This is a genomic window from Pseudomonas morbosilactucae (genome assembly GCF_023241715.1).
GTDB lineage: Bacteria > Pseudomonadota > Gammaproteobacteria > Pseudomonadales > Pseudomonadaceae > Aquipseudomonas > Aquipseudomonas morbosilactucae.
In genome coordinates, this window is sequence record NZ_JALQCW010000007.1 from 1 (window position 1) to 56,120 (window position 56,120).

At 63.8% G+C, this 56,120-nt stretch carries 50 protein-coding genes, 1 tRNA gene and 2 pseudogenes; 29 read left to right on the top strand and 24 right to left on the bottom strand.

All coding sequences use genetic code 11. The annotated features are described in order from the left end of the window. Positions 1 to 264 precede the first annotated feature (264 nt). From M1B34_RS04010 to M1B34_RS04025, 4 genes are all read right to left on the bottom strand, one after another. Complete coding sequence (locus tag M1B34_RS04010) at positions 265 to 666, bottom strand: ExbD/TolR family protein (protein WP_123328978.1); 402 nt, start codon at positions 664 to 666, stop codon at positions 265 to 267. A 1-nt stretch (position 667) separates the two neighbouring features. Next, a complete protein-coding gene (locus M1B34_RS04015) occupies positions 668 to 1,393 on the bottom strand; it encodes a MotA/TolQ/ExbB proton channel family protein (RefSeq protein WP_268264488.1) in 726 nt (241 codons plus the stop codon). A gap of 80 nt (positions 1,394 to 1,473) precedes the next feature. Next, complete coding sequence (locus tag M1B34_RS04020) at positions 1,474 to 2,286, bottom strand: energy transducer TonB (RefSeq protein ID WP_123328974.1); 813 nt, start codon at positions 2,284 to 2,286, stop codon at positions 1,474 to 1,476. Between the two features lie 303 nt (positions 2,287 to 2,589). After that, positions 2,590 to 3,444, bottom strand: a complete 855-nt coding sequence (locus M1B34_RS04025; RefSeq protein ID WP_268264489.1) for a LysR family transcriptional regulator — start codon at positions 3,442 to 3,444, stop codon at positions 2,590 to 2,592. Positions 3,445 to 3,637: 193 nt separating this feature from the next. Between M1B34_RS04025 and M1B34_RS04030 the strand changes: the two genes are divergently transcribed. From M1B34_RS04030 to M1B34_RS04050, 5 genes are all read left to right on the top strand, one after another. After that, complete coding sequence (locus tag M1B34_RS04030; RefSeq protein ID WP_123329891.1) at positions 3,638 to 4,099, top strand: nucleoside deaminase; 462 nt, start codon at positions 3,638 to 3,640, stop codon at positions 4,097 to 4,099. After that, entirely contained in the window at positions 4,086 to 5,306 is a 1,221-nt protein-coding gene (locus M1B34_RS04035; protein ID WP_123328970.1) for a CynX/NimT family MFS transporter, read from the top strand. Before M1B34_RS04030 ends, M1B34_RS04035 begins: the two co-directional genes overlap by 14 nt. Positions 5,307 to 5,407: 101 nt before the next feature. Beyond that, positions 5,408 to 5,869 carry an SMI1/KNR4 family protein gene (locus M1B34_RS04040; protein ID WP_268264490.1) on the top strand — a complete coding sequence of 154 codons (462 nt, stop codon included), beginning with the start codon at positions 5,408 to 5,410 and terminating at the stop codon, positions 5,867 to 5,869. Further along, positions 5,866 to 6,216, top strand: coding sequence for a hypothetical protein (locus M1B34_RS04045; protein ID WP_123328968.1), 351 nt, complete (start codon positions 5,866 to 5,868; stop codon positions 6,214 to 6,216). The genes M1B34_RS04040 and M1B34_RS04045 overlap by 4 nt, the downstream gene beginning before the upstream one ends. A 54-nt stretch (positions 6,217 to 6,270) precedes the next feature. Further along, on the top strand, positions 6,271 to 6,597 hold the full coding sequence (locus M1B34_RS04050; protein WP_123328966.1) for a hypothetical protein: 327 nt from the start codon (positions 6,271 to 6,273) through the stop codon (positions 6,595 to 6,597). Between the two features lie 46 nt (positions 6,598 to 6,643). On the opposite strand, the gene M1B34_RS04055 is transcribed toward M1B34_RS04050, so the two are convergent. Beyond that, positions 6,644 to 7,987 (bottom strand): aryl-sulfate sulfotransferase, encoded by a 1,344-nt coding sequence (locus M1B34_RS04055; protein ID WP_123328964.1) that lies wholly within the window; start codon positions 7,985 to 7,987, stop codon positions 6,644 to 6,646. A gap of 63 nt (positions 7,988 to 8,050) precedes the next feature. Continuing rightward, positions 8,051 to 10,423, bottom strand: coding sequence for a TonB-dependent receptor (locus tag M1B34_RS04060; RefSeq protein ID WP_268264491.1), 2,373 nt, complete (start codon positions 10,421 to 10,423; stop codon positions 8,051 to 8,053). 155 nt (positions 10,424 to 10,578) lie between these two features. Between M1B34_RS04060 and M1B34_RS04065 the strand changes: the two genes are divergently transcribed. After that, the gene (locus M1B34_RS04065; protein ID WP_268264492.1) at positions 10,579 to 11,523 is read left to right on the top strand and encodes a LysR family transcriptional regulator; all 945 of its coding nucleotides are present in this window, start codon (positions 10,579 to 10,581) and stop codon (positions 11,521 to 11,523) included. A 340-nt stretch (positions 11,524 to 11,863) separates the two neighbouring features. Further along, positions 11,864 to 13,480: an alkaline phosphatase family protein gene (locus M1B34_RS04070; protein WP_268264493.1), complete on the top strand. Its 1,617-nt coding sequence runs from the start codon at positions 11,864 to 11,866 to the stop codon at positions 13,478 to 13,480. 127 nt (positions 13,481 to 13,607) lie between these two features. Here the strand turns inward: M1B34_RS04070 and M1B34_RS04075 are convergent, their stop codons facing one another. Further along, on the bottom strand, positions 13,608 to 14,513 hold the full coding sequence (locus M1B34_RS04075; protein WP_268264494.1) for a TauD/TfdA dioxygenase family protein: 906 nt from the start codon (positions 14,511 to 14,513) through the stop codon (positions 13,608 to 13,610). 183 nt (positions 14,514 to 14,696) lie between these two features. Here M1B34_RS04075 and M1B34_RS04080 point away from each other — a divergent pair, with 183 nt between their 5' ends. Further along, entirely contained in the window at positions 14,697 to 15,617 is a 921-nt protein-coding gene (locus M1B34_RS04080; RefSeq protein ID WP_123328954.1) for a LysR family transcriptional regulator, read from the top strand. Positions 15,618 to 15,692: 75 nt separating this feature from the next. Here M1B34_RS04080 and M1B34_RS04085 read toward each other — a convergent pair whose 3' ends face one another. Then, a complete protein-coding gene (locus tag M1B34_RS04085; protein ID WP_268264495.1) occupies positions 15,693 to 16,715 on the bottom strand; it encodes an ABC transporter substrate-binding protein in 1,023 nt (340 codons plus the stop codon). Between the two features lie 342 nt (positions 16,716 to 17,057). Here M1B34_RS04085 and M1B34_RS04090 point away from each other — a divergent pair, with 342 nt between their 5' ends. Genes M1B34_RS04090 through M1B34_RS04100 form a run of 3 tightly spaced genes read left to right on the top strand, consistent with a single transcriptional unit; the run spans position 17,058 to position 21,103 of the window. Next, positions 17,058 to 18,653 (top strand): ABC transporter permease, encoded by a 1,596-nt coding sequence (locus M1B34_RS04090; RefSeq protein WP_268263424.1) that lies wholly within the window; start codon positions 17,058 to 17,060, stop codon positions 18,651 to 18,653. Continuing rightward, positions 18,650 to 19,465 (top strand): ABC transporter ATP-binding protein, encoded by an 816-nt coding sequence (locus M1B34_RS04095; RefSeq protein ID WP_123328949.1) that lies wholly within the window; start codon positions 18,650 to 18,652, stop codon positions 19,463 to 19,465. Before M1B34_RS04090 ends, M1B34_RS04095 begins: the two co-directional genes overlap by 4 nt. 27 nt (positions 19,466 to 19,492) lie before the next feature. Further along, entirely contained in the window at positions 19,493 to 21,103 is a 1,611-nt protein-coding gene (locus M1B34_RS04100) for an arylsulfatase (protein WP_268264496.1), read from the top strand. A gap of 258 nt (positions 21,104 to 21,361) precedes the next feature. Here the strand turns inward: M1B34_RS04100 and M1B34_RS04105 are convergent, their stop codons facing one another. Next, positions 21,362 to 22,441 carry a fatty acid desaturase gene (locus tag M1B34_RS04105; protein ID WP_268264497.1) on the bottom strand — a complete coding sequence of 360 codons (1,080 nt, stop codon included), beginning with the start codon at positions 22,439 to 22,441 and terminating at the stop codon, positions 21,362 to 21,364. Between the two features lie 100 nt (positions 22,442 to 22,541). On the opposite strand from M1B34_RS04105, the gene M1B34_RS04110 reads away from it, so the two are divergent. After that, entirely contained in the window at positions 22,542 to 23,546 is a 1,005-nt protein-coding gene (locus tag M1B34_RS04110; protein ID WP_268264498.1) for an AraC family transcriptional regulator, read from the top strand. 28 nt (positions 23,547 to 23,574) lie between these two features. On the opposite strand, the gene M1B34_RS04115 is transcribed toward M1B34_RS04110, so the two are convergent. Both M1B34_RS04115 and M1B34_RS04120 read right to left on the bottom strand, forming a co-directional pair. After that, positions 23,575 to 24,960 (bottom strand): heavy metal sensor histidine kinase, encoded by a 1,386-nt coding sequence (locus tag M1B34_RS04115; protein WP_268264499.1) that lies wholly within the window; start codon positions 24,958 to 24,960, stop codon positions 23,575 to 23,577. Further along, positions 24,950 to 25,630, bottom strand: coding sequence for a heavy metal response regulator transcription factor (locus M1B34_RS04120; RefSeq protein WP_123328939.1), 681 nt, complete (start codon positions 25,628 to 25,630; stop codon positions 24,950 to 24,952). The genes M1B34_RS04115 and M1B34_RS04120 overlap by 11 nt, the downstream gene beginning before the upstream one ends. A 137-nt stretch (positions 25,631 to 25,767) precedes the next feature. Between M1B34_RS04120 and M1B34_RS04125 the strand changes: the two genes are divergently transcribed. Continuing rightward, positions 25,768 to 26,247, top strand: coding sequence for a GlcG/HbpS family heme-binding protein (locus M1B34_RS04125; protein ID WP_268264500.1), 480 nt, complete (start codon positions 25,768 to 25,770; stop codon positions 26,245 to 26,247). A 29-nt stretch (positions 26,248 to 26,276) separates the two neighbouring features. Further along, positions 26,277 to 26,687 (top strand): hydroxyisourate hydrolase, encoded by a 411-nt coding sequence (uraH, locus tag M1B34_RS04130; protein WP_123328935.1) that lies wholly within the window; start codon positions 26,277 to 26,279, stop codon positions 26,685 to 26,687. A 24-nt stretch (positions 26,688 to 26,711) separates the two neighbouring features. Here the strand turns inward: uraH and M1B34_RS04135 are convergent, their stop codons facing one another. Next, entirely contained in the window at positions 26,712 to 27,395 is a 684-nt protein-coding gene (locus M1B34_RS04135) for a Crp/Fnr family transcriptional regulator (RefSeq protein ID WP_268264501.1), read from the bottom strand. Positions 27,396 to 27,498: 103 nt separating this feature from the next. Between M1B34_RS04135 and M1B34_RS04140 the strand changes: the two genes are divergently transcribed. Continuing rightward, on the top strand, positions 27,499 to 28,023 hold the full coding sequence (locus M1B34_RS04140; RefSeq protein ID WP_268264502.1) for an Mpo1 family 2-hydroxy fatty acid dioxygenase: 525 nt from the start codon (positions 27,499 to 27,501) through the stop codon (positions 28,021 to 28,023). 266 nt (positions 28,024 to 28,289) lie between these two features. Here the strand turns inward: M1B34_RS04140 and M1B34_RS04145 are convergent, their stop codons facing one another. The 6 genes and pseudogenes from M1B34_RS04145 to dibA all read right to left on the bottom strand — a co-directional run bounded on the left by M1B34_RS04145 (position 28,290) and on the right by dibA (position 34,669). After that, positions 28,290 to 29,270: a sulfate/molybdate ABC transporter ATP-binding protein gene (locus M1B34_RS04145; protein ID WP_123328930.1), complete on the bottom strand. Its 981-nt coding sequence runs from the start codon at positions 29,268 to 29,270 to the stop codon at positions 28,290 to 28,292. 3 nt (positions 29,271 to 29,273) lie between these two features. Then, positions 29,274 to 30,146, bottom strand: coding sequence for a sulfate ABC transporter permease subunit CysW (gene cysW / locus M1B34_RS04150; RefSeq protein WP_123328928.1), 873 nt, complete (start codon positions 30,144 to 30,146; stop codon positions 29,274 to 29,276). A gap of 12 nt (positions 30,147 to 30,158) precedes the next feature. After that, a complete protein-coding gene (cysT, locus tag M1B34_RS04155) occupies positions 30,159 to 30,977 on the bottom strand; it encodes a sulfate ABC transporter permease subunit CysT (protein WP_268264503.1) in 819 nt (272 codons plus the stop codon). 149 nt (positions 30,978 to 31,126) lie between these two features. Continuing rightward, positions 31,127 to 32,137 (bottom strand): sulfate ABC transporter substrate-binding protein, encoded by a 1,011-nt coding sequence (locus tag M1B34_RS04160; protein ID WP_123328924.1) that lies wholly within the window; start codon positions 32,135 to 32,137, stop codon positions 31,127 to 31,129. A gap of 155 nt (positions 32,138 to 32,292) precedes the next feature. Beyond that, positions 32,293 to 32,475, bottom strand: coding sequence for a sulfur starvation response protein OscA (oscA, locus tag M1B34_RS04165; protein ID WP_007941032.1), 183 nt, complete (start codon positions 32,473 to 32,475; stop codon positions 32,293 to 32,295). Between the two features lie 275 nt (positions 32,476 to 32,750). Next, positions 32,751 to 34,669, bottom strand: a pseudogene (gene dibA / locus M1B34_RS04170) (phosphodiesterase DibA). Positions 34,670 to 34,813: 144 nt separating this feature from the next. Between dibA and desA the strand changes: the two are divergent. The 3 genes from desA (at position 34,814) to M1B34_RS04185 (ending at position 37,452) form a co-directional block, all read left to right on the top strand. Beyond that, positions 34,814 to 35,998 (top strand): delta-9 fatty acid desaturase DesA, encoded by a 1,185-nt coding sequence (gene desA / locus M1B34_RS04175; RefSeq protein ID WP_123328920.1) that lies wholly within the window; start codon positions 34,814 to 34,816, stop codon positions 35,996 to 35,998. 146 nt (positions 35,999 to 36,144) lie between these two features. Continuing rightward, positions 36,145 to 37,140, top strand: a complete 996-nt coding sequence (locus tag M1B34_RS04180) for a GGDEF domain-containing protein (RefSeq protein WP_123328918.1) — start codon at positions 36,145 to 36,147, stop codon at positions 37,138 to 37,140. A gap of 63 nt (positions 37,141 to 37,203) precedes the next feature. After that, positions 37,204 to 37,452: a hypothetical protein gene (locus M1B34_RS04185; RefSeq protein ID WP_148053460.1), complete on the top strand. Its 249-nt coding sequence runs from the start codon at positions 37,204 to 37,206 to the stop codon at positions 37,450 to 37,452. 137 nt (positions 37,453 to 37,589) lie between these two features. On the opposite strand, the gene M1B34_RS04190 is transcribed toward M1B34_RS04185, so the two are convergent. The 5 genes from M1B34_RS04190 to M1B34_RS04210 all read right to left on the bottom strand — a co-directional run bounded on the left by M1B34_RS04190 (position 37,590) and on the right by M1B34_RS04210 (position 43,100). Further along, positions 37,590 to 38,804: a response regulator gene (locus M1B34_RS04190; protein WP_268264504.1), complete on the bottom strand. Its 1,215-nt coding sequence runs from the start codon at positions 38,802 to 38,804 to the stop codon at positions 37,590 to 37,592. Positions 38,805 to 38,942: 138 nt separating this feature from the next. Continuing rightward, positions 38,943 to 40,220: a 4-aminobutyrate--2-oxoglutarate transaminase gene (gene gabT, locus M1B34_RS04195; protein ID WP_123328912.1), complete on the bottom strand. Its 1,278-nt coding sequence runs from the start codon at positions 40,218 to 40,220 to the stop codon at positions 38,943 to 38,945. A gap of 176 nt (positions 40,221 to 40,396) precedes the next feature. Next, entirely contained in the window at positions 40,397 to 41,839 is a 1,443-nt protein-coding gene (gene gabD / locus M1B34_RS04200) for an NADP-dependent succinate-semialdehyde dehydrogenase (protein ID WP_123328910.1), read from the bottom strand. A gap of 394 nt (positions 41,840 to 42,233) precedes the next feature. Next, positions 42,234 to 42,689, bottom strand: coding sequence for a hypothetical protein (locus tag M1B34_RS04205; RefSeq protein ID WP_123328908.1), 456 nt, complete (start codon positions 42,687 to 42,689; stop codon positions 42,234 to 42,236). Positions 42,690 to 42,770: 81 nt separating this feature from the next. Beyond that, a complete protein-coding gene (locus tag M1B34_RS04210; RefSeq protein WP_268264505.1) occupies positions 42,771 to 43,100 on the bottom strand; it encodes a hypothetical protein in 330 nt (109 codons plus the stop codon). A 285-nt stretch (positions 43,101 to 43,385) separates the two neighbouring features. Here M1B34_RS04210 and M1B34_RS04215 point away from each other — a divergent pair. The 4 genes from M1B34_RS04215 (at position 43,386) to M1B34_RS04230 (ending at position 47,834) form a co-directional block, all read left to right on the top strand. After that, positions 43,386 to 43,462 (top strand) — tRNA-Arg (locus M1B34_RS04215). Positions 43,463 to 43,824: 362 nt separating this feature from the next. Further along, the gene (locus tag M1B34_RS04220; protein WP_268264506.1) at positions 43,825 to 44,364 is read left to right on the top strand and encodes a sigma-70 family RNA polymerase sigma factor; all 540 of its coding nucleotides are present in this window, start codon (positions 43,825 to 43,827) and stop codon (positions 44,362 to 44,364) included. Further along, positions 44,357 to 45,325 carry a FecR domain-containing protein gene (locus M1B34_RS04225; protein WP_268264507.1) on the top strand — a complete coding sequence of 323 codons (969 nt, stop codon included), beginning with the start codon at positions 44,357 to 44,359 and terminating at the stop codon, positions 45,323 to 45,325. Before M1B34_RS04220 ends, M1B34_RS04225 begins: the two co-directional genes overlap by 8 nt. A 79-nt stretch (positions 45,326 to 45,404) precedes the next feature. Further along, on the top strand, positions 45,405 to 47,834 hold the full coding sequence (locus M1B34_RS04230) for a TonB-dependent siderophore receptor (RefSeq protein ID WP_268264508.1): 2,430 nt from the start codon (positions 45,405 to 45,407) through the stop codon (positions 47,832 to 47,834). A gap of 118 nt (positions 47,835 to 47,952) precedes the next feature. Here M1B34_RS04230 and M1B34_RS04235 read toward each other — a convergent pair whose 3' ends face one another. Beyond that, positions 47,953 to 48,891, bottom strand: a complete 939-nt coding sequence (locus M1B34_RS04235; protein ID WP_123328878.1) for a LysR family transcriptional regulator — start codon at positions 48,889 to 48,891, stop codon at positions 47,953 to 47,955. A 121-nt stretch (positions 48,892 to 49,012) separates the two neighbouring features. On the opposite strand from M1B34_RS04235, the gene M1B34_RS04240 reads away from it, so the two are divergent. The 7 genes and pseudogenes from M1B34_RS04240 (at position 49,013) to aldA (ending at position 56,011) form a co-directional block, all read left to right on the top strand. After that, positions 49,013 to 49,903: an amidohydrolase family protein gene (locus M1B34_RS04240; RefSeq protein ID WP_268264509.1), complete on the top strand. Its 891-nt coding sequence runs from the start codon at positions 49,013 to 49,015 to the stop codon at positions 49,901 to 49,903. 394 nt (positions 49,904 to 50,297) lie between these two features. Further along, positions 50,298 to 51,481 (top strand): annotated as a pseudogene (gene rhmD, locus M1B34_RS04245) (L-rhamnonate dehydratase). 15 nt (positions 51,482 to 51,496) lie between these two features. Then, positions 51,497 to 51,817, top strand: coding sequence for an L-rhamnose mutarotase (gene rhaM, locus M1B34_RS04250; RefSeq protein WP_185039119.1), 321 nt, complete (start codon positions 51,497 to 51,499; stop codon positions 51,815 to 51,817). 61 nt (positions 51,818 to 51,878) lie between these two features. Then, positions 51,879 to 52,937: an L-rhamnose/proton symporter RhaT gene (gene rhaT, locus M1B34_RS04255; protein WP_123328875.1), complete on the top strand. Its 1,059-nt coding sequence runs from the start codon at positions 51,879 to 51,881 to the stop codon at positions 52,935 to 52,937. A 24-nt stretch (positions 52,938 to 52,961) separates the two neighbouring features. Further along, complete coding sequence (gene lra1 / locus M1B34_RS04260) at positions 52,962 to 53,732, top strand: L-rhamnose 1-dehydrogenase Lra1 (RefSeq protein ID WP_123328874.1); 771 nt, start codon at positions 52,962 to 52,964, stop codon at positions 53,730 to 53,732. Between the two features lie 15 nt (positions 53,733 to 53,747). Beyond that, positions 53,748 to 54,554, top strand: a complete 807-nt coding sequence (locus M1B34_RS04265) for an HpcH/HpaI aldolase/citrate lyase family protein (RefSeq protein WP_268264510.1) — start codon at positions 53,748 to 53,750, stop codon at positions 54,552 to 54,554. A 20-nt stretch (positions 54,555 to 54,574) separates the two neighbouring features. Next, positions 54,575 to 56,011, top strand: a complete 1,437-nt coding sequence (gene aldA / locus M1B34_RS04270) for an aldehyde dehydrogenase (protein ID WP_268264511.1) — start codon at positions 54,575 to 54,577, stop codon at positions 56,009 to 56,011. Positions 56,012 to 56,120: the final 109 nt, after the last annotated feature.

Below are 56,120 nucleotides of genomic sequence, written 5' to 3' on the forward strand. Positions count from 1 at the left end.
CACGGGCCCGATGCCTTGGGCGACCCATCCTTGAGATCGCCATCGCTGGCAAGCCAGCATCCTCACAAAAAGCGAGGCGCACAGTCCTCGTAGGAGCCGGCTTGCCGGCGATCAGGTCACCCAGCCTTGCACCGCCCTGGAGGGCGCCATCGCTGGCAAGCCAGCGCCTACAGCGGGGGGTGGGCGTAGGTTTGGGGCGGGCATAAAAAAGGGCCGCACCCTGCCAAGGAGACGGCCCGAAAAGTCGTGGCATGTTGCTCGGTGTCAGCGCGCGGTAATCACCGACAGTTTGGTGATGCCCGCCCGCTCGATGGACGCCATGGCTCGCGCCACTTCGCCATAGTTCACCCCGTCGTCGGCCTGCAATTGCACGCGCACGTCCGGGTCTTTGGCCTTGGCCGCCTGGAGGTTGAACTCCAGCAGGTCGGCCTGGATTTCATCCTTGTTGATAAATACCTTGCCAGCGCCGTCGATGCTCACCACCAGCGGGTCTTTCTGCTCCACCGGGGCCACGGCCTCGGTCTTGGGCAGGTTAATGGGGATGGCGTTGGTCAACAGCGGCGCGGTGACGATAAACACCACCAGCAGCACCAGCATCACGTCCACCAGCGGCGTGACGTTGATCTCGCTCAGCACCTCATCGCTGTCTTGGGTGGAGAAGGCCATATCAGGACGCCTCCTTCACTTTCTGCGCGCTGCCCTGGGCGGCCGCCTTGTGCGCCGCCGGGTGGATCAGCACGCGGAACGAACTCTTCTGCGCCAGGCTGTAGAAGTCATGGGCAAAATCATCGAGGTCGGCGGCGGTCAGCTTCAAGCGGCGCAGGAAATAGTTGTAAACCAGCACCGCCGGCACTGCGACCGCGATCCCCACCCCGGTGGCAACCAAGGCTGCACCGATCGGCCCAGCCACGGTTTCCAGGCTCGCCGAGCCCGCCGCGCTGATGCCTTTCAGGGCTTCCATGATCCCCCACACGGTGCCGAACAGGCCGATAAAGGGCGAGGTGCTGCCGATACTGGCGACCACCGCGAGGCCGGTTTCCAGGGAACGTCGCTCACGCACAATCTGCTGGCGCAGGGCGCGCTCAAGGCGGTCCTGATGGTTAATGGCTTGGCTCAGGTCGGCGGCATGGGGCGCATCACCAACCTGGATCGCGGCGTAACCGGCCTGGGCCACACGGGCGGCAGCGCCGGGGTGGGTTTCGCTCAACTCGGCCGCCGAATCCAGGCTGGAGGCCGCCCAGAACTGTTTATGAAACTTGCGATCTTGAGCCTTGAGACGGGCGAACTGTACGCCCTTGAGCAAAGCCAGGCCCCAGGTGGCGACGGAAAAGACCACCAGCAGCCAGATCACCGCGCTTTCGATGGATTCCAGTGGAGATGCCAGTAACGTCATGATGTGTTCCCTCTGTGTAAGCGTTTAGCGCGAATTAGGAGCCGGTTGGCCGGCAATAGCGGTGTGCAGGGCACAGCGCATCAATGAATCTTGAAATCGATGGGTACGCTGACCCAGCCGTCCTGGGCCACATCGCCCTGTTTGGCCGGCACGAAGCTCCAACGCTTCACCGCCGCCAGCGCGGCATCGTCGAGCTGCTGGCGACCGCTGCTTTTCTGAACCTGGATCTCACCCGGCTTGCCGCTGGCCAGTACATGCACCCGCAACAGCACCGTGCCTTCCCAACCGCGACGCTGGGCCAGGGATGGGTACTCCGGCGCCGGGTTCTTCAGGTACGCGGCGTTGGCCGAAGCCGGGGTCACCGGGGCCGGAGCCGGCGGTGCGGGTGGCGCAGGAGCGGCTACCGGCGGCGCGGGCTGAGGCGGCGCGGCTTGCTGCACCGGCTTGGGCGCAGGTTTTGGCTCAGGCTTGGGCACGGGCTTGGGTTTTGGCTTGGGCACCGGTTTGGGCGGTGGCGGCTTGACCGCCAACTCGTCTTCCACGGGCGGCGGAGGCTCGACCACCGGCTGCACGGGTTGCGGTGGCGGCGGCTCCACCACCGGCGGTGCCGGCTGGGAAAATTCGATGGTCATCGGCGGAATTTCCGGCGGCACGATTGGCAACACCGGCGTCGGCTTCTGGCTGACCCAGAAAATCACCGCGCCGTGCAGCAACAGTGCAACCACGCCCAGCAAGATCGCCTCACGACGGCGCAACACCCCCTTGGGGGTTCTCTGCAGTCGCAACTGGCCCAGCGGCGAGCGGTGGGGCCGGCCGAGGTCGACCAACTCGCCGCTCGGTGCCTGGCGCCATAGCACCTCTTGGGCACTGGCGGCGGTCTGGACTTTGCCCATTGATTAACTCCCTACGGTCTTTTGCGAATAACCCGACAGCGGCGCCTGACACCCCCCGCGTAACGCTGTCGCGGAGTGAATGATCGACGCCACAGGCTTATCCCTTAAAGTAATCTTTAAGGCTGCATATAGATCGAAATGGAATATTTGAACTCAACGAATCGGGCAAAGCCCCGTGGATCAAGGGCTCCAGAGCAGGCACAAAAAACCGATGCTTTGCGCGCATTAAAAGTATTCCCGCAAGGCATCAGAAAACCGCCTGCGGGCGCCGGCCCAGAGCCCTGCCCCAGGCCGTTGCGCCTCTTACCTCGATGCGCCCGTGGCTCCCAGCACCCGCAACTGCTCTTGCAATGCCTTGCCGGCCTGGCTCAAGCCCGCGGCGGCATACAGCGCCAGGCGCACGCCCTGGATGTCCGGCAAGCCGCTGTCGGCGCCCAGTACCCGATGTTCCGCCGTGACCACCCGCACCGGCAGCAGGCTGATGCCCAGTCCCGCCGCTACCGCCGAGCAGACGCTGGCCAGGCTGGCGCTGGAATAGCCGATGCGCCAACGCCAGCCGCCGGCCTCCAGGTGCTGCAGCATCTCCTGGCGGTACAAGCCGCCGACGGGAAACGCCACCAAGGGCAAGGGGTCACGAGCAAACGCAGGATTGCCACGGCTGTCGACCCAGCACAACGGCTCGGGCCAGGACACCAGGCAGTCGTCGCTGTGGCCCATCTGCTTGACCAGCAACAGGTCGAAATCGCCTCGGCGATACCCGCGCAGCAACTCCGGGCCCAGGCCACTGGTGACCTCCAGGCGCACCCCGGGGTGGTCCTGGCCAAAGCGCGACAGCAGGGGCATCAGGCGCTCGGCGGCAAAATCCTCCGGCACCCCCAGGCGCAGCACGCCATCGCTTTGCTGGTTACTCAGCACATCACTGGCTTCGGCGTGCAGCGCCAGGATGCGTCGGGCATAAGCCAGCAGGCGCTCGCCTTCGGTCGTGGCCACCACCCGCCGCTGATCACGGTCCAGCAACGGGCAGCCCAGGTTCTGCTCCAGCCGGCGTACTTGCTGACTGACAGTGGACTGGGTGAGGTTCAGGCGCTCGGCGGCGCGGGTGAAGTTCTGGCAATCGGCGACCGCCACAAAGGTGCGTAACAACACGGGATCCAGCATGGGTTTCACCATTACAGATGCCACTGCTTGGCATGCTTATATTTAATTTTAGAATACTTTAGCGCTTCACCATACTCGGCCCCTATTCCCAGGCACAGCCTGCCGGCGGCCGGGCTGCCAGGGCTTTGCAACAGACGCCGCCAGACGGCGATCGCGCGACGCTGGCGCCCACTGAAACGGAGAACACATGACCCTGCATGACGATCAACACTACCTGCAGCGAGCCGTGGACCTGGCCAGGGACAATGTCGCCCGGGGCGGCCGGCCATTTGGCGCGGTGCTGGTTCGCCAAGGCCAGGTGCTGGCCGAGACGGTGAATGAAATCCACCTGACCCAGGACCCCACCGCCCACGCCGAGATGCTGGCGATCCGCAGTGCCAGTCGCCAGTTGGGCCCACGCCTGGAGGGCTGCGTGATCTACGCCAGCGGCCAGCCCTGCCCCATGTGTTTGAGCGCCATGTACCTGAGCGGCGTATCGCGGGCCGTGTTCGCCGCCGACAATCGACTGGCTGAAGGGTTTGGCCTGTCCACCGCAGGGATCTACCAACAATTGAGTCTGGCGCCGGAGGCCCGGCAATTGCCCGTGGAGCATCTGCCGCACGCGGCGATGGCAACCCTCTACCAGGCCTGGCAGGTGCAGCATGAGCCAGGCTAAACCTTCCCTGACCGGGCTTGGCGGCTGGGCCCTGCTGCTGGCCCTGGGCTTGAACCTGCGACCGATCCTCAGCTCCATCAGCCCGCTGCTCAATGACATTCGCGGCGCCACCGGCATGAGCTTCCAGAGCAGCGCCTGGCTCACCAGCCTGCCGGTGATCTGCATGGGCCTGGTGGCGTTGCTGGGCGTGCGCCTGGAAGCGCGCCTGGGGGAACGTCGCGGCGTGGCCCTGGGCCTGCTGCTGATTCTCCTGGCATGCCTGGCCCGGCTGTTGGTGGGCCAGGCCGCCGCCCTGTTGCTGGCCACGGCCCTGCTGGGCGGTGCCGGGGTGGCGTTGATCCAGGCCTTGGTGCCGGCGCTGATCAAGCGTCAGTTCCAGCAGCGGGTGGCGCTGGCCATGGGGGTCTACTCGGCCGCCTTGATGGGCGGCGGTGGCCTGGCGGCGCTGATCAGCCCAGTGGTCGCCCAGCACTTCGACCACTGGCAAGCGGGCCTGGGTATCTGGCTGCTGCCGGCCCTGGCGGCGTTGCTGCTCTGGTGGGGCATGCCCCTGGCTGCTGGCCCCAGGCACACCGGCAGCGCCCCGGCGGCCCGGCTCTGGGGCAATCGTCGAGCCTGGTTGCTGGCGCTGTATTTCGGCCTGGTCAATTGCGGCTACATGAGCATGGTGGCCTGGCTGCCGGCCTACTACCTGCAACTGGGCTGGAGTGCGACCCAGAGCGGTTCGCTGCTGGCCTTCATGACCATCTTCCAGGTCATTGCTGCCTTGCTGATGCCGGCCCTGGCCCAACGCAGCATTGATCGCCGCCCGTTGCTGAGCATCAGCCTGGGCGCCCAGGCCCTGGGGTTCAGCGGCCTGGTGCTGTGGCCGCTGCAAGCGCCGCATCTGTGGGTGGCGCTGATCGGCTTCGGCCTGGGCGCCTGCTTTGCCCTGAGCCTGATCCTGACCCTCGACCATCGCCGCGATCCACGCCAAGCCGGGCAACTGGCGGCCTTTGTCCAGGGCGTGGGTTTTTTGATCAATGCCGTGTCGCCGTGGATGAGCGGCTGGCTGCGCGAACTCACCGGCAGCTTCGTCAGCGCTTGGTGGGTGTTGACGGTCATCGTGTTGAGCATGCTGGTGCTGACGCGGGTGTTCAGCCCGGCCAGCTATCGCCACGCCCCCGAGGCGGCCACGCCCGGGCCGGCGCTGGAAGCCGGCCGCTAAGCCCGCGAGGTCGCTGATGCACGTCACCGGGCTTACACAGCGACCGTCATCACGCCTACAATTCGCGCCCAACGAACGCCCGGTCCAGCAGGATCGGGCGCGTGGCAGACGAATTCAAAGGCGGGGTGCCGGCAATGACCATGGACTGGAAAACCTGGGGGATCGAAGCGGGCTCATCGGTGGATGAGGCGGTCATTGCCCTGGTGCAGCAACACCTCGGCGTGAACCTGCCGCCGCTGTACCTGGACCTGGTCAGCTACGCCGACGAGGCGTCGCCGGAGTGGTCGACCTTCGACTACGGCGGCCAGCAAACCTGCATCAGCGAGTTCTTCAAATTCACCGCGCAGGCCGAGCCCTATTCGTTGCTGTGGTACGCCACCGGCCAGCGTGTAGCGGGGCTGGCGCCAGGCCTGATCCCCATCGCCCGAGACGCCGGCGATCAACTGGTGTGCCTGAACACCACTGGCGCCGCCATCACCGTGGCGCTGTTTGCTCCCGACAGCGGACACACCTACCCGGTGGCCGCCGACTTCCAGCAATTTGTCGAGCAATGGCGCCCATGAGAAAACGCCCCCCACTCCAGTACTCGCTGCAAGCCCTGCGCGTGCCCAGCGGCTGGACCATCACCCTCAACAACCTGTTTGACGTGGAGCTGACGCCCGACACCGCCCACTGGTTCAGCAGCTCGGTGTTGCTGGGAGGCTGCCGCCGCAGCACCGGTTACTGCTTCGATTCCCGGGTCGAACCCGAAGGCGACCCCGAGGGTGAATTCGTCGTCGAGTTCCTGACCCTCCGCTACGACAAGCATCAGCAACCGATCCAGCATTCGGAGGTGTTCCTGGAGGAATTCAGGACCCGCAGCAAAGCCGAGTACATCGCACGCATCGAGCGCTACATGCTTGAGCATTGAGCACCGAACGTTGATCACTGAGCGAACGCTGCGCTCCCCACAAGGCTTGCCCCGATGAAATGCATCGTCGTACCCACCACCGCCGAAGCCATGCAGCGCCTCGATCTGGACCAGTGCCTGCCCGGGGATCTGTTGGAGTGGAAACTGTCTGCCCAGGACTATGCCGCGCTCTGCGACAGTGGGGTGTTCAGCGCCCTGAACCAGGCCCTGGGGATTCTGATCGACGACTACGAAGACGCCGCGATTCAAGGGCAGGCGGCGCTGAGCCTGGCCCTGGCGACCGTCTCGCCAATCGTGGGCGAGGCCGCGCTGGGTCAGCAGTGGGTGCAGTTGAATCGAACAGCCCTGGCGTACAACACCGGGCTGTTCTTTTACTTCTAGGGCCCAGGCCCGACCAGGCCCGCAGGCCGCCCCGTAGCCCTCGGGATCAACGGCTGGCGTTGGTGGGTTGCAGGCTTTGCGACGGGGCGAGCACCGCGGTTTCGGAGCGCGGCGTGCCCTTGGGCACCCAGTCGTAACTCACCGGCAAGGCGCGGTACACCCAGTTGCTGATGGCGTCGCTGCCCGGGGCCTTGCCCAGGTAAGGGCTGACGTATTCCCAGACAATGTCACCCCCCTGGGTGACCTGGAAGAAGCGCCCGTTCATGCCTTCGTCAATCAAGGTGTTGCCGTTGGGCAAACGCCGCGCGCTGCTGATGAACGAACTGTAAAAGGCCCAGCCCGGCTGCTTGGAGTTGGCGGCGGTGTATTGCCAGACGATTTCATTCTTGATCGGGTCGATTTCCAGCACCCGCGAACCGGCGATCAGCCCCAAGGGCACCGAGGGGTAACCGGCCGAACCCTGGTTATCGAACACCAGCAAGTGGCCCGCGCCCGGCAAGCCGGCGGGGATGATATGGGCATCGTGCTGACCGACAAACTGGTCCACCGGGCGCGGCAGTTGCCCGGCGGTTTTCGGGTTGATCGGCGGCAGGTTCGGCCCCAGGCGCCAGACCACCTTGCCGCTGTGTTTGTCGAGGATGGCGACGAAGTTGGCGTTGCGTGAATCAATCAACAGGTTGTCCGGGGCGAAGCGTTGGTCACCGGCATCGAACCAGCGGTTGGGGCCCACCACGCTGAGGTTGTTGATGTGCAGGTAGTCCGGGTTGTCGCTGGCGTGCACCAGCTTCAACTGCGCTGCGGTGAAGCCGAATTCCTTGAGGTGCTCGGACGCCAGCCATTGCCATTTCACCGCGCCGTCGGGGCTGACCTCATAGATCACATCATCGATCACCTGAGGCACCTTGAAGCCCGCCACCTTGTGCACCTTGTTGGCCAGCACCAGGGTATTGCCGTTGCTCAGGCGACGCTGGTCATGATGCTGCTGGGCAGCACCGCCCGGCGCCTGGTCGCCCCACTGCCAGACCACCTGGCCGTCCCAGTCCAGCTCGCCGACGCTCTGATTGCCCAGGCCGTTGCCGGCCGAACCGAGCTTGCCGGGGTCTTTGTCCTTGAGCTGCAACAGCACTCGGCCGCGTTCACCGCCCACCAGTTGCGGGTCGATGATGGCCGAAGGAAAGCCCGACTGCGGCCAGGTCTTGACCGCGTTACCGTTCATGTCGATGAGGTGGGTCTGTTTGTCGGCGCCACTGAAAATCACGTACTGGTTATAGGCCTTGGCCGGGTCGTAACGGGTCACGCCGGTGGGGTAGACACTGGGCGCCGCCAGGGCATTGGCGGCCAGCACGGCGCCGCCCAACAGCAAAGGTAAAGCGGTTTTGATGCGCAACATGGGGTCACTCCTGTGCGGTTCGAACCGCGCCGCACAACGCGGCGCGGGCAGCATGCAGCGGTCTTAGAAGTCGTAGCGGCCGGTCACGCCCAAGGTCCGTGGAGTGCCCAGCAAGCCCTCGTAGGCGCCGTTGGAGCCGGTCCAGAGGGTGGTGTAGTAGGTCTTGTCGAAGGCGTTTTTCAGCCACAGCGAGACGTCCCACTGACCTTGCTCGTAGTCGCCACGCAAGCCGGTGGACAGGTTGACCACGGCGTAGCTGGGGATCTGCCCGTAGTCGGAATCCTCGACGGTGCCCACCGCCTTGGAACGGAAGGCGTAGCTGGCGGTGACGTATTCTTCGAGGCCGTTATCCAGGTTCCATTTGTATTCGCCGTTGGCGTTGGCGATCCATTTCGAGGCCCCCACCACTTGGTGGCCGCTGAGATCGCAAGACGCCGGCGCCCCAGGCCGCAGGCTGACTTCCGGCGGGCACGGCGCGTCCTTGTACGACAGGTAGCGCACGTCGTTGTACGAACCGTTGAGGTTGAGGGTCAGCCCACGCAGCGGCACCAGGGTGCTTTCCACTTCCACCCCGCGCGAGCGCACCGAACCGGCGTTGGTCAGGTACTGCACGCGGTTGGCGTCGTCATAGGCGTTGGTCTGGTAGCCGTTGACCTGGGTCCAGAACAGGTTGGCGTTGAGCTGCAGGCGCCGGTCCCACAGGGTGCTCTTGAAGCCCAGCTCAGCATTGTTGGCCCGCTCCGTGCCGACCAGCAGCGAGTCGGCGCCTGCCGTGGGCGCCGTGCCCACCGCGAGGTTGACCCCGCCGGACTTCTCGCCGTGGGACAAGGTGGCGTAGCCCAGCAGGTCATCGGTAAAGCGATAGCTGAGGTTCAACAACCCCGAAGGGCTGGTGCTGTATTGGTTCAGGTCACCGGAGTCGTAGGCGCCGGCGCGACCCTGGCGCACGGCAGTGGCAGCACCGGCCACCGCAGCGCCACCCACCGGCGCGTTACGGCTGACCCAGGCGCTCTTCTCTTCATAGGTCCCGCGCAACCCGGCGGTGAAGTCCAGGCGCTCGGTGAGGTGCCAGGTGCCCTGGGCAAACAGGGCGAAGCTGTCGGTGCTGATGTGCCCGTTGCCGACACTGCTGACGTTGGCCAGGGCGCCGGCAGGAGTGCCGTTCCATACATCCGCCTGGGGTCCGTAGTAACTGAAGGCCTTGTTGTCCAGGTCGGAACCGAAGTAGTAGGCGCCCAGCACGTAGTCGAAGAAGCCGCCGCTGGGCGAGGCCAGGCGGAACTCCTGGGACCACTGTTTATCCTCCACCGACACGCCACCGTTACGCAGGGCGGGCACATTCAGGCCATCGTCGTTGCGCGGGGTGAAGTTCCACCAGCGGTAGGAGCTGACCGAGGTCAGGGTGAAGTCGCTGGGCAGGGTCCAGTTGGCCTCCAGCGAAGTGCCGCCCTGGAACACCGTCACCTGCTGGTCGCTGTCCAGGTTGACCTTGCGCTTGGAGCCGTCGACCAGGGTTGCGCCGGCCGCTGCCGCCCGGGTTTCGTAACGGTTGACGCCGTTGATGGTCGGCCCGGTGCTGTACAGCACCCGGGTGCCGGCGCTGGAATCCTCTTCGTTGTAGTCGCCGATCCAGCGCAGGTTGAAGTCCTCGTTGGGCTTATACAGCAACTGCCCGCGAAAGCCCTGGCGCGACCCGCCGTTAAGGTCGTGACCGTTGTATTCGTTCTTGATGTCGCCGTCGCTGCGGGTGCGGTACGCCGAGAAACGCCCCGCCAGTTCATCGTTCAACGGCCCGGAAATGGTGCCCTTGGTCTGGAAATAGCCGTCCTCGCCCACCGAGGTTTCGATGCTGCGTTCCGGGGTGAAGCTCGGCGCCCGGGTGTTGATGTTGATCACCCCAGCGGTGGTGTTCTTGCCGAACAGGGTGCCCTGGGGCCCGCGCAGCACCTCCAGTTGCTCGATGTCCATCAGGTCGAACACCGCCATGCCCGGGCGCCCCAGGTAGACGTTGTCGATGTACAGCCCGACGCTGCCTTCCAGGCCGTCGCTGGCCGGGTTGTTGCCCAGGCCGCGGATCGACACGCTGGACTGGCGCGCATGCATGTAGGCGACGTTGACGCTGGGCACCAGCTGTTGCAGGTCCTGGATGCGATAGACCCGCTGGCTTTCCAGAGCCTGGCCACCGATCACGCTCATGGGGGTCGGTACGTTCTGGGCGCTTTCTTCGCGACGGCGAGCGGTGACGGTCACGGTTTCCAACTGGCCGCCCGACGCTTTGCTCTTGGCCGGCGCGGCCTGGGCCGGGCTCTCGGCCGGGGCTTCGACCTCGGCGGCATATGCCTGGGACCAACCGGCACTGCCGGCCAGCAACAGGGCCAGCGGCAGGCGCTTGAGCCGCCGAGGGGAAAGAGGTGAGGCAAGGTGCAACGGGCTCATGGGGCGGCTCCTGGTCAGAAAATATACAGAACCGTATATTCCTTAAAGTTATTTATTTATGTTTTTACAAAGATTTACTGCATAAGAGATTGCCTTTATAAGGAGTCCACCTAATGCATAGCCAATGCATTTCCCCGATATTTTTAATGTGAAAAATGCATATCGACTTGCGCCAGCTCCGACACTTCATCGCCCTCGCTGAACAGCGCAGCTTTGTCTCGGCGGCCATGGCGGTGAACCTCTCGCAATCGGCCTTCAGCCGCAGCATCCAGGCCCTGGAACACAGCGTCGGCTGCCAACTGGTGGATCGCGGGCGCAAGGACCTGGCGCCGACCAAGCAGGGGCAGGTGCTGCTGGAGCACGCACGGCGGCTGGTCAGCGGCGCGCAGCAGATGGCCAACGAGATCAGCCAGTTCAATGGCCTGGAGGCCGGTGAGTTGCGCTTCGGCTGCGGCCCGGCACCGGCTTCGGGGCTGATCCCGCGGGCCATCGGCCACTTTATCGGGCGCTACCCCAAGGCCCGGGTGCAGTTCCAGGTGGATGACTGGCAGAGCCTGAGCAAACGCCTGCTGAGCGAGGAGTTCGAATTCTTTGTCGCCGATACCCGGCATTTCGAGGCCAACCCGGATTACCTGACCCAGCGCCTGCGCCCGCGCAAATGGCATTTCTGCTGCCGCGCCGGCCACCCTCTGGCCGGCCGCGACAGCGTCAGTGCGGCGGAGCTGATGAGCTACCCGCTGGCAGTGACCATCCGCCCGCCGAACCTGCGCAAGGTCATCGTCGACCTCAGCGGCCGCCCGGACTTCACGCCCAATGTGGAGTGTGAAAACAGCTACAGCCTGCTGGGCGTGGTGCTGCGTTCGGACGCCATCGGCATCGTCGGCTCCTACAGCGATGCGCTGCACCACGCCAAGGGCGAGTTGGTGTGCTTGAAGATCGACGAACTGGCCGATGACCTGGAAGAGCTCTACACCCGCTACGGCATCGTCAGCCGCGCCGGCTACCGGTTATCGCCACTGGCCGAAGCGATGATCGAAGAAATCAAACGCACCGACGAACTCGACGAAGACATCTGCACCCTCGACAACCTCGCCGTCTGACCCCAGCGCCAGGTAGGAGCCGGCTTGCCGGCGATGAGGCCCTCGGGTTTTGCATCGGCCTCAAGGCCGCTATCGCTGGCGAGCCAGCTCCTACAAGGGTGGGGCTTGTGAGGATGGCGTACGTGCACACGACCCACCGTAGGAGCCGGCTTGCCGGCGATGAGGCCCTCGGGTTTTGCATCGACCTCAAGGCCGTTATCGCTGGCAAGCCAGCTCCTACATAAGGTGGGGTTGGGTTGGGGTGTTGCGTAAAACGCATCGAAAGTATTCGGCAAATGCGCTTGCTGAAAGGCACCGCCGGAGGCGAAAAACGTCGCCTGTCTTTTGTTCGGTGAACACCATGTCCAATGCCCCAAAACCCCTGCGCAATGTGCTGTACATCATGTGCGACCAACTGCGGCGGGATTACCTGTCGTGCTACGGCCATCCGCACTTGCACACGCCGAACATCGATCGCCTGGCCGCCGCCGGGGTGCGCTTCAGCCGCGCCTACACCCAGGGCACCATTTGCGGCCCGTCGCGGATGTCGGCCTACACCGGGCGTTATGTCAGCAGCCACCAGGTGGCCTGGAACGCCGTGCCCCTGCCCCTGGAAGAACTGACCCTGGGCGATTACCTGCGGCCCCACGGCATCCGCACCGCGCTGGTGGGCAAGACCCACGCCACGGCGAACATCGATGCCTTGCAACGCCTGGCGATCAACCCCGACAGCGAGCAGGCCGAAGCCTTGAACGAGGTGGGCTTCGAAGCCTATTTCCGCCATGACGGCATCTACCCCGACGACCCGGTGTTCGACGATAAACGCGAGTCCGCGCCCTACACCCATTACCTGCGCGACCTCGGCTACGACGGCCGCAACCCTTGGCACGACTGGGCCAACGCGGCGGCCGGCGAGCAAGGCGAGATCCTCAGCGGCTGGAAGATGCGCAACGCCCATTTGCCAGCCCGCGTGGCCGAGGCGCATTCGGAAACGGTCTACACCACCGAGCGCGCCATGGACTTCATCAACGAACAGGGCGAGCAGCCCTGGTGCCTGCACCTGTCCTACATCAAGCCCCATTGGCCCTATCTCGCCCCGGCGCCCTATCACGCGCTGTACGGTGCCGAGCAGGTGCTGCCGGCGGTGCGCGCCGAAGCCGGCGAGGCCAGTGACCACCCGGTGTACAACGCCTTTCGCCAGCACGAAGAGAGCCTGAATTTCTCCCGGGACGAGGTGCGCCTGAACGTGGTGCCGACCTACATGGGCCTGATCAAGCAGGTGGACGATCAACTGGGCCGCCTGTTCGATTTCCTCCAGAACAACGGCCGCTGGGATGACACCCTGATCGTCTTCACCAGCGACCATGGGGATTTCCTCGGCGACCACTACCTGGGGGAAAAAGAGTTTTTGCTGGAGCCGGCAGTGGGCGTGCCCCTGATTGTGCGCGACCCGCGGACAGCCGCGGACGGCAGCCGGGGCAGCGTGGATGAGCGCCTGGTGGAAACCATCGATGCGCTGCCCACCTTCCTCGAGGCCCTGGGCCTGCCAGGGGCGGAACACCGGCTGGAAGGCCGCTCACTGATTCCGCTGTTGCACGGCACCGCCGAACACTGGCGCCGCTACGCCATCAGCGAATACGACTACGCCTTCCAGGCGCCGGCACGGGAGCGCCTGGGGCAAGCCATCGACCGCTGCCGCATGACCATGGTGCGCAGCGAACGCTGGAAGTACCTGGCCTACGACGGCTTCCGCCCGCAGCTGTTCGACCTGCTCAATGACCCGCAGGAACTGCATGACCTGGGGGCCGACCCGGCGTATGCGGCGGTACGCGAAGAACACCTGGGCTACCTGTTCGAATGGCTGCGCGGCCTGAAACGCCGCACCACCATCAGCCACCAGGAAATCGACCTGCGAGGCCAGCGCTTCCGCTACGGCGAACCGGAGAGCGAAAAGCTGGTGCAGATCGGCGTCTGGTAAACCATCCCCCTTAACGCAAAAACGGGACGCCGCGCGTCCCAGGTGGGGTTACCACGCACAGCGTGGTAACCAGGGTGGTGAGGTGCTCTGCGCTCCGCGCCCTTTGCCAGCGACGCGGAGCCGAGGGTCAGAGGCCGCGGGTGGTTTGGCTGCGCTGACCGTGGACGCCCACCGGAACGTCGCCCTTGAGGGTCACGCGGCGTACTACGCGGTCCTGGGTGCCGTAGTCGTCCACGGCGTAGTGCTGGGTCGAGCGGTTGTCCCAGATCGCCACGTCACCGGCGTTCCAGCGCCAGCGCACGGTGTTTTCCAAACGGGTTACATGGCTCTGCAACAGGTTGAACAGGTGCGCCGAATCGGCCTGGGAATAGCCCTTGATGCGTTTGACGAAATGCCCCAGCACCAGGCTCTTTTCGCCGCTTTCAGGGTGTACGCGGACGATCGGGTGCTCGGTCTCGAACACGGTGGAGGTGAAGACTTTGCGGTAGCGCTCCAGCTTTTCCGCCGAGACGTCCGGCTTGGCCGAGGCGTAGTCGTATTCGTTGCTGTGCACCGCCCAGAGTTTGTCCGCCAGGTCCCGCAGTTCTGCCGACAGCTCGTTGTAGGCCGTGGCGGTGTTGGCCCAGACCGTGTCGCCACCGGAAGCCGGGGCCACCACCGAGCGCAGGATCGAGGCCTTGGGGTAGGCGTCGACGAAGGTCACGTCGGTGTGCCAGGAGTTGGCCCGCTGGCCTTCGGCACCGTCCAGTTCCAGCAGGTAGCGGGTGCCGTCACGCACCGGTACGGTCGGGTGCGCCACCGGCTCGCCCAGCAGGTGGGAAAAGGCTTCCTGGCTCTGGTCGTCGAGGTGGTTCTGGCCACGGAAGAACACCACCTTGTACTGCAGCAGCGCCTGCTGGATGGCTTCAACGGTGGCGGCGTCGAGGGCGCCGGAGAGTTGCACGCCACGGATCTCGGCACCGATACGGCCGGCAACCGGGTGGATATCAAGGACGTGGACAGCGGGTTTAACGGCTAATGCGGCATGGCTCATCGGGAAGACCCTCATCGGACGACTGGCGGTTTAGGCGGCAGCGAAACAACGCTCTATCTATATTCAATTTAGATCTAATAGATATTTGCATGCTTCGTTGACGGAATAAGAGCTTGCATTTAAAACCTCACTCCTCACTGTCGCAAATGCCTTCGGGCTATTTTTTGGATGCCGGGAAAGCATATGGATCTTCGCCAATTGCGCTACTTCATCGCCCTCAACGAACACCGCAGTTTTGTGCGTGCGGCGGACGCCATGGGCATCACTCAGCCGGCGTTCAGCCGCAGCATTCAGGGGCTGGAACAGGAGTTCGGCTGCGTGCTGGTGGACCGTGGCAACAAGGACCTGCGCCCCACGCCTGAAGGCCAGGTGGTGCTGCAACACGCCCTGACCCTGGTCCAGGGCGCCGCCTTGCTGAGCAGCGAAGTGAGCCAGATGACCAAGCTCGACGCCGGCGAATTGCGCTTCGGTTGCGGCCCGGCGCCGGCGGTGAAACTGGTGCCCGACGCGGTGGCGCAGTTCACCAATGCCCACCCCAAGGTGCGCACCTGCTTCCAGGTGGATAACTGGGAAAAACTCAGCCGCAGCCTGAGCCGCGAAGAGATCGAATTCTTCATCGCCGACATCCGCCATTTCGAAGCCGACCCGAACTTCCAGACCCAGGCCCTGACGCCCAAGCGTGGGGTGTTTTTCTGCCGCCCGGGGCACCCGCTGCTGGCCAAGGAAAGCCTGTCCACCAACGACATGTTCGACTACCCGCTGGCCACCACCCTGATCCCCCCAGGGATTCGCAAGCTGCTGGCCAACCTCAGCGGGCGCATGGATTTTTCCCCGACCATCGAGACCGAACACTTCCCGGCGCTGGTGAAAATCGTGCGCCAGTCCAACGCCATCGGAGTCGGCACCGCAGAGTCGTTCAGCGAGGACATCGAGCAGGGTTCGCTGGCGCTGCTGCACTGGCGCAACCTGCCGCAGAACATCGAGGTGTTGAACGCCCGTTGCGGCATTGTCAGCCGCACCGGGTTTCGCTTGTCGCCGGCAGCGCGGGCAATGATTGAAGTGCTGGTGGCTGTGGATAAACCGGAACAAAGCATCGCCGTGTGAAACAGCATCGCCGGCACAACCGCCCCCCGCAGGAGCCGGCTTGCCGGCGCTCGAATCAACCTCGATAACGTCGTTTTACAGGGCCGCCGCAGCCAATGGCGGCTGTACCCAATCGCTGACCTTGAACGGCTTGCGAATCAGCCGCTGCTGGGAAGCCAGGTCGACTTTTTCCTGCAGGGTGCCGAGGAAGGCGGGGTCCAGGGTCGAAGGGAAGACTTCCGCCAGGTTCTGGTCCTGCAGGTCCTGCTGCAAAATTTGCGGCGGGTAACTGGCCAGGCCCGAGACCAACTGGATGTAAGCCTCTTTGTTGCTCTCCTGGGTCAGCCATTGCACGGCCTGTTGCTGAGCCTTGAGCAGTTTGTCCACCACCTCGGGGTGGGCGTCGACGAACTTGCCAGAACCCACCAACACGCTCTGGATACTGCCGGCGCCCCCCAGGTCCTTGGTGTTCAACGGCAGCTCGGCCAGGCCCTTGATTCGCAACGAGGCCAGGCCGCTGCTACCCCAGGAGGCATCGATCTGCTTGGCCGCCAGGGCCGCTACCGCTGCCGAGAAGTCGAGGTTGACGATTTTCAGGTCCTTCTCGCTGAGGCCCTGGCTGGCCAGGGCGGCATCCAGCGACAACTGGGTGGCGGTGCCACGGAACACGGCCACGCGCTTGCCCTTGAGGTCTTGCAGGGTCTTGATGCCGGAGCCCGGCACCACACCCAGGTATTGCTTCACGCCCCGGGCCGTGGCGCTGAGCAGTCGGGTGTCGAGGCCGTTGGAACGGCCGATGATGGCCGCCAGGTCACCGAGGTAGGCGAAGTCCACCTGGTCGTTGGCAAAGGCTTCATTGATGACCGGGCCTGCGCCCTTGAAAAAACTCCACTGGACCTTGATGCCCTGGTCGGCAAAGGCCTTCTCGAAAATCTGCTGCTGGCGCAACACATCCACCACCCCGCCGCCACTGTGCTGGGTGCCGGCACTGAGGTCGGGCACGGCGATGCGGATCTCCTTGACCTCGGCGGCCTGGGACAGCAGCGGCAGGCAGCCCAGCAGCCCCGCCAGGGCCGGAGCGGCAAAGAGGCTGATGACACGTTTAAAAGGAAGGTTCATGGGTACGGCTCCTGCTGCATCGGGCGTTGAGGTGCAGAAGGTAGGCGCTGAAGGGATCAACACTTAAATACTATAAATTCACATTTTAATAACCCAATCGAATAAACCAGCGAACACGCGGCTCTGCGCGGGTTATGCATAAACAGCATCGAAAATATTCTTCAAATGCATTGGATGCGCGCCAGCGAGAAGCCTTAAATGGCCCTTCTTATCTCCCAATAGCATTGATAAGTTTTTTAATAGATCACAAAAGCATATTGCAGGCATCGCTCCGGCGCCGCTCCCTCAAGCGGACCGCCAACGCCCGCAAGGCCGTGCCGAACCCGACGACGGAGGTCATTCATGGCCCGTGTTTCTCTCCTCAGTTTGCCCCTGGCGGCACCGACGTCCGGGCGCCTCCAGTGGCCTGTGATCAGCCAGCGCGTGCTGCCCTGGATTCTGCCCCTGGCCTTGTTCGGCCTGTGGTGGCTGGCCAGCCATCAGCACTGGATGAGCGAGCAGATCCTGCCCGCGCCAAGCCTGGTCTGGAGCAGCGCCGTGGAGCTGTTCTCCGGCGAATTGTGGAGCCACTTGTGGATCAGCCTGCAGCGGCTGTTCTGGGGCTTGCTGGCCGGTATCAGCGCCGGGGCCATACTGGGCGGTGCCCTGGGTTTCAGCCGGCGCCTGGAGCGCCTGGTGTTCCCGATCTTCAGCGCCCTGGCGCAGATTCCCACCCTGGCGTGGATCCCGCTGTTCATGGTGTTTTTCGGCATCGGCGAAGTGCTCAAGCTGGTGGTGCTGGTCAAGGCCATCGTGGTCCCGGTGACCCTGCACACCCTGGTGGGCGTGCGCGATGCCCAACCCAAGCTGCGCGAGGCGGCGGCGGTGTTGCGCTTGCCGCCGCGCCTGCTGATCCGCCGCCTGGTGCTGCCCGCCGCCCTGCCGGCCTTCATGGCCGGGGTACGCCTGGCCCTGGCTGCCGGCTGGACCTCACTGCTGGCGGTGGAGCTGCTGGCCTCCAGTGAAGGCATCGGCTACCTGATGGTCTGGGCCCGCCAACTGTTCATGCTGGACATCGTCTTCGTCTGCATCCTGGTCATCGGGGTGATCGGCGTGACCATGGACCGCAGCATCAGCCTGCTGGACAAGAAACTGGTGCACTGGCCGCACCCGGCCACCGCCGAGATCCGCCGCGGCCCACGCTACGCCGGCTGGCAGCGCCTGCAACCGTGGATCCTGCCCGTAACCCTGCTGGCCCTGTGGCAAGTGGCGACGGCTCAGGAATGGGTCGACAGCCAAATCCTCATCAGCCCCCTGGCGGTGCTCGACACGACTTGGAGCGGTTTGCTGGACGGCAGCCTGCTGGGTGGCCTGGGCCTGAGCCTGGGGCGCACCCTCGGCGGGTTGATCCTCGGCGGCAGCCTGGGGTTCGGCCTGGGCCTGTTGCTGGGCCTGTCGCGGACCAGTGAGCGCCTGCTGGGCCCAACCCTGGCGGCGATCCGTCAAATCGCCATCTTCGCCTGGGTGCCATTGCTCACCGCCTGGTTCGGCCTGGGGGAACTGGCCAAGTGGGTGTTTGTCGGCCTGGCCGCGTTCTTCCCATTGTTTATCGCCACCCAGCGCAGTGTCGCCAACCTCTCGCCCCAACTGGCGGAAGCCGCCCAGGTGCTGCGCCTCAACCTCTGGCAACGGCTGCGGCGCCTGGTGCTGCCCGGGGCCGCGCCGGGGATTTTTGCCGGCCTGCGCCTGAGCCTGATCTACGCCTGGCTGGGCACCATCGGCGCCGAATATTTCATGCCGTCCAACGGTGGCATCGGCAGCCAGATGATCGGCGCCCAACAACTGATGCGCATGGACCTGATCATGGCCGGCATGCTCCTGGTGGGCCTGACCGGCGCCCTGCTCAACCTGATCGGCCAACACCTCGAAATCCGCGCCACCCGCTGGAGACATGCATGAACGCGCCCTTGGTCAGCTTCAATCACGTAGGCAAAACCTTCGACGTCGCCGGTGGCGAGCTGGAGGCCATCCGCGAATTCAACCTGGAGATCGCCGAGGGTGAATTCGTGGCCATTGTCGGCTCCAGCGGCTGCGGCAAATCCACCCTGCTGCGCTTGCTGATCGGCCTGGACACGGCCTTTCGCGGTGAGATCCGAGTCGACGGCAAAGCCGTCAGCGGCATTGGCGGCGAACGCGGCATCGTGTTCCAGGAACACCGGCTGTTCCCCTGGCTGACGGTGGAAGACAACATCGGCCTGGGGCTGGTCAACGAGCCGTTGAGCGCTCAGGACAAGGCGCAACGGGTCCGCGAGTTTATCGAGTTGGTGGGCCTGACCGACTTCACCCGCGCCTACCCGCACCAACTGTCCGGCGGCATGGCGCAACGGGTGGCCATTGCCCGCGGCCTAGTGGCCAGCCCACGAATCCTGTTGCTCGACGAACCCTTCGGCGCCCTCGATGCCCTGACCCGCCAGCAGATGCAGGACGAGCTGCTGGCGATCCGCGAGCGGGCGAAAATCACCACGGTGCTGGTCACCCACGATGTGGAAGAAGCGATTTTCCTCGCCGACCGCGTGGTGGTCATGGAACCGCGCCCGGGGCGGATCAAGCGGGTGGTGGACATCGCCCTGCCCCACCCACGCCAACGCAGCAGTTTCGACTTCCACCAGTTGCGCGAAGAACTGCTCCATGAACTGACCAGCGACGATCACTACCAGGCCCCGGCGCCGGTGCAGATCCGCGACTTGCCACTGACCTTTATCGCTTGCTGACACTGCCTGCCACACGAGGGTGATTCGATGCCGCAACGTCCCAACTTTTTGGTCATCCTGGCCGACGACCTGGGCTTCTCCGACCTGGGGGCGTTTGGCGGCGAGATCGCCACGCCGAACCTCGACGCCCTGGCGTTCAACGGCCTGCGCCTGACGGATTTCCACACCGCGCCCACCTGTTCGCCGACTCGCTCGATGCTGCTCACCGGCACCGACCACCACATCGCCGGCATCGGCACCATGGCCGAGGCGCTGACCCCGGATCTGATCGGCAAGCCAGGCTACGAGGGTCATCTCAATGACCGCGTGGTGGCTCTGCCTGAGCTGCTGCGCGAGGCCGGCTACCAGACCCTGATGAGTGGCAAATGGCACCTGGGCCTGACTGCGGAACTGGCGCCCCATGCGCGCGGGTTCGAGCGTTCGTTCTCCCTGCTGCCTGGGGCGGCCAACCATTACGGCTTCGAGCCGACCTATGACGAACAGACCCCGGGGCTGCTCAAGTCGACCCCGGCGCTGTACATCGAGGACGACCGCTTCGTTGAGCAGTTGCCTGAGGATTTCTATTCTTCCGACGCCTTCGGCGACAAGCTGCTGCACTACCTCAAGGAGCGCGACCAGAGCCGGCCGTTTTTCGCTTACCTGCCCTTCTCGGCGCCCCACTGGCCGTTGCAGGCACCGGCAGAGGTGGTCGCCAAATACCGCGGGCGTTACGACGCCGGCCCCGAGGTGCTGCGCCTGGAGCGCCTGGAAAAACTCAAGGCCCTGGGGCTGATCGAGGCGGACGTGGAACCCCATCCGCTGGTGGGCCTGAGCGCCGAATGGGCGGCCTTGAGCTATGCGCAACGCCAGGTGTCGGCGCGGGCCATGGAGGTCTATGCGGCGATGGTCGAGCGCATGGACTGGAACATCGGCCGGGTGGTGGATTACCTGCGCCGCCAGGGCCAGCTGGACAACACCTTTATTCTGTTCATGTCCGACAACGGGGCCGAGGGCGCGCTGCTGGAGGCCTTCCCGAAGTTCGGCCCGGAGTTGCTGACGTACCTCAACCAGCATTACGACAACAGCCTGGAGAACATTGGTCGCGCCAATTCCTACGTCTGGTACGGCCCGGCCTGGGCCCAGACCGCCACGGCGCCGTCACGGCTGTTCAAAGCCTTCACCACCGAAGGCGGGATTCGCGTGCCGGCGCTGGTGCACTACCCGCAGTTGAGCCTCAAGGGCCAGATCAGCCACGGTTTTGGCACGGTGATGGACATCACCCCGACCATTCTCGACCTGGCCGGCGTGCGCCACCCCGGCAAGCGCTGGCGCGGCCGAGACGTGGCGCCGTTGCGGGGTAAATCGTGGCTGGGCTTTCTCTCCGGCGAAACCGCCCAGGTGCATGACGAACACACGGTGACCGGCTGGGAACTGTTCGGCCGCCGGGCGATTCGCCAGGGCCAGTGGAAGGCGGTGTACATCCCCGGCCCCGTTGGCCCGGCCACCTGGCAGCTGTATGACCTGAGCCAGGACCCGGGGGAAATTCACGACCTGGCCCAAAGCCAACCGGACAAACTCGCCACCCTGATCGAGCATTGGCAGCGCTACGTGGAAGAAACCGGAGTGATCCTCAGCGAATCGCCGTTCCAGCCCGATTGAGCCAACCCTTGCCGGCGACGAGGCCCCTGGATTTTGCGGCGTTCTCAGGGGCGCCATCGCTGGCGAGCCAGCTCCTACAGCCATCCGAACAACGCGGTCCTTGCCGGCAATGAGGCCCCTGGATTTTGCGGCGCTCTCAGGGGCGCCATCGCTGGCAAGCCAGCTCCTACAGCCATCCGACCAACGCGGCCCTTGCCGGCGACGAGGCCCCTGGATTTTGCGGCGCTCTCAGAGGCGCAATCACTGGCAAGCCAGCGCCTATAGGTCTCCCAGCAGGGCATCCACGGGTTGTTCCTGGGCGCTTGGCTTGTGATGGAAGCGGTTGGCTCGGGCAAAGGTACCGAAGTCGTTGAAGCGCACGCCCATTTGCGCCATCACCCGGTGGGCCACGGGGGCGGTCATCTGGCGGAGGTAAAACGGTTCCTTGACCACAAAATGGTGAATGCCGTGGGTGCTGCCGAAGTTGCAGCAGAACGCCTGCAACGGCCACATCCACCAGGGGTTAAGCACCTGGGTCTGCTGGATCACGTTGCCGGGCTCGACATCGCCGTAGTAGTGCATGTTCGAACTGACAAAGTGCAGGCAGAAAGTGCGCAGCACATTGGGCGCGATGATCACCACGGCAGCGATATCGATGACCTTCATCACGGCCAGGGTGGTGGCCGACCATTCGATGGGCGCGCCCAGCAGGCCGGCGATGCCATTGGCCGCGTGAAACCCCAGGAACACGTACCACGCCCCCCAGTGCAGCAACGCCAAGGGCGCATAGACCAGCAGCGTGCGCTTGATGATGCTGAGCCGATGCTTCCAGGTCTTGGCCCGCAGGGTGCGGATCAGCGACGACATCATGTTGTCCCCAACCATCAGCAGACGGGCGATGCCCCAGGGTTCGCCATTGGTAATGGCGCGCTCTTCCATGTCGGCCTCGGTGCCCGAGACCTTGTGGTGGTTGAGGTGCAGGTGGCGGCGGATCCACGGGTTGATGGTGCTGGGCCGCGCCAGCCAGACCAGCGCCAGCATCAGGTTGTGGGGCAGGCGCTGCTTGCGGAAATACATACTGTGGATCAGGTCGTGTTCCAGCTCGTGGGTCAGGGAGGCAAAGAAAGCGTTGAGCAGCAGGCAGGCCCACCAGGCCAGGTGCCCGGTGATATAGAGCGTCGCCGAGCCAAGCATGCCGGCCAAGGCGAAGGCCAGGATGCCGGCGCCCAGGGCGTCCTGGTGGTGCAACACAGGGTAGCGCTGGCGCAGTTGCGCGCCACGGGCCAGCACCACTTCACGAATGTGCGCGGCCCGTTGCTGTGCGTTCATCCGTTCGGGACTTGCAGAAGTACCGTGCATGCTTCCATCCTCTGCTGATTGATGCTCGCATCCTGCCCTGGGCCCCCGCCCCGGGCGCTAGCCGTGAACGCCAACCTGTTGACCGGACGCGCCAATCAGCATGAATGAACCCACTTCCCTCGCCAGCTGGACCCGCGCCTTGCGCAAACAACTCGATGCCTTGGGCCTCGACAGCGAAGCGTTGTGCCGCGAAGCCGGGCTCGACCCACAGTGGATGGACGACCCCAACGCCCGTTACCCGCTGTCGGCCACCACCCGCCTGTGGGCCCTGGCAGTACAGGCCAGCGGCGACCCGGCCCTCGGTTTACGGGTTTCACGCTTTGTCAGCCCCACCACCTTCCATGCCCTGGGTTATGCCCTGGTGGCCAGCGGCAGCCTGAGGGAAGTGTTCGAGCGCATCGTGCGTTATCACCCAGTGGTCAGCGATGCCCTGGAACTGCAACTGACCCGCACCGAGGACTGCTACCGCTTCAACCTCGACGTCCCGGCGGGCTGCCCGACGCCGGCCTACGAAGCCATCGATGCGTTTGCCGCGATCTATGTGCGCACCTGCCGCAATCGCCTGGGCCGGGACTACGCGCCGCTGGCGGTGTACCTGCGCCGCCCCGAACCGGCGGACCCATCGCCGTGGCACAAGGTGTTTCGTTCGCCGGTGTGGTTTGCCCAGGACCAGGACTGTCTGGAGTTCGGCCTGCACGACTTCGACAGCCACTTGGACGATGCCAACCCGGAGTTGGCCGAACACAATGAAACCGTGCTCAAGCGGACGATGGCCCAACTCCAGCCCCTGACCTGGGAGCGCAAGGTGCGCGAGGCCATCGAGGCCCAGTTGCCGGAAGGCGAACCGTCGGCGGAGCGCATTGCCCAGGCCCTGCACCTGAGCCTGCGCAGCTTGCAACGGCACTTGGCGGATGAAGGCTGCCGCTTTGACACCTTGCTCAACGAGTGCCGGGAAAACCTGGCGCTGCTGCACCTGCGCGACCCGCAGTGTTCTTTGGGCGAGATCAGCTACCTGCTGGGCTTTGCCGACGCCAGCAGCTTCAGCCGTGCCTTCAAACGCTGGACCGGGATGACCCCGGGGCAGTTTCGCGACGGCTTGCGCTGACCCGTTCGCCCGCCCGCCAGGGCGACCTTCAGGGCGTGGCAAACCCCAGTTCGAACAACGTGCCACGGGCATCGCTGCACACCCGCACCTGGCCGCCGTGCAACTCCATGATCGAGCGCACGATGGCCAGGCCCAGGCCGCCGGAATCCCCCGGTTCGGCCCGCGATGGGTCGACCCGATAGAAGCGGTCGAATAGGCGCCCCAGATGCTCCGGCGCGATGGCCGGGCCCTGGTTGTGCACCTGCAGCCAGCACATTCCCGGCTCGTCGCGACGCACCAGGCGGATCCCCGTGCCCGGGTCGGCGTGCCGCACCGCATTGGCCAGCAGGTTGCCCAAGGCGCGCTGGAGCAGTTGCTGGTCGGCCAGCAGTTCACCGCTGAAGGTGTTCTCCAGGCGCAGCCCACGGTCATCGGCCAGGGCTTCGAAGTAGTCGCAGAGTTCCTCGCCCACCGCGGCCAGGTCCAGCGGGCGCCGGTCCAGGGCTCGCTCGGCCTGTTCGGCACGGGCCAGGAACATGAGGTTCTCCGCCATGCGCTTGAGGCGTTCGAACTCTTCCATGTTCGAGGCCAGCACCTCTTGGTATTCGGCTTCGCTGCGGGGCTGGCTGAGGGCCAGGCCATTGCTGCCCAGCAAGTTGTGCAGCGGCGTACGGATCTCGTGGGCCAGGTCGGCGGAGAACTGCGACAGGCGCTGAAAGCTCTCTTCAAGCCGCGCCAGCATGGCGTTGAGGGCCTGCACCGGCTCATGGAATTCCGCGGGAATGCCGGCGCTTTGCAGGCGCCGGTCGAGGTTGCGCAGGTCGATGCCGCGCACCGACTCGCTGAGCTGGCGCAGGGGCCGCAAGCCCCGGCGCAGCAGCAACAGGCCCAAGGCAAAGGCCAGCAAAGCGCCCAGGCCAACGGCCAGGTACAGACGCAGGCGATAACTGGCCAGCATCTGCTCGCGCTCGCTCAAGACCTTGCCGGCCACCACCGTCAGCGCTTCGCCCTTGGGCCCCTGGGCCTGCCCGGCCAGCAGTGCCACGGCCACGCCCTGGGCGTCGGGCCACAGGCTGATATCGCTGCGCTGCGGCCGCTGTTCCCGGGGGAGGGCCCGCAGTTCGGGCAGGCGTTGGTGCCGAGGGTTGATGTCGATCACCGTCGAACCGTCGGCCCGCTGCACCCGCAGTAGGCTGTCCTGATTGCCGAGCATGTTCTGGTACAACCGTGGCCGGGCCTGCAAGGCGTCGAGGCTGTCGCTGTCTTGCAGCAGGGCACGCACCTGCTCCAGGCGCCCGAGCAGGGCCAGGTCATCGCGAAAGGCAATTTCGCTGGCCAGGGAGCGGTAGAGAAACACCCCGATCACGCTCAGCACCAGGGCGCAGACGGCGGCGAACGCCAGGGCCAGGCGCCAGGCGATGGACTTAGAGCGCATCGTCCGGGGCTTCCAGCTGGTAGCCGACGCCGCGCACGGTGTGGATCAGTTTGGGCATGTAGGGGTCATCGACCTTGGAGCGCAGGCGGCGCACCGCCACTTCCACCATGTTGGTGTCACTGTCGAAGTTCAGGTTCCACACCTGGGAGGCGATCAGGGTTCGCGACAGCACTTCACCCTGGCGGCTGGCCAGCAGGTGCAGCAGGGCGAACTCTTTGTTGGTCAGGGCAATGCGCTGGCCGCCACGGCTGACCCGGCGCCGAAGCACGTCGATCTCCAGGTCCGCGATGCTGTAGGACTCGGCCTCGCGCAGCGGGCCACGGCGCAGCAAGGTGCGCACCCGAGCCAACAGCTCGGCAAAGGCGAAGGGTTTGAGCAGGTAATCGTCGGCGCCCAGCTCCAGGCCGCGCACCCGGTCCTCAATGGCGTCCTTGGCGGTCAGGAACAGCACCGGCGTAGCGCCGCGCTGGCGGACCAACTGCAACAGTTGCCAGCCGTTGAGCCCTGGCAGCATCACGTCGAGGATGATCAGGTCGTACTCCTGCTGCTCGATGAAATACCGCCCGTCCAGGCCATTGAGGGCCACATCCACGGCAAAACCTGACTCGCCCAGGCCCTTGGCGAGGAAATTCGCCGTCTTGGCCTCGTCTTCAACTACCAGCAACCGCATGGGCGCACCTCTAAATAGATCCGCACAGGCTAGGCGCGTTGGCCGCGCTTGCCCATTACAAACTTGTAATCCAACTGACGAGGTTCTGACGAGGACCGCTGGTTAAGGTGCCGGCCTACGTTTTCGGAGCCCCACCCATGATCTGCAAACCCCTTGTCTTGAGCCTTGGCCTGACCCTGGCCGGCACCGCCCTGGCGGCCCCCGAGCTGCCGCGCCACGCCGACCTGGACCTGAACACCGCCCGTCAGCTGGCCGATGCCGGCCTCAGCCAATGCAGCGCCGCGTTCACCGTACTCGACCGTGGCGGCAACCTGTTGCTGGCCCTGCGCAGCGACGGCGTCGGCCCGCACAACAGCCTGGCCAGCCAGCGCAAAGCCTATACCGCGCTGTCCACCAAGACCCCGACCCGACTGTTCGCCGAGCGCGCCCGCAACAACCCGGAAGCGGCCAACCTCAACACCTTGCCGGTGTTGCTGTTGCTCGGTGGCGGCGTGCCGCTGTTCGCCGGCAACGAGCTGGTGGGCGCCCTGGGCATCGCCGGGGCCGGCGGTGCCGCACAAGACGAAAGCTGCGCCCTCAAGGCCGCCGAACAGGTCGGCCTGCGCAGCAGCCTGTAAACCCTTTCAATCATCCCGAGGAAACGAGCATGAAGACCCTGCGTAACACCCTGGCCGCCATCGGCCTGTTCAGCCTGTCGAGCCTGGCCCTGGCGGCCGGCAACCCGTTGAGCGTGCATGTGCTGAACCTGGAGAACGGCCTGCCGTCCCCCGGGGTCAAGGTCACCCTGGAACAGCACGTGGGCAGCGACTGGAAAACCCTGGCCCAGGGCACCACCAATGAACAGGGGCGCATTGCCGAACTGTTCCCGGCGGACCGGGCGTTTGTCGCCGGCGAGTATCGGGTGGTGTTCAAGACCGGCGAGTATTTCAAGCAAGCCAAGCGCGAAACGTTTTTCCCGGAGATCCCGGTGATTTTCGAGGTCAAGCAGACCGAGCAGCACTACCACATTCCGTTGCTGCTCAGCCCTTACGGGTTCTCGACCTATCGCGGTTCGTAGGCAGCGGCTTGGCGGCGCTGGCGCCTAGAGCGTCAGGGCGCGCAGGCGGGCGGGGTCGAGGATTTCGATCTCGCCATAGCCCAGCTGGAGTATGCCCTGGTGCTGCAGGTCCTTGAGGATCTGGTTGGTGGTCTGGCGCGACAACGACAGCATCAGCGCCAACTGCTCCTGGGGCAGTTGCAGCACCCGCCGTGCCTGCTCGACCTCGCCATAACCGGCGGCGATCGCCAGCAGGCGATGGGCCAACCGCGCCGGAGCCGGCATCAGGCTCAATTGTTCGAGGTTGATAAAAGCCAGGCGCAGTTTGTGGCTCATCAGCAAGGCCAACAGCCGCCAGTACTGCGGTTGCTCGTCGAGCAGCGCCAGCAGCGCGCCATGGGGCACATGCAACAGGGTGCAGGGGCCTTCGGCACAGGCATCGTGGGTCCGTGGCTGACCATCGAACAGGCTGATCTCGCCAAACCAATGGGGCGCTTCCACCAGGCTCAGCAAGGCTTCCTTGCCTTGCTCACTGACCGTGCCCACGCGCATCGCGCCTTCCAGCACGGCGTACAAACCACAGGGCGGGTCGCCCCTCCGGAACAACAGCTGCCCCGCCGCCAACCGGCGCAAACGCGCAGCGCCCAGCACACTATTCTGTAATTCAACGGGCAAATGGCTGAACCATTGGCCGCTCGACAGGCGTTGCCGCCAGGCCTGCATGTCCATAAGTCGTGGTGCCCACTCAACGCTGCGAAAGGATTGTCGTCTAGCCGACAGAACCCGGCCCCGGGGGCCAGGCATGATCGGACACCCTACAGGAGGAACAACAATGAAAAGCCTCGTCGACCACCTCAGTCAATACGCTGCCTACCATCGCGACCCGCGCAATATCGCCAGTCACTTTATCGGCATCCCGCTGATCGTGGTGGCCGTTGCGGTGCTGCTGTCGCGTCCCGCTTGGTCACTGGGCGGCCTGTGGCTGTCGCCAGCGCTGTTGCTGGCACTGGCCTCCTCGGTGTTCTACCTGCGCCTGGAACGGCGCCTGGGCGTGCTGATGACGCTGCTTATGGGTTTGTCGGTGTGGGCCGGGCAGGTGCTGGCGGCGCAAAGCACCGGGCTCTGGCTGGGCAGCGGCCTGGGCCTGTTCGTGATCGGCTGGGTGATCCAGTTCGTCGGCCATTATTACGAAGGGCGCAAACCGGCGTTTATCGACGACGTGACAGGGCTGATTGTCGGCCCGTTGTTCGTGGTGGCGGAGTTGGCGTTTCTGCTGGGGTTGCGCCACGACCTGAAACAGCAGATCGAACAGCGCTCGGGGCCAGTGCGGCCCAACCCGCGCAATTCACATGCATAAGCCCTGGCCGGCGATGAGGGCCTGGAGATCAGCGGTGATCTGTCGGGCGCTATCGCTGGCAAGCCAGCTCCTACAAAGGGCGGATTGTGGCCTGCCGATGATGTAGGAGCCGGCTTGCCGGCGATGAGGGCCTGAGGATCAGCGGTAATTTATCGGGCGCTATCGCTGGCGAGCCAGCTCCTACAAGGGGCGGAATGTGGCCTGCCGAGGGTGTAGGAGCCGGCTTGCCGGCGATGAGGGCCTGAGGATCGACGGTGATTTATCCGTCAGGCTTTTTGCCAGACCTTGGGTTTGAAGAACAAGGTCTCGCCACGGGCCAGGCCGATCAGGCTGTCGTGGTCTTTCACCACTTCGGCTTCGATCAAATCGCTCTGCCCTTCCACCTTGAGGGTCACTCGGGTGGTGGCGCCCAGCGGACGAATGTCACGCACTTCGGCGGCGTGGTGATCTTCCAGCTCCGATCGTGACAACGACACTTCGTGCGGACGGAACAGCACGTGGTTGTCCTCGCCCAGGTGCAGGCGGTTGGAGTCGCCGAGGAAGTGGTAGACGAAATCGCTGGCCGGGTTCTCGTAGACCTCGCCCGGCGAGCCAATCTGCTCGATCACGCCCTTGTTCATCACCACAATGCGGTCGGCCACTTCCATGGCTTCTTCCTGGTCGTGGGTCACGAACACCGACGTCAGGTTGATGTCTTCGTGCAGGCGCGCCAGCCAGCGGCGCAGCTCTTTACGCACCTTGGCGTCGAGGGCACCGAAGGGTTCGTCCAGCAGCAGCACTTTCGGCTCTACCGCCAGGGCGCGGGCCAGGGCGATACGCTGGCGCTGGCCACCGGAGAGTTGTTCCGGGTAGCGGTCGGACAGCCAGTCCAGTTGCACCATGTTCAGCAGCTCATGGACCTTGGTCGCGATCTGGCTTTCCGTGGGGCGCTGGTTTTTCGGCTTCATGCGCAGGCCGAACGCGACGTTGTCGAACACGGTCATGTGGCGGAACAGCGCGTAGTGCTGGAATACAAACCCGACGTTGCGATCACGTACATCGTGGCCGGAGACGTCCTCACCGTGGAACACGATGCTGCCGTCATCCGGAGTTTCCAGGCCGGCGATGATGCGCAGCAAGGTGGTCTTGCCGCAGCCGGACGGGCCGAGCAACGCCACCAGCTCGCCACTCTGGATGTCCAGATTGATGCTGTTCAGGGCCTTGAAGGCGTTGAAGTTCTTGCTGACATTACGGACTTCGATCGACATGAATTATTCCTCTGCCGCACTGGCGCGCAGGCGGTTGATGCGGTTCTCGCTCCACTGCTTGAGCAGCAGGATGAAGAGCGCCAGGATCAGCAACAGACTCGCCACCGCAAACGCGGCAACGTGGTTGTATTCGTTGTAGAGAATCTCGACGTGCAGCGGCAGGGTGTTGGTGACCCCGCGGATGTGCCCGGACACCACCGACACCGCGCCGAACTCCCCCATGGCCCGTGCAGTACACAGCACCACGCCGTAGATCAGACCCCATTTGATGTTGGGCACGGTGACGTGCCAGAACATCTGCCAGCCATTGGCGCCCAGCAACCGCGCGGCCTCTTCTTCCTGGGTGCCCTGCTCCTGCATCAGCGGGATCAGTTCACGGGCGACGAAGGGCACGGTGACGAAGATGGTCGCCAGGACGATGCCCGGCAAGGCGAAGACGATCTGGATGTCGTGGTCCTGCAGCCACGGGCCGAACAGCCCCTGGGCGCCGAACATCAGCACATAGACCAGACCGGCGATCACGGGCGACACCGAGAACGGCAGGTCGATCAGGGTCACCAGGATGCTTTTGCCACGGAAGTTGTACTTGCTCACGCACCAGGCGGCGCTGACCCCGAACACCAGGTTCAGCGGCACCGAAATAAGCACCGCGATCACCGTGAGCTTCAGTGCCGACAGGGCGTCGGGTTCGAAGATCGCGGCAAAGAACGCACCGAGGCCGAGCTTGAGGCCCTGGGACACCACGATAAACAGCGGCAACAGCAGGAAAAGGGCAAAGATCAGCCAGCCAAGGCCGATCAATACCCGTCGCGAAGCCGGGCTGCCACGACGGGCAGCATTGGCCGAGGAAGCGGCGGAAATAGACGATTGGGACATGTTCGCGCCTCCTTAAGGTCGTTCGATGCGGCGCTGCAGCAAGTTGATCAGCAGCAACAGGACAAAGGAAACCACCAGCATCAGCACGCCGATGGACGTGGCGCCGGTGTAATCGTACTGGTCGAGCTTGACCATGATCAGCAGCGGCAGAATCTCGGTCTTCATCGGCATGTTGCCGGCGATGAAGATCACCGAACCGTACTCGCCGACGCCCCGGGCAAAGGCCAGGGCAAACCCGGTGAGCCAGGCCGGCAGCAGCGCCGGAACCAGGATGTGGCGGAACACCTGCCAGGGTTTGGCCCCCAGGCACGCGGCGGCCTCTTCGACCTCACGGGGGATATCGGCCAGTACCGGCTGCACCGTACGCACCACGAACGGCAAGGTGACGAAAGTCAGGGCCAGGGTGATGCCCAGCGGCGTGTAGGCGATTTTGAAGCCCAGGTCGGTGGCGAACTGGCCCACCAGCCCGGTGGGCGCATACAACGCAGTCAGGGCGATACCAGCCACGGCGGTGGGCAGGGCGAACGGCAGGTCGATCATTGCATCGATGATCTTGCGGCCAGGGAAGGTGTAGCGCACCAGCACCCAGGCCAGCAGCGTACCGATGATGCCGTTGATGATGGCCGCGTACAGCGCGGTGCCGAAGCTGAGCTTCAGCGCGGCCAGCACTCGGGGCGCCGAGATAATGGCCCAGAACTGATCCCAGGTGAGTTGAGCGGCATGGACAAACATTGCCGCCAGCGGAATAAGCACGATCAGGCTGAGATACACCAAGGTGTAGCCCAGCGTCAGCCCGAAGCCGGGTATGACGGGGGAGATACGACGCGACATAAGAGTCCTTGGTTAGCGGAACCGATACGCAAAACCCGCAACTGAATGCGGGCTCTACCTTGTAGGAGCCGGCTTGCCGGCGAAAGGGCCCCAAACCGGGTACCAGCCTTCAGGGCGCCTTCGCTGGCAAGCCAGCTCCTACAACAGGCTTACTGCGCGGTGTAGATCTGGTCGAACACACCACCGTCATTGAAGAATTTCGGTTGCGCAGTTTTCCAGCCGCCGAAGTCCTTGTCGATAGTCACCAGGTCCAGTTTCGGGAATTGCTGGGCGTATTTGGCCGCCACCTTCTCGTCACGTGGACGATAGAAGTTTTTCGCCGCAATTTCCTGGCCCGCCGGGCTGTACAGGTGTTTCAGGTAGGCTTCGGCGATTTGCGTGTTGCCCTTTTTCTCGGCGTTCTTGTCGACCACGGCCACCGGTGGCTCGGCGAGGATCGACAGCGAAGGCACCACGATGTCGAACTTGTCGGCACCGCCATCTTCTTTCAGGGCCAGGAAGGCTTCGTTTTCCCAGGCCAGCAACACGTCACCCTGACCGTTGTTGACGAAGGTAATGGTCGAACCGCGAGCGCCGGTGTCGAGGATCGGCACGTGTTTGAACAGCTCTTTCACGTATTCCTGAGCCTTGGCTTCGCTGCCACCGGCTTTCAGGCCGTAGGCCCAGGCGGCGAGGAAGTTCCAGCGGGCACCGCCGGAGGTTTTCGGGTTCGGCGTGATCACCGACACGTCTTTCTTGATCAGGTCACCCCAGTCCTTGATGCCTTTAGGGTTGCCCTTGCGCACCAGGAACACGATGGTCGAGGTGTACGGGGTGCTGGCGTCCGGCAGGCGGGTCTGCCAGTTTTCCGGCAAGGTCTTGCCCAGCTTGGCGATTTCGTCGATGTCGCCGGCCAGGGCCAGGGTCACCACGTCGGCACGCAGGCCGTCGATCACCGCACGGCCCTGTTTACCGGAGCCGCCGTGGGATTGCTGGATCTTCACGTTGTCGCCCGGGTGTTCCTTTTTCCAGAAGCTGGTGAATTCAGCGTTGTAGTCCTGGTACAGCTCACGGGTCGGGTCGTAGGACACGTTGAGCAGCTCGTAATCTTTGGCAACGGCGGAACCGGCAAAAACGGCGCTGGCGAGGGCAGCCAAGGCATAGTGACGAATCGAAGACATGGTGAAGCTCCTGAAATTTTTTGACGTGTTGGCTTTTCTTATGGCGCTTCAGGCCCGCATTCGTGCTTGAACGCTCTTCATTCTGCTGGGGGTCATGGCTGACGCCCTCCGGTTGTCCAGTCGGGCCTCTCGATCACGAGAGGGTGACGCGGAATTCAGCTGGGTTTGTTGCCGGGGTTTTGCAGACGGAATTTCTCTTTGCGCTCGATCTGCACGACCTGGGCGTTGTGCACAGTGATTTCCACTGCGCCGAAACGCAGATCGCGCAAGGCGCTTTGAATCTCGCGCAGGATGGTTGCTTCGTCCTGGCCGTCGACGCTACGTAGAGATGCGCTCATGGTTGCTGCTCCTGAATGGGATGTGCCGGGCAGTGGCGGCACTGCTGGTGGCGTGGAGCAATAGTAGATAGCCGCGGATATTCTTAAAAATACTATTTAAGAATGTTTATATAACTAAAAACACAATCCCTTGCAGGCCCTGTGCTGCCTGCGTTTGCACAGCCCAGGGGGTGATTCGCACGGGTCATGGAAGTGGCCCCAGGCCACCCGGGGAGGGGGCGTGGGGCATTCCCGGGCGGGCGCCCGGGAGTGAAGGAAGGGTTCGAACAAGCGAATCAGTGGATCGCCGGTGCCTTGTTCCAGTCCAACTGCGCGGCCGGTACCGGGCGGCCGAACCAGTAGCCCTGGGCCAGGTCGCAGCCTTGGTCGAGGAGAAAGCGCGCCTGCTCCATCTGCTCGATGCCTTCGGCATGAACCTGCATGCCCATGCTTTGAGCCAGGGCGATGATGACCCGGGAAATCGCCGCGTCGTCCTCATCAGACGGCAAGCCGGCGACAAACCCCTGGTCGATCTTGAGTTTTTGCACCGGCAGGCGCTTGAGCCGCAGCAGGGACGAGTAACCGGTGCCGAAGTCGTCGATGGCCAGGCGTACCCCCAGCTCACGCAGGCGATGCATCTGCTCAAGGGCCACTTCCGGGTCTTCCATCACGGCGCTTTCCGTGACTTCCAGCTCCAGGAAAGCCGGGTCCAGGCCGGTGTCGTGCAGCACCTGGGCCACTTGCTGGTACAGCTCACGTCGGGCGAACAGGCGCGACGACACATTCACTGCGAGAAATGACAACACCACCCCGTCCGCCTGCCACTGGCACATCTGCTGGCAAGCGTGCTGCATGACCCAGGCGTCGATCTCGGCAATCAGCCCGGTGCGCTCGGCAATCGGGATGAACTCCGCCGGCGACACCAGGCCACGCTCGGGATGCTCCCAGCGCACCAGAGCCTCGACGCCGATCAAGCGGCTGCTCTTGAGGTCGTGCACCGGTTGGTAGAAGACCCGCAACTCCTGCTGCTCCAGGGCCCGGCGCAGTTCGAAGGCGATTTCCACCCGCTGCTGGGCATGGGCGGTCAGCTCTTCGGTGTACAAGGCATAGCCGTCGCGACCGGCACTCTTGGCCTTGAACAGGGCCGAGTCGGCATTGCGCAACAGCTGTTCGGCGCTCAGGGCGTCACTGGGGAACAGGCTGATGCCGATGCTGGCGTTGATAAACAGTTGATGCCCCTCCAGCTCGAATGGCTGCTTCAGGCCGTCGATGATCCGCTGGGCCAGGGCGGCCGCCTGCACCAGCTGCGGGCAGCTCTCGGCCAGCACGGCAAACTCGTCGCCGCCCAGGCGCGCCAAGGTAATACCCGGGCCGAACATGCCTTGCAGGCGCGCAGCCACGGCCTTGAGCAATTGGTCGCCCAGGGTGTGGCCGAGGCTGTCGTTGATCATCTTGAAATGATCCAGGTCGATCAGCAGCAAGGCGCAGCCGCGCTTGTGGATCTGCGCCGACGCCAGGGCCTGTTCGGCACGGTCGGTGAACAGCAGGCGGTTGGGCAGGTCCGTGAGGGGATCGTGGTGGGCCAAGTGGGCCAGTTCGTGCTCGGAATCCTTGATCGCGCTGATGTCGGAGAACACCGCCACATAGTGGCTGAGCTGGCCGTGATCATCCTGGATAGCGCGGATGGTCTGCCATTGCGGGTAAATCTCGCCGCTCTTGCGGCGGTTCCAGATTTCCCCGCTCCACTCGCCAGTGGCCTTCAGGGTCTGGAACATCGCCTGGTAGAAATCCAGGGAATGGTGGCCGGACTTGAACATGCTGGGCTGGTGGCCCAGGACTTCCTCACGCTGGTAACCGGTGATTTCCATGAAGGCCCGGTTGACGTGGACGATCTGGCCGCGAGTATCGCTGACCAGCACCCCTTCGCGGGTGCAGTCGAATACCGCTGCCGCCTGGCGCAGACGCTCGCGGTCTTCACGCTGGTGGCGCAGGCCGCGGTCGCGCCCAGAAAGCGCAACAATCGGGCCCGGGCACAAAAGATCAGCGCCGCGCTGACCGTCACCCAGACATAACCATTGATCAGTTGCCAACGCGCCAGGTCCGCTGACTCATCGAAGAAACTGCTCAATAAATGATCACTCACCTGCAACCACACTATCGATAGCAGCAGGTAGAGCAGTGCGGCACGCAAGCCATTGCGATAAGAGACCGACATAAGGTCGTCTATGTCCTTACGAAAAGTTCGGGATTATAGAGGAAGAAACATTCCGCCACTCTTATCTGAAAGGCCGACTGGTTTTCTGCCGGGTGTTAGTGATAATGCGAGGGCTGTTTTTCTTTATCGAGGGCCCTATAGCCTATGTGGTACGAAGGTTTGCTTGGCTTGTCGCCTTGGCAATTGGTGGCAGTCACCCTGTTAATGACCCACGTGACCATCGTCGCTGTCACGGTCTATCTGCATCGCTACTCTGCCCATCGCTCCCTGGAGCTGAACGCCGGGCTTAAACACTTCTTCCGCTTCTGGCTGTGGCTGACCACGGCGCAGAACACCCGCGAGTGGACCGCCATCCACCGTAAGCACCACGCCAAGTGCGAAACCGTCGATGACCCCCATAGCCCGGTGATCAAGGGCCTGTCCACGGTGCTGCGCAAAGGCGCCGAGCTGTATCGGGAAGAAGCCCAGAACCCCGAAACCCTGCGCATCTACGGCAAGAACTGCCCGGAAGACTGGATCGAACGCAACCTCTACAGCCGCTACAAAATGGCCGGTATCGCCTTGATGGCGGTGATCGACTTGCTGCTGTTCGGCACCATCGGCATCACCATCTGGGCGATCCAGATGATGTGGATTCCATTCTGGGCCGCCGGGGTGATCAATGGCCTGGGCCACGCCGTGGGCTATCGCAACTTCGAATGCCGCGACGCCGCCACCAACCTGGTGCCGTGGGGCATCATCGTCGGCGGTGAAGAGCTGCATAACAATCACCACACCTACCCCAACTCGGCCAAGCTCTCGGTGAAAAAATGGGAGTTCGACATGGGCTGGGCCTGGATCAAGCTGTTCAGCTTCCTGCGCCTGGCCAAGGTCCAGCGGGTTGCGCCCATCGCCCACCGAGTGGAAGGCAAGGGCCACCTGGACATGGACACCGCCATGGCGATCCTCAACAACCGGTTCCAGATCATGGCCCAGTACCGCAAGCTGGTGATCGCGCCGCTGGTCAAGCAGGAGCTGGAGAAGGTCGACCATTCGGTACGTCATCAATTCCACCGTGCCAAGCGCCTGCTGTCGCGGGAAACCAGCCTGCTGGATGACCGTCACCATGTGCGTATCCAGACCATGCTGGAGCACAGCCAGGCCCTGAAAGTGATCTATGAAAAGCGCCTGGCGCTGCAACAGATCTGGGCCAAGACCAGCTCCAACGGTCACGACATGCTGGCAGCGATCAAGGACTGGGTACACGAGGCCGAGGCCAGCGGGATTCAGTCCCTTCGCGACTTCGCCAACCAGTTGAAAACCTACTCCCTGCGCCCCGCCACTGCCTGACGCCGTTGATCGGTGCGCCCCACTCTGGGGCGCACCGTTCGGAACTTAGCGGCAAATCCCCTATCTCAAGGAACACTTCGCCATCCAGGCGGGCTTTGTGTGGCCGCTGTTGAATACCGCGCGGCACGTCTTTGAGATTTGTGCCGATGGTCAACAAAAACCTAGAAACACCATCTTCCTTCCTCCCCCAGTGGCCCGAGGCCGCGCAGACCCTTATGGCGCTGATGCATGCCCAGGGTGAAGTCGCTCGCCTGACCGAACGCGAGCAGTTATTCAGCTCCTTGCTGGTCAGCGTCAACGCCGTGCTGTGGGCCTTCGACTGGGAGGCGCGCCAGGTGCTGTATGTCAGCCCCGCCTATGAGCGCATCTTCGGCCGCGCCGCCGGTCGCTTGCTCGCGGACTTCAACGAATGGCGCGACAGCATCTACCCCGATGACCTGGATTACGCCGAGCGCAGCCTGGCCCAGGTCCTGGAAACCGGTGCCGTGGAAGACCGCGAATACCGCATCCTCGATGCTCAGGGGCAAGTCCGCTGGCTCAGCGACAAGTGCTTTATCAACCGCAATGCCGAGCCCGGCGAGCGGGTGATCATCGTCGGCATCGCCGAAGACATCACCGAGAAGAAGCAACTGGAAGCCGAGTTGCAGCGCCTGGCCACCACCGATGTGCTGACCCAGAGCAGCAACCGCCGGCACTTCTTCGAGTGCGCCCACCATGAGTTCGAGCAGGCCCGCCTGCAAGGCGCGCCCCTGGCGTTCCTGCTGCTGGATATCGATGACTTCAAGGTGATCAACGACAGCTACGGCCACCCCGAGGGCGATCTGGTCCTGCAGCGGGTGGCCGAAAGCGGCCGCGCCGCACTGCGCCGTGGCGACCTGTTCGGGCGCATTGGCGGAGAGGAGTTCGCAGCGGTGTTCCCCGGGTGCTCGCCGGATATGGCACAGCAGGTCGCCGAACGGCTGCAACGGGAGATCCAGCGCCAAAGCTTCAGCCACGGCGGCCAGAGCTTCAGCATCACCGTCAGCCAGGGCCTGACCAGCCTGCTGCCGGAAGATGAAACCCTCGACAGCCTGTTCGCCCGCGCCGACGCCGCCATGTACGAAGCCAAGCGCCAGGGCAAAAACCGTATTGTCACCGGGTAACCGAGGGTGGTTGCTCGCACGTAGGCCGTTTCGCCGGTACCCCGGCTTTCAGGGAAACGTTGGATGGACAAGGAGCAGTTGCTTAGGCGCGTGAACAGCAAGCGCAATGGTTGTCGGGGCAAGCGTTTGGTATGCGTGCTGATTGGCTTGGCATTTTTGGTGCTGGGCGTGGCGCTGGCGCTGCGCAACGGGCCACACCCGGCGCAGTTGCTGACGCTGATTCCTGCGTGGCCGTTTTTCTACCTGGCATTTTTTGCCGAAGACCAGACCGTCGAAAGCTGGTTCGATCTGTGCGCTAGCCTGGGTAATTGATAGGGGCCGGCAGGCGCCAGGGCAAAAACCGCATCGTCACCAGGTAATCAAAGGTGATTACCTTCTTGTAGGAGCTGGCTTGCCAGCGATGGCGTCATTGAGGGCGCTATCGCCAGCAAGCCGGCGCCTACAGGGGATTAGCTTTTACGTAGGCGCGCCAATTCCGGCAGGCCGATCTTCAGCAGGCGCGCGGTCTTGCTCCGGGCCACCTCTTCAGCGCCTTCATGGCTTCCCAGGCGTGCCAACTGCGCCGCCAGATTCATCGCCAGCGCCTCGCGGGAATAGACCCCGCCGCCCAGGGCATAAACCGAAGCGATCAGTTCCCGCAACTCCAAGGGCATGCGCCAGCGGGTGCGCAACGCCGAGCCGTAGGCGGCGCTGAACTCATCCAGGGCGTCACCGATCTCTTCCTGGTCATCCAGTGCTCCCCCCGCCTGCTTCCACTCCTGCAGGCAGCGCAGCAACGCTAGATCACCCAGCCGATGCAGCAACCCGGCGCAGTAGCAACGCTCCTGGTCCAGGTCCAGCAAGCGCGCCAGGCTGCGACCATATTCCGCGGTGTGCAGCGACAGGTTCCAATAACGCTCGGCGTAGTCCGCCAGGGCCGGGTCGCTCAAGCGCGCGCTGCGCTTGAGGGCCAGGCCGAGGATCAGGTTCATGCTTTGCCCGGTCCCCAGCCGCTGCAGCGCCTGGCCCAGGGTCTGCACCCCATCGCCATGGTGCTGGGCGGCACTGTTGGCCGCGGCGATCAGCACCGCCGTGATCTGCGGGTCCGTGCGCACTTCATCTTCCAGCAGGCGGATGTCCAGGCCCTGGGGGTTGAGGCTGCGCTTGACCGCCAGTTGTACGTCGGTCAGCAGCGGCGCACCGTCGGCGACATCACGACGGCGCTCCAGGAAGGTCCACAGGGTCATGCCTGGGGCCAGGGCCGGCACTTCGCACGCTACCTCCTGCCCGGCATCCAGCAGCAGGCCCTGCAGGCGCTGGGTCAGGCCTTCCATGTTGAGAGGCTTGGTCAGGTAGGCGGTGGGCGCTAGCGGCAAGGCCTCGCGTACGCTGGCACTGTCGCTGCGCGAGCTGAGGAGGATAAAGGGCAGCACCGGGTTGCGCTTGCGCTGGCGCACACTGCGCAACACGCTGAGGCCATCGACGCCCGGCAATTCCCAATCGGCAATCACCAGGTCAAAAGATTGGGTGCCTAACAACTCCAGGGCTTCCTGGCCATTGGCACAAACGTCCAGCCGTGCGTCACAGCGCACGTTCAACAACACCTGTTTCAGCAGATCCCGGGACCAGGGGTCGGCCTCGGCAATCAACACACGGGGTACAGCAGGCAATTCCACAGCCGTCATGCAAAACGCTCCTGGAACAATCCTTTGCACCTTAGATCAATGCGACGCTTTGCATAAAGGGCAAATGGCTTTCAAGCTGGCCGATGACGAAAAAAAACCCGCCGATGCGGGTTTTTTTGTCGATCAGGTCACAGTCGATCAGAGTTCCGAGAAGCACTCTTCGATGATCGCCAGGCCTTTATCCAACTGCTCGTCCGGCGAGGTCAGCGGAACCAGAACCCGCAGCACGTTGCCGTAGGTGCCGCACGACAGCAGGATCAGGCCCTTGTCGCGAGCCTTGGCCACGACCTGCGCCACAGCGGCGGCGTTCGGCTTGTGGCTGTCGCCGTTCTCGAACAGCTCGACCGCGATCATCGCGCCCAGGGCACGCACTTCACCGATCACCGGGTACTTGGCCTGGATGGCCTTCAGGCCACTGACCAGACGCTCGCCCACGGCCTTGCAGCGGTCCAGCAGGTGCTCTTCTTCAAACACTTCCATCACCGCCAGCGCAGCGGCGCAAGCAATCGGGCTACCGGCGTAGGTGCCGCCCAGGCCGCCTGGAGCAATGGCGTCCATGTATTCAGCCTTGCCGCAAACACCGGCCAGCGGGAAACCGCCCGCGATGGATTTGGCGAAGGTGGTCAGGTCGGCAGCAACGCCCATCTGTTCCATGGCGAAGAAGGTGCCAGTACGGCCAGCGCCGGTCTGTACTTCGTCAGCGATCAGCAGGATGCCGTGTTGGTCGCACAGGGCACGCAGACGCTTCATGAACTCTTTTGGCGCGACGTAGAAACCGCCTTCGCCCTGGACCGGCTCGATGATGATCGCAGCGATATCACGGGGCTCGGCGTCGTTCTTGAAGATGCGCTCGATGCTGGCGATGGAGTCGTCGATGCTCACGCCATGCAGTTCGTTCGGGTACAGGGCGCGGAACACGCCGCCCGGCATCAGGCCCATGCCGGCCGAGTACGGCACGACTTTACCGGTCAGGCCCAGGGTCATCATGGTGCGGCCGTGGTAGGCGCCGGTGAAGGCGATCACGCCAGCGCGGCCGGTGGCGGCACGGGCGATTTTCACGGCGTTCTCGACCGCTTCGGAACCCGTGGTCACCAGCAGGGTTTTCTTGGCGAAATCACCCGGGATCTTGGCGTTGATCTTTTCGCACACTTCCACGTACGGCTCGTAGGCCAGAACCTGGAAGCAGGTGTGGGTCAGCTTGTTCAGTTGCTCGGTCACTGCGGCGATGATTTTCGGGTGCACGTGACCGGTGTTCAGCACGGCGATACCGCCGGCGAAATCGATGAACTCGCGACCTTCAACGTCGGTCACGGTGGCGTTCTTCGCCGACTCGGCGAAGATCGGGTGAATCTGGCCAACACCGCGCGGTACAGCGGCTTCACGGCGTTTCATCAGGGATGCGTTGGTCTTGCTCATAGTGTCCTCATTCACCGCTGCAACAGCGGTGTGGTTCAAGGGTTGCGGGGCGGGGAGGCGCCTGCGGCAGCATGCGATGATCGACTGCGGCAGGGGTCCCGGGCCACCTTGAATAGTGCGTTTTTACAACGGCGCAAAGGGACAGCGCTCTCGTGCCCCTTGCGCTTGAAACCGGATCAGATACCCAGGCAGAGGTATTTGATTTCCAGGTAATCCTCGATCCCGTACTTGGAACCTTCACGGCCCAGGCCCGAGGCCTTGATGCCGCCGAACGGCGCCACTTCGTTGGAGATCAAACCGGTGTTGACGCCAACCATGCCGTATTCCAGGGCTTCCGCCACACGGAACACCCGGCCCAGGTCGCGAGCGTAGAAGTAGGACGCCAGGCCGAACTCGGTGTCGTTGGACATGGCGATGACTTCGGCTTCGTCTTTGAAGCGGAACAGCGGCGCCAATGGACCGAAGGTTTCTTCCTTGGCCACGGCCGCGTTTTTCGGCACGTTGGTGAGGATGGTCGGTTCGAAGAAGTTGCCTTCCATCGACTTGCCACCCGCCAGCAGGGTCGCGCCTTTGCTCAGGGCGTCGGCGATGTGTTCCTTGACCTTGGCCACGGCTTTTTCATCGATCAGCGGGCCGGTGGTGGTGCCTTCTTCCAGACCGTTGCCGATCTTCAGCTTGGCCACCGCGACTTTCAGCTTCTCGGCGAACGCGTCGTAGACCGAATCCTGGATGTACAGGCGGTTGGCGCAGACACAGGTCTGGCCGTTGTTGCGGTACTTGGAGATGATCGCGCCTTCGACGGCCTTATCCAGGTCCGCGTCGTCGAACACGATAAACGGCGCGTTGCCGCCCAGCTCCAGGGACACTTTCTTGATGTCCTTGGCGCATTCGGCCATCAGCTGGCGACCGATTTCGGTGGAGCCCGTGAACGACAGCTTGCGCACGATCGGGTTGCTGGTCAGCTCGCCGCCGATGTCGCCAGCACTGCCGGTAACCACGCTCAGCACGCCTTTCGGAATGCCGGCACGGTGCGCCAGTTCCACCAGGGCCAAGGCCGAGAATGGGGTTTGCGAAGCAGGCTTGATGACCATGGTGCAACCGGCGGCCAGGGCCGGGCCGGCTTTACGGGTGATCATCGCTGCCGGGAAGTTCCACGGGGTGATGGCTGCGGTCACGCCGATCGGCTGCTTGATCACGATCAGGCGCTTGTCGGGCTGGTGGCCCGGAATCACGTCACCGTAGATGCGCTTGGCTTCTTCGGCGAACCACTCGATGAAGGAAGCCGCGTAAGCGATTTCGCCCTTGGCTTCGGCCAATGGCTTGCCCTGCTCCAGGGTCATCAGGCGACCGAGGTCGTCCTGGTTTTCGATCAGCAATTCGAACCAGCGGCGCAGCTTGTTGGCGCGCTCTTTGGCGGTCAGGGCACGCCAGGCTGGCAGGGCGTTGTCGGCGGCTTCGATGGCACGACGGGTTTCAGCGGCACCCATCTTCGGCACGGTGCCGATGATTTCGCCAGTGGCCGGGTTGTTCACTTTGATCGTCTGGCCATTGTCCGCGTCGACCCAGGCCCCATCGATAAAGGCTTGTTGACGGAACAATTGGGCGTCTTTGAGCTGCATGTCGGCTTCCTTAACAGCACCGCGCATACGCGGGGCGAATTGTGATTGTTGAAAGGCGCCTGGCAGAGGTCGAAAGCGCTGGCGCTTTCGTCCATCGGTCATCAGGCTGCCGTCAGGGAAATCATTCACTGGGCTGAAGCACAGAAAGAGCGCACTGAGGATAGACGTGCGGTTCAGCGCCCAGATTGAGAGCGTTTGAAATCTCAAACGAATCCTAGGATCAAAGGGGGTAAAGGACAATAGCCTGTTCGAAAAAAAGAACGTGAACGGTTGCCTGGTCGAATATTTCGGATAAACGTCACTCAGACGACAGATACAAAAACGCCCTTGTCACCCCGTCAGAGGTGGCAAGAACGTTGGCGTGGTCACCCTGTGGAACCGGGTGTTCAAGCCTTCAGGACTTAAAGGAATTGAGCAGGGTCAGCAGACTCCTGAGGTCATCGGGCATCCCGCGCTGGGCGATGCTCTCGGTCGCTTCCGCACCGGCGCAACTGTCGACACCATCGACGAATGTCATCGGCTGCCAAGTGGGGCTGCGGGCCGCTGCCGATGCCCGGCCCCCCAGATTGATGGCTTGCCCAGAGCTCGCCTTGTCCGAGATATCCAACGATCCACGGAGCTTGTTATCGGCGGGTTTAATGACTTCTGCCTTGAGCTGCGGTCGGCCGGGTCGTTGCTGTTCAAGCAGCGCAAGAAGCTCTACTGGATGTTTCGGCAACTGGCCGTTAGCCGCCAGCGATGCGACGAATGGCTCCAGAATCTCCTTTTCATACGCCGTTAAGGGGCGCTTCAAATAAGCTTCGACAACTGAAATGATCGACTTCAAATGACTATCAGGGGTTTCTGTCATCGGATGCTCCCTCCCAGGGTGGCGTGCAAAGAAACAACCAGGCTATTGCCCACGGCCCCGACGAAGGGCCGAACAAGTGCACTAACGACCAGTGGCCGGGTCGAGCGGGTCCGCTGCCGCGCTCGCGGCCTCCCCGGCTGTCGGTACGGCGGCGCCGAGTAGCACATCGGCACTCAGTATCTGCAAACGATCCTCGGTGGCGGCGAGTTGATCGCCCTCGGCCGGGTGGTCGCTCATCTGCTTGAGCAATACGGCCTGGGCCGCCAGCGCCACCTTGCTGTCCGCAGCGAAGTAGCCGTCGGCCGATGGCGAGAGCCCGGGGGCCTGGCGGGCGCTCATATCCTGATCAAGGGACGTCGAAGGCGGGGCCAACACATCAGTGATTGGCGAATTAACGAGGGGGTCGGACACACATCACTCCTTGATAAACGGGGCTGTGCGACAGCGCCAAAGTGCAACGACAACAGCCGAATAAAAGTCGCCAAAGAACTCTAGCTCAACCTCACGACAGTGATAGCCCCATGACTTGCGCCACCGTCGCCACCCACAAGCCTTGAACAACGCCCTCAGCGCGGACCTTTTTCCGGCTGCCAAGCGCCCGACACCGCTCATAACGACGCGGCGCCCACCGCTGCCCACGAAACAAAAACCGGCGTGGACGCCCCGAGCGGACATGGGTATGATGTCGCCCGCACTGCATCCGTAGCTCAGCTGGATAGAGTACTGCCCTCCGAAGGCAGGGGTCGTGGGTTCGAATCCCGCCGGGTGCACCAGATTGCAAGCGAGACTTGTCCCAGACAGTCTACGAAACACCCTAAAAAGCCCGCCTTGTGCGGGCTTTTTTGTTTCTGGCGATCCATCCCTGTGTCGGCAGTCCCGCCTGGGCACACCAGCTTAAGCGCTCGGTTGAAGAGCGGCTGGCCACGCCATTTTCCGAATCATTCATCCCAAGAGACGCCGATCTCGTTCACCCAGCCTGCCATGTCCCTGCAGGCGGTGGTGACGAGCGTTTACACCCTTGGGAGGGACATCAGCACAGGGACACCCTTCAGTGAGCCCTGAACCCTTTGCTTGTAAGAGTCCGAGCCTTTGCTGATATAATGAGACGAATTCTCATTAACGTCTTTCATATCCCGTGCAATCCACTTCATCGGCAAACCACCACCGGCATCAGGCCATCTACCAGCTTTACAGCCACCACCACGGCTGGCTGCAGAACTGGCTGCGCAAGCGCTTGGGCAGTACCGCCGATGCTGCGGACCTGGCCCAGGATACGTTCGTGCGACTGCTCTGCAGTGCACCTGGCGAGCCGCTGAACTGCACGGCGCCGCGCGCCTATCTGGCCACTATCGCCAATCGCCTGACCATCAACCTCTACCGCCGCCGCTCGCTGGAGCAAGCCTATCTGGCCGCGCTGGCACAAATACCGGAAGACCTGGCGCCATCGCTGGAACATCAGGCGCTGGTGCTCGAAGCCCTCGACGAGATCGACCAGGTACTGGCCCTATTGCCCGCCAAAACCCGGCAGGCATTCCTGATGGCGCAGCTGGAGGGTTATACACAGGAAGAGATCGCCAGCCGGCTCAACCTCAGCGTGCGTTCGGTGCAACGCTACCTGGCGCGGGCGTTTGAAGAATGCATCGTGCTCGCCAGCCAGAGCGCGCAGTATGAGTAATACACCTATCGACCGGCGTATCGCCCGTGAAGCGGCCAACTGGTTCGTGCGCTTGCAGAACAGCAGCGCCGGCGCCGCCGAGCATGCCGCCGGCGCCGAGTGGCGGGCGCGACACGCTGATCACGAACGGGCCTGGCAACTGGCTGAGCGCTTCAGCGGCCGAGCCCAGCAGCTTGCCGGTGACGCCGGGCGGGCAGCTCTGGAGCGCCCGCGCAGCCTGGAGCGGCGGCAGGTGCTCAAGACCCTTGCGCTGCTGATCGTCGCCGCCCCGCTCGGCTTCGCAGCACACCGCAGCCTGCCGTGGCGCGAGTGGCAGGCAGACGAGCGTACCGCCACGGGTGAGCAACGCACCCTGCACCTGCCGGATGGCGGGCAGATTCGCCTGAACACCGGCAGCGCTGTCGATATCGCCTACGACGACAACGTTCGCCGCGTGCGCCTCATCGCCGGCGAGATGCTCTTCGAGGTCCCCCACGAGCAGGCAAGACGGCCGTTCATCGTCGATACCGCCGAAGCGGAAATCACCCTGCTCGGCAGCCGCCTTCTGGTGCGTCAGTACCCGCAGAGCACGTACCTTGCCGCACTGGAGGGCGCTGTCCAGATACGTCCGCGGCTGTCACGGGGGGATGATGGCCTGATGCGTCTGGCGGCCGGCCAGCAAACCCGGGTCAACAGCCTGGCTGCGGAGCCTGCAATGGCGCTGGCGCAAAATCGTCTCGACTGGCTCAGCAACGTGCTGCGCGCAGAAAAGATGCGCCTCGATGACTTCATCACGGAGCTGGATCGCTATCGACCGGGCCTGCTGCGTTGCGATCCGGCAGTGGCCGGGCTGCTGATCTCCGGCACCTTCCAGTTGCGCGACACCGACCAGATTCTCCGGGCCCTGAGCCAGACCCTGCCGGTGGACATCCATTACAGAACGTCCTACTGGGTCACCATCACGGCGCGCGAAAAAGTGTAATAAGAATCATTGTCGTGTTTTCCCCAGGCTGCGTGTCCCTCCCGTAACCACATCATTTTCACAGGGCGGGGACGAACACATGGCGACGACGCAGGGCATGCAACCACTGGCGCGGGCAGTACACGCTGCCGCACTGGGTCTGATCATCGCGGGCGGCAGCCTGACTGCAGCAGCGGCGCACGCCGTCGAGCAAAGCGCGCAGCAGAACCCTACCTATCATGTGCCAGCCGGCAACCTGAGCAGTGCCCTCTCCGAGTTCGCCAGCCAGGCGAATATCACCCTGCCCATCGAGCCGGGCCTGGTGGAAGGTTTGCGCAGCCCTGGCCTGAATGCCGCCACCAGCGTGGAAGGCGGCCTGCAGCAACTGCTCAAGGGCACCGGTCTGCAAGCCTCACCCCAGGGTAATGGTCTCTACCTGCTGGCACCGCAGGTCGCCGGCACAAGCCTGGAACTGGGCGCTACCAGCATTACCGGACAGGGCCTGACGGCGACCACCGAGAACAGCGGTTCCTACACCACCGGGACCATGCAGACCGCCACAAAGCTGCCCTTGAGCCTGCGCGAAACGCCGCAGTCGGTCAGCGTGGTCACCCGCAAGCGTATGGACGACAAGGCCATGACCAGCATCAGCGATGTTGTCAAAAGTGCGCCAGGGATTTTCCTCAATAACTCCGGTGGCGCTGGGCGGCCCACGTTCAGCGCTCGCGGTTTCGACGTCGACACCATCATGTACGACGGCTTTCCCACCAGCTTCCTGACCTACCTGCCGAGCGGTGAAGCCAACCTGGCCATGTATGACCGGGTGGAGATCGTTCGCGGGGCCGCCGGACTGACCCAGGGCGCCGGCAACCCTGCGGGCGCCATCAACCTGGTGCGCAAGCGCCCGACCCATAAGTTCCAGGCCACGCTCACCGGCAGTGCCGGTAGTTGGGATGATTACAGCGGCACCCTGGACGTCGGCGGCCCGCTCAATGAAAACGGCACCCTACGCGCCCGAACTGTGGTCTCGCGACAGGACGCCAAAAGCTTTCGGGACTCGGTGGAGAGTGATGCGGACCTGTTCTATGGCGTGGTCGACGCCGACCTGAGCGAAAGCACCACCCTGACGCTCGGTGCCTACCGGCAGAAGAACCACACCAACTACATCTGGGGTGGGTTGCCCATGGCCCGTGGCGGTGGTCATCTAGGGCTGCCACGCGACACCTTCCTGGGACATGACTGGGAATACTCGGACAACCGCACCACCGGCTATTTCGCCACCCTGGAGCACGGCTTCGCCAACGACTGGACGCTTCGCGTGGCTGCCATGCAGTCGAAGACCGATACCGACGTGCTGGCCTCTTCGGTATGGGAATACGACCGCCACTATCTATGGACGGAAGCCATGGAGCAGAAGGAAACCGGCTACGACGTGGCGCTCAGCGGCCCGTTCCAGATGCTAGGCCAAGAGCATGACCTGACGGTGGGCGTGAGCAAGCGCCAGCTGGATTATCGTTCCGGCGACGCCTGGAGCGCGTTCATCGACACGGGCAGCAATCCCTTTGAGTGGGATCCACGTGGTCATGCCAAGCCTGATTACGTCACTGGCGATAACGGCCTTCCCGAGACCACCACCCAGGACAGCGTCTATGCCAGCACCCGTCTGCGATTGACTGAGCCGATGTCGCTGATTCTCGGCGGCCGTTTGGACTGGTACGAATTCGAAGACCGCGCAAACACTGACGGCAGCTACAAGGTCACCCGCAACCTGACCCGTTATGCCGGCCTGGTGTATGACCTGGACGCCAATCACTCGGTCTATGTCAGCTACACCGATATCTTCAAACCGCAGAGCAGCAAAGGCCTGGACAGGAAAGTGATCGCCCCGGTAGTGGGCGAGAACTACGAAGTGGGCATCAAGGGCGAATACTTTGATGGCGCGTTGAACGCCAGCATGGCTGTATTCCAGATCGACCAGAAGAATCGCGCCCAGGATCTGCCTGATTCCAAAGGTTGCGGATCAGGCGCCACCAGCGCCTGTTATGAGGCCGCCGGCCTGGTGCGCAGCCGCGGCATCGACCTGGAAATCCAGGGCGCCGTGACCGACAACCTGCAACTGGCTGCCGGTTACACCTACACCCAGACCCAGTACGTCAGCGACGCCACCGCCTCACGAGAAGGCGAAGACTTCGACCGCAAGAAACCGCGTCAACTATTCAAACTGTCCACGATCTACACCCTGCCCGATGAGCTGCAACGCTGGCGCATTGGCGGTGATGTCTACCAGCAGAGCAGCATCCGCACCTCGGGGGGCACCGGTGCCACGGCATGGAAAAACCAGCAGGGCTCGTACACGGTGGTCGGCCTGGTGGCCGGCTACAAAGCCAGCGAGCACCTGGACCTGCAACTCAACGTCAACAACCTGTTCGACCGTACCTACTACAGCAGCGTGGCCAATGGAGCCTACAGCCCGTACGACATCTACGGCGACCCACGCAATTTAAAACTGACTGCGCGCTACAGCTTCTAAAAAGCGCTGCGTCGCCCGCGTCCAGGGAAGGACATGGGCCGACTCGACTGCAACGGATGGAGCCATAGGGACCGCCAAGAAGCACCCGCAAGGCAACTTCATAACCGTCCCTTTCCCCTCATCGCTGCGCCCTCTCGCGCAACATCGTCAGGAAAATCTCCAGCTCCCGACTCAGCGGTTCATCCTTCCTCAGCATCACCCCGAATGGGCTCAACTGTTCTTCGATTTCCAGGTCCAGGGCGGTCAGCAAGCCGGTGTGGACGTGGTCGCGGACCACGGTGTCGGTCAGGACCAGGATGGCGTCGGTGATTTGTACCAGTTGCAGCATGGCGAAGACCGAGGTGCATTCAATGACGTCGCTGGGGGAGGCGACGTCGAGGCGGGCGAAGGCGTTTTCCAGGGCGACGCGGGCGGGGCTGGTGTCGGGCTGGAGGATCCAGGGCCAGGCTTCGACCATGTCCGCCAGGTCAGGGGCAGCGACCTGGGTCAGGGGGTGGCCGGCGCGCACGACCACGGCCAGGTGTTCGTTGCCCAAGGGTTCGAAGGCGAAGCGTTGGCGGTCTTGGGCGTGGGACAGGCGGGCGATGGCGACGTCGATGCGGCGCTGGTCCAGCAGTTCGCTGAGCTGGTCGCTGGTGTCGCCCATGATCCGCAGCCGCAGCAGCGGGTGGCTGGCTTTCATTTCAGCGATGGATTGCACCACCAAGTCCGGCACCGCGCCCATGATCGCGCCCACCGACAGGTAGCCATAACCACCGGCCTGGCGGTCGGCCAGGTCTTCGGCACAGCGCTCCAGGCCGTTGAGGGCGGCGCGGGCGAAACGCAGCAGTTCTTCACCAAGCACGGTGGCGCGCATGCCTCGGGATTGACGCTCGAACAGGGTGCAGCCGAAGGCTTCTTCGATTTCCTGGAGCATGCGCGTGGTGGCCGGCTGCGACATGTTCAAGGCTTCGGCCGCGCGGTGCAGGTTCTGGCTGTTGCCCAGGGTCACCAGCATCAGCAGGTGTTTGTAGCGCAGGCGATTGAACAGGCTGCGGGCAGTGATCGGCGTCGACATAAAGGCACCTTGTTTGTTGTTCTGATACCCGCAGGGTATCGCAACGGGCCAATCCACTATTAGCTTTTGCGCGACGGGTTTGTTATTCCACTGCCCTCGACAATAACAATGGAGACCGCCTGTGAGCGCCCTCGCCCCCGCCGCTTATACCGGCCCGATCATTGACAGCCATATCCACCTGTTCGACCCGCGCCGCCCCGAAGGCATCCCTTGGCCAACGCCGGCCGACAGCATCTATGCAGCGCACTTGCCCAGCGATTACTGGGCCCTGGCAGCGGACCACGGCATCACCGGGGTGATCGCCGTAGAGGCCAGCCCCTGGGTCGGGGACAACCGCTGGTTGCTGGAGACCCTGCGCGGCGATCCGCGGATGTTGGGTTTTGTCGGCAACCTGGACCCGGCTGATCGGGCGTTTCGCCAGGAACTGGAATGGCTGGAACAGGAGCCGCTGTTTCTCGGCCTGCGCTACGGCAACCTATGGGATCGGGACTTGCTGGAGGACCAGCACAAACCCGGGTTTATCGACAACCTGCGGGCCCTGGCCGACAGCGGGCGCAGCCTGGACAGTGCCAACCCGGACGGGCGCCTGCTGGATGGCCTGCTGCAACTCAGCGAGCGGCTGCCGGAGCTGCGGATCATCATCGATCACTTGCCCAATGCGCCGATCGAGCCCGGCGAGGAACAGGCCTTTGAACGCCGGGTACAGGCGTTGGCGCAGCGGCCCAATGTGTTCGCCAAGTTGGCGGAGATTCCGCAGGTGGGTGAACAGGGGGTGATTGTCGACCCGGGGTTTTATCGCGAGCGCCTGGATTTGCTCTGGCAGGCCTTTGGCGAGGACCGCTGCCTCTTTGGCAGTGACTGGCCCAACAGCGAACAGGTGGCGAGTTTCGACAGCACCTTGGGGTTGGTGCGCCGTTGCATGGCGGCCTATTCCCTGGAAGGCCAGGAGAAGTTCTTTTACCGCAATGCGGCGCGGGCTTACGGCCTGCAGTCATTCGCCCAGCCGCTATAGGCCTCGTAGGAGCCGGCCGGCGGGAGGCCTTTGGATAGTGCAGTGGCCTCAGGGAGGCAATCGCCGGCAAGCCAGGTCCTGCAACGGTGGGCAGGATCAGGCCGTCCCAATCGATACCCTGAGCGCATCGGTATTAAGTTTATTTGAATTAGTCTGCATCGATTCGCCTCCGTAGACTCAGCCCCATGCACTGAGGCAGCCCCTGCGCTGCCCCTCCTTTGCGCCTCGATAAATCCAATAAGGAACCGGCGTGATGAACAGCTTCCCTTTGCCTTGCCCAAGCACCAGCAACCCGCCCGATCTCCCCCGAATTCCTCGACGCCGCGGCTGACTTCTTCAGCCCGGGTCTTCGACTCGTCCGCACTTTGCCCCCTTTGCCTTGCAGGAGAGCTTCATGAGCACACCGACCATCAAGCACGTTCGCGCTTTCACCCTCACCGGAGGCGGCGCCGACTATCACGACCAGGCGCCGGCCACTGGATCGACGATCACATTTCCACCCCCATGGGCCGCTACCCCGAGTACCGCCAGAGCCGCCAGAGCTTTGGCATCAACGTACTGGGCACCCTGGTGGTGGAGATCGAAGCCAGCGACGGCAATGTGGGTTTTGCGGTGACCACTGGCGGTGAGATCGGGGCCTTTATCGTCGAGAAGCACCTGGCGCGTTTCCTCGAAGGGGCCAAGGTCACCGACATCGAAAAAATCTGGGACCAGATGTACCACGCGACCCTCTACTACGGCCGCAAGGGCATCGTGCTCAACACCATTTCCGGGGTCGACCTGGCGCTCTGGGACTTGCTCGGCAAGATCCGCAAAGAGCCCGTGCACCAACTGCTGGGCGGGGCGGTGCGCGACGAGCTGCAGTTCTACTGCACCGGCGCCCGCCCGGACCTGGCCAAGGAAATGGGTTTTATCGGCGGCAAGATGCCCCTGCAACACGGCCCCGCCGAAGGCGAGGAAGGCCTGCGCAAAAACCTCGAACACTTGGCCAATATGCGCGAGAAAGTCGGCGACGATTTCTGGCTGATGTTCGACTGCTGGATGAGCCTGGACCTGAACTACGCCACGCGCCTGGCCAAGGGCGCCGCCGAGTTCGGCCTGAAGTGGATCGAGGAGGCCCTGCCGCCAGACGACTATTGGGGCTACGCGGCACTGCGCAAGAACGTGCCGAGCGGCATGCTGGTGACCACCGGCGAGCACGAAGCCACGCGCTGGGGCTTCCGTATGCTGCTGGAAATGGGTTGCGCCGATATCATCCAGCCGGACGTGGGCTGGTGCGGCGGGATCACCGAGCTGATCAAAATCTCGGCCCTGGCCGATGCCCACAACGCGTTGGTGGTGCCCCACGGTTCGTCGGTGTACAGCTACCACTTCGTGATCACTCGCACCAACAGCCCGTTTGCCGAATTCCTCAATATGTCGCCCAAGGCCGACCAGATCGTGCCGATGTTCTCTCCGCAACTGCTGGGCGAACCGGTGCCGGTCAATGGCCGTATGCGCGCCTCGGTGCTGGACAAGCCGGGCTTCGGTGTCGAGCTCAACCCCGAGTGCGCCCTGCACCGCCCTTACCCCCGTTGATCGAGGACCGCTGCCATGCCGATCCGCGCCTTTCGCATGAACGTAAACCCCGGCCAGGAACAGGAGTACCTGCGCCGCCACGATGACATCTGGCCGGAGCTGGCGGACCTGCTGCGCGGCGCCGGGATCGAGGATTACCGGATTTTCCTCGACCCCGAGAGCCACGCGCTGTTCGCTGTGATGAGCCATCGGGAGCAACACGGCCTGGACGATTTGCCCGGGCACCCGGTGATGCAACGCTGGTGGCAGCACATGAAGGACATCATGCCCAGCCACGCCGACGGTTCGCCGCGCAGCGTGGACCTGCAGCCGGTGTTTCACCTGTCAGCCCTTTGAACCCTGCCGGTGCCTCGGCGCCGGCCTTGACCGCCCATAACAATAAAAAGGAACGCGCAACGTGGAAATCATTTTTCTGGGAGTGATCCTGCACTTTATCGGTGGCTTCGCCTCCGGCAGTTTCTATATCCCCTACAAGAAAGTCGGGGGCTGGGCCTGGGAGAGCTACTGGATCACCGGTGGCCTGGTGTCCTGGCTGGTGGTGCCGCTGATTGCGGCGCAGCTGACGGTGCCGGGCTTTGTCGAGATCCTGCGCAACGCCGACAGCATCACCCTGTTCTGGACCTACTTCTTCGGCGTGCTCTGGGGCATCGGCGGGCTGACCTTCGGCCTGACCATGCGCTACCTCGGCCTGTCCCTGGGCATGTCGCTGATCATGGGCCTGACCTCGGCCCTGGGCGCGCTGATGCCGCCGATCTACCGCGACCTGTTCACCGATGCCCAGGCCGGCACCTTCACCGAGATGCTCGGCAACCCCGGCGGCCATTGGGTGTTGATCGGTGTGCTGGTATCCCTGCTGGGCATCGCCCTGTGCGGCCGCGCCGGGCTGGTCAAGGAACGGGAAGTACCGGACAGCACCAAGTTCGAAAGCGTCAAGGAGTTCTCCCTGGCCAAGGGTGCCCTGGTGGCATTGATTTCCGGGGTACTCAGCGCCTGCTTCAGCTACGGCATCGCGGCCGGCCAACCCCTGGCCGAAGCCGCCATCGCCCACGGCGCCAACAGCCTGTTCCAGAACAACGTGACCTTCATGGTGATCATGTGGGGCGGCCTGACCACCAACGGCATCTGGTGCCTGTGGCTCAACTACCGCAACCGCACCTTCCACAACTACACCGACCGCTCCACCCCGCTGCTGCGCAACTACCTGCTGGTGGCCGCCGCCGGCACCCTGTGGTTCCTGCAGTTTTTCTTCTACGGCATGGGCGCCAGCCGCATGCACAACGACGCCAGCTCCTGGGTGCTGCACATGTCGTTCATTATCATCGTGTCGAATTTCTGGGGCCTGTACTTCCGTGAATGGCAAGGCACCAGCGCTCGGACCAAACAGGTGCTGCTGCTGGGCATCGCCGTGATCCTGGCGTCCATCGCCATGGTCGGCTACGGCAATTACCTGGGCTGATCCCACTTCCAAAGGAGTCTCTTTATGTTGCTCAAAGACAAGACCGTCATCATCACCGGCGCCTCCCGTGGCATCGGCCGCGCTGCAGCCCTCGAATGCGCCCGCCAGGGCGGCCGCGTGGTGGTCGCCCACAGCGGCAGCGCCCAGGGCCATGAAGCCGCCGCCAGCCTGCTCAAAGAAATCGAAGCCTTTGGCGGCCAGGCCATCCAGGTGGGCAGCGATGCCGCCGACCTGGACACCGGCGAGCGCCTGGTGGACGCCGCCGTCGAGGCCTTCGGCAGTGTCGATGTGTTCGTCAACAACGCCGGTATCTGCCCGTTCCACTCCTTCCTCGACATGCCGAAAGAGGTGTACCTGAAGACCGTCAACACCAACCTCAACGGCGCCTATTTCGCCGTGCAGGCCGCCGCCAACCAGATGAAACGCCAGGGCACCGGCGGCGCGATCATCGCCGTCAGTTCCATCAGCGCCCTGGTGGGCGGTGGCATGCAGACCCACTACACGCCGACCAAGGCCGGCCTGCATTCCCTGATGCAGTCCTGTGCCATCGCCCTGGGCCCGTACGGCATTCGCTGCAACTCGGTGCTGCCGGGCTCCATCGCCACCGACATCAACAAGGACGACTTCGCCAACCCGGAGAAGCGCGAGTACATGATCCAGCGCACGCCACTGGGCCGCTTGGGTGAGCCGGACGATATCGCCGGGCCGATCGTGTTCCTGGCCTCCGACATGGCGCGCTACGTCACCGGCGCCGCGCTGCTGGTGGACGGCGGCCTGTTCGTCAACCTGCAATAACCCGGGAGCCCCGCCATGCAGATGCCTCGCAATCGCTTCAAGGCTGCCCTCACCGGCGGCGACACCCAATACGGCCTGTGGGCCGGCTTCGCCACCGGTTATGCGGCGGAAATTGCCGCCGGCACCGGTTACGACTGGCTGCTGATCGACGGCGAGCACGCGCCCAACACCGTGCCCAGCATCCTCGGCCAATTGCAGGCCGTGGCGCCCTACCCCACGGCACCTGTGGTACGTGCAGTGAATGGCGACAGCACCTTGATCAAGCAACTGCTGGATATCGGCGTGCAAAGCCTGATGGTGCCCATGGTCGAAACCGCCGAACAGGCCCGCCAACTGGTGCGCGCCATGCGGTATCCGCCCCACGGCATTCGCGGCGTCGGCGGCGGCCTGGCCCGGGCCACGCGCTGGGACGGCGTACCCGACTACCTGGCCACCGCCCATGAAGAGCTGTGCCTGATCGTCCAGGTGGAGTCGCGCCTGGGGGTGGAAAACGTCGCCGAGATCGCCGCGGTCGAAGGCGTGCACGCCGTGTTCGTCGGCCCGGCGGACCTGTCCTCCGGCCTGGGTTTCCCCGGCAACCCGGGGCACCCGGACGTGCAGGCGCAGATCCGCACCGCCATCGACGCCACCCTGGCCGCCGGCAAGGTCGCCGGGATCCTCGCGCCCTTCGAAGAGGACGCCCGCCGCTACCGTGAATGGGGCTGCCAGTTCATTGCCGTGGGCATCGACATCAGCCTGTTCCGCCAGGCCGCACTGAGCAACCTGGCGCGCTATCGCGAGCCGGACAGCAGCGCCACCACCACCCCCTCCCGCACTTACTGAGTCGCCCAGGAGAACGCGCCATGAGCCAGACCCTACCGATCTACCAGAACTACATCGCCGGTACTTTTCGTGCCAGCGCCGAGCACCTGCCGGTGACGAACCCGGCCACCGGCGCACTGCTGTCCCACGTGCCCGCCTCGACCCAGGAAGACGTGGACCAGGCCATCGCCGCCGCCCGTGGTGCGCAAAAGGACTGGGCACGCAAACCGGCCAACGAGCGCGGCCAGTTCCTGCGGCAGATCGCGGCGAAAATCCGCGCCAACGTGCCGCAACTGGCGCGGGCCATCACCGCCGAGCAAGGCAAGATCTCGGCCCTGGCGGAAGTGGAAGTCAACTTCACCGCCGACTACCTGGACTACATGGCCGAGTGGGCGCGGCGCATCGAAGGCGAGATCATCACCAGCGACCGCCCCGGCGAGAACATCTTCCTGTTCCGCAAACCCCTGGGCGTGGTGGCCGGCATCCTGCCGTGGAACTTCCCGTTCTTCCTGATCGCGCGCAAGTTGGCGCCGGCGCTGATCACCGGCAACACCATCGTCATCAAGCCCAGCGAGGAAACCCCGAACAACTGCTTCGAATTCGCCAAACTGGTGGCTGAAACCGACTTGCCGGCCGGGGTCTTCAACGTGGTCAGCGGCGCCGGCAGCGTCGGCAGCCAACTGAGCAGCCACAAGGGCATCGACATGGTCAGCTTCACCGGCAGCGTGGCCACCGGGGCACGGATCATGGCCGCCGCTGCGCCGAACCTGACCAAGCTCAACCTGGAACTGGGGGGCAAGGCACCGGCCATTGTCCTGGCCGACGCCGACTTGGAACTGGCGGTCAAAGCCATCCGTGATTCGCGGATCATCAACACCGGCCAGGTGTGCAACTGCGCCGAGCGGGTCTATGTGCAGCGCAGCGTCGCCGAGGACTTTATCGAGCGCATGGGCCAAGCCATGAGCGCCACCCGCTACGGCGACCCGCTGGCCGACAGCAGCGTGGAAATGGGCCCGCTGATTAACCAGGCCGGCCTGGACAAGGTCGCGGAAAAAGTCCGCATCGCCCGCAGCCAGGGCGCCCGGGTGATCACCGGCGGCAACGTGGCCGACCGGCCTGCGGGCTTCCACTACCAGCCCACGGTGCTGGCCGGTTGCAGCGCCGACATGGCGATCATGCGCGAGGAAATCTTCGGCCCGGTATTGCCGATCCAGATCATCGACGACCTGGACGAAGCCATCGCCCTGGCCAACGACAGCGACTACGGCCTGACCTCGTCGATCTACACCCGCAGCCTGAGTCAGGCCATGCACGCGGTGCGTGAGCTGGACTTCGGCGAGACCTACGTCAACCGGGAAAACTTCGAGGCTATGCAGGGCTTCCATGCCGGGGTACGTAAATCCGGCATTGGTGGCGCCGATGGCAAGCACGGCCTCTACGAGTACACCCACACCCACGTGGTGTACCTGCAAGGCTGAACCGCGCCGGGCCTGACCCTGTTCAGGCCCGGTCACTCCCCCGACTTCCGCGACCGACGTGCATGCCACGTCGCGGATCACTGCGCCCGGTAAAAGCCGCGTGCGGGGC

Excerpts from the sequence above, each read along its gene's own strand:
- M1B34_RS04160 (WP_123328924.1), bottom strand. The coding sequence starts at position 32,137 with ATGTCTTCGATTCGTCACTATGCCTTGGCTGCCCTCGCCAGCGCCGTT.
- M1B34_RS04080 (WP_123328954.1), top strand. The coding sequence starts at position 14,697 with ATGGATCTTCGCCAATTGCGCTACTTCATCGCCCTCAACGAACACCGC.
- M1B34_RS04075 (WP_268264494.1), bottom strand. The coding sequence starts at position 14,513 with ATGAGCCATGCCGCATTAGCCGTTAAACCCGCTGTCCACGTCCTTGAT.
- M1B34_RS04060 (WP_268264491.1), bottom strand. The coding sequence starts at position 10,423 with ATGAGCCCGTTGCACCTTGCCTCACCTCTTTCCCCTCGGCGGCTCAAG.
- M1B34_RS04145 (WP_123328930.1), bottom strand. The coding sequence starts at position 29,270 with ATGTCGATCGAAGTCCGTAATGTCAGCAAGAACTTCAACGCCTTCAAG.
- M1B34_RS04050 (WP_123328966.1), top strand. The coding sequence starts at position 6,271 with ATGAAATGCATCGTCGTACCCACCACCGCCGAAGCCATGCAGCGCCTC.
- uraH (WP_123328935.1), top strand. The coding sequence starts at position 26,277 with ATGAAGACCCTGCGTAACACCCTGGCCGCCATCGGCCTGTTCAGCCTG.
- M1B34_RS04135 (WP_268264501.1), bottom strand. The coding sequence starts at position 27,395 with ATGGACATGCAGGCCTGGCGGCAACGCCTGTCGAGCGGCCAATGGTTC.
- M1B34_RS04190 (WP_268264504.1), bottom strand. The coding sequence starts at position 38,804 with ATGACGGCTGTGGAATTGCCTGCTGTACCCCGTGTGTTGATTGCCGAG.
- gabT (WP_123328912.1), bottom strand. The coding sequence starts at position 40,220 with ATGAGCAAGACCAACGCATCCCTGATGAAACGCCGTGAAGCCGCTGTA.
- lra1 (WP_123328874.1), top strand. The coding sequence starts at position 52,962 with ATGTTGCTCAAAGACAAGACCGTCATCATCACCGGCGCCTCCCGTGGC.
- M1B34_RS04045 (WP_123328968.1), top strand. The coding sequence starts at position 5,866 with ATGAGAAAACGCCCCCCACTCCAGTACTCGCTGCAAGCCCTGCGCGTG.
- M1B34_RS04180 (WP_123328918.1), top strand. The coding sequence starts at position 36,145 with ATGGTCAACAAAAACCTAGAAACACCATCTTCCTTCCTCCCCCAGTGG.
- M1B34_RS04105 (WP_268264497.1), bottom strand. The coding sequence starts at position 22,441 with ATGCACGGTACTTCTGCAAGTCCCGAACGGATGAACGCACAGCAACGG.
- M1B34_RS04205 (WP_123328908.1), bottom strand. The coding sequence starts at position 42,689 with ATGACAGAAACCCCTGATAGTCATTTGAAGTCGATCATTTCAGTTGTC.
- M1B34_RS04095 (WP_123328949.1), top strand. The coding sequence starts at position 18,650 with ATGAACGCGCCCTTGGTCAGCTTCAATCACGTAGGCAAAACCTTCGAC.
- rhaM (WP_185039119.1), top strand. The coding sequence starts at position 51,497 with ATGCCGATCCGCGCCTTTCGCATGAACGTAAACCCCGGCCAGGAACAG.
- gabD (WP_123328910.1), bottom strand. The coding sequence starts at position 41,839 with ATGCAGCTCAAAGACGCCCAATTGTTCCGTCAACAAGCCTTTATCGAT.
- M1B34_RS04230 (WP_268264508.1), top strand. The coding sequence starts at position 45,405 with ATGGCGACGACGCAGGGCATGCAACCACTGGCGCGGGCAGTACACGCT.
- M1B34_RS04235 (WP_123328878.1), bottom strand. The coding sequence starts at position 48,891 with ATGTCGACGCCGATCACTGCCCGCAGCCTGTTCAATCGCCTGCGCTAC.
- M1B34_RS04015 (WP_268264488.1), bottom strand. The coding sequence starts at position 1,393 with ATGACGTTACTGGCATCTCCACTGGAATCCATCGAAAGCGCGGTGATC.
- M1B34_RS04085 (WP_268264495.1), bottom strand. The coding sequence starts at position 16,715 with ATGAACCTTCCTTTTAAACGTGTCATCAGCCTCTTTGCCGCTCCGGCC.
- cysW (WP_123328928.1), bottom strand. The coding sequence starts at position 30,146 with ATGTCCCAATCGTCTATTTCCGCCGCTTCCTCGGCCAATGCTGCCCGT.
- M1B34_RS04185 (WP_148053460.1), top strand. The coding sequence starts at position 37,204 with ATGGACAAGGAGCAGTTGCTTAGGCGCGTGAACAGCAAGCGCAATGGT.
- M1B34_RS04065 (WP_268264492.1), top strand. The coding sequence starts at position 10,579 with ATGCATATCGACTTGCGCCAGCTCCGACACTTCATCGCCCTCGCTGAA.
- M1B34_RS04115 (WP_268264499.1), bottom strand. The coding sequence starts at position 24,960 with ATGCGCTCTAAGTCCATCGCCTGGCGCCTGGCCCTGGCGTTCGCCGCC.
- M1B34_RS04090 (WP_268263424.1), top strand. The coding sequence starts at position 17,058 with ATGGCCCGTGTTTCTCTCCTCAGTTTGCCCCTGGCGGCACCGACGTCC.
- M1B34_RS04120 (WP_123328939.1), bottom strand. The coding sequence starts at position 25,630 with ATGCGGTTGCTGGTAGTTGAAGACGAGGCCAAGACGGCGAATTTCCTC.
- desA (WP_123328920.1), top strand. The coding sequence starts at position 34,814 with ATGTGGTACGAAGGTTTGCTTGGCTTGTCGCCTTGGCAATTGGTGGCA.
- M1B34_RS04025 (WP_268264489.1), bottom strand. The coding sequence starts at position 3,444 with ATGCTGGATCCCGTGTTGTTACGCACCTTTGTGGCGGTCGCCGATTGC.
- M1B34_RS04055 (WP_123328964.1), bottom strand. The coding sequence starts at position 7,987 with ATGTTGCGCATCAAAACCGCTTTACCTTTGCTGTTGGGCGGCGCCGTG.
- aldA (WP_268264511.1), top strand. The coding sequence starts at position 54,575 with ATGAGCCAGACCCTACCGATCTACCAGAACTACATCGCCGGTACTTTT.
- M1B34_RS04035 (WP_123328970.1), top strand. The coding sequence starts at position 4,086 with ATGAGCCAGGCTAAACCTTCCCTGACCGGGCTTGGCGGCTGGGCCCTG.
- M1B34_RS04100 (WP_268264496.1), top strand. The coding sequence starts at position 19,493 with ATGCCGCAACGTCCCAACTTTTTGGTCATCCTGGCCGACGACCTGGGC.
- M1B34_RS04225 (WP_268264507.1), top strand. The coding sequence starts at position 44,357 with ATGAGTAATACACCTATCGACCGGCGTATCGCCCGTGAAGCGGCCAAC.
- M1B34_RS04125 (WP_268264500.1), top strand. The coding sequence starts at position 25,768 with ATGATCTGCAAACCCCTTGTCTTGAGCCTTGGCCTGACCCTGGCCGGC.
- M1B34_RS04110 (WP_268264498.1), top strand. The coding sequence starts at position 22,542 with ATGAATGAACCCACTTCCCTCGCCAGCTGGACCCGCGCCTTGCGCAAA.
- cysT (WP_268264503.1), bottom strand. The coding sequence starts at position 30,977 with ATGTCGCGTCGTATCTCCCCCGTCATACCCGGCTTCGGGCTGACGCTG.
- oscA (WP_007941032.1), bottom strand. The coding sequence starts at position 32,475 with ATGAGCGCATCTCTACGTAGCGTCGACGGCCAGGACGAAGCAACCATC.
- M1B34_RS04140 (WP_268264502.1), top strand. The coding sequence starts at position 27,499 with ATGAAAAGCCTCGTCGACCACCTCAGTCAATACGCTGCCTACCATCGC.
- M1B34_RS04265 (WP_268264510.1), top strand. The coding sequence starts at position 53,748 with ATGCAGATGCCTCGCAATCGCTTCAAGGCTGCCCTCACCGGCGGCGAC.
- M1B34_RS04010 (WP_123328978.1), bottom strand. The coding sequence starts at position 666 with ATGGCCTTCTCCACCCAAGACAGCGATGAGGTGCTGAGCGAGATCAAC.
- M1B34_RS04070 (WP_268264493.1), top strand. The coding sequence starts at position 11,864 with ATGTCCAATGCCCCAAAACCCCTGCGCAATGTGCTGTACATCATGTGC.
- M1B34_RS04020 (WP_123328974.1), bottom strand. The coding sequence starts at position 2,286 with ATGGGCAAAGTCCAGACCGCCGCCAGTGCCCAAGAGGTGCTATGGCGC.